We start from the raw sequence: 57,671 nt of genomic DNA, 5'->3' as shown, positions 1-57,671 counted from the left end.
AGTCTGGACTGAGTAGCCTTCCACGAATTTACGCAGGTTAGGCGGTGAGAATCTCCCCCGCTCCCAACGTATTAACGGACTGTCCGGATCACCTGCATAATCGCGTTTCGCTCTAACACTAACAAATTTCCCTTCAGGGTAACGGTACGCAGTTAAAGATCCGCCAAATACAGCACCCTGGTCGATGTTCACTGTATTTTTTACTACGGTTGGGAAAGGTCTAGGATCATGCCCCCAGACGATGATCTCCCCAGATTCGTGTTCGACATACCATTCTTTCCTTACAGGAGCACCCTTGCCATCCATTCCATCAGTGTCCCCATATCGGCAGAAGTCCTGAATCCGTTTGGACTGCTTGCCGATAAATTCATCGCGAATTCCGGCATGGGTAACTACGACCCGCCGCACGCCATTGCAGCCAAACAACAAGTGGCTAGGCGCGGACAACAGAAACTGTTTAAGTTCATCCCTAAGCCTTTTTGCTTCCTCATCGCCTGCTTCTAGCGCAAATGCCTCCAGCTCAGCGGCGATATTCTCGTCTCCGTGACTTAATGTAACTTTGCGACCATCCAGGTAGCGGGCGATTTTCCAGCCATGGTTGCTGTCGATCATGCGGGCGATTCCAGCATCTACATGCTTTTTCCAAAACCTCATCGTCTTCAGCGATTCCGGGCCCCGGCTCATCACATCCCCCACAGAAATTAACTGCCTACCCTCGGGGTGTTTGTACAACCCTTTCTCGTCTTCCTTATATTCCAATCTTTCGAGTAGCTCGATCATCTCTTCATAACAACCATGAATGTCGCCGATTATATCAAGTCCCTTATCGATTTCAACCCAAAGCGGGTTCTGCTTACGTTCAAAAAGTACTGACTCCGTATTTTTCAAAAAATAAGTCGAGGCAAAGCCCTCGTCCTTAACACTCCGTAGCGAACGTTTGAACTGTCCATATTGTTGCTTGACCCGCTGGCGTCCTCGTGGATGCTCACGCTGTACATCCCGCTCCAGCAGCGTTTCCTCTGGAACATCGAGCACCCAAGCCATACATGGAACATTATACTTATCTGCTAAATCTAAATATTGCTTACGGTATTCCTCTTGCAGATGTGTAGCATCCACCACCGTCAGTTTTCCAAGTCGGCAGCGCATGGCAATGACTGAATTCATTGCTTCAAAGGCTAGACTTGAGAGCAGCTGATAATCATTAAAAATAATATCTGCTTCTTCGCGGGGGCGATTTTTCCAATCCATAAAATCAGTGTCGCCAAGCATGCTACGGAAATCATCCGATGAGACGATTTCTGTCTGCAACAACGTGCCTTCATCTACTAATCTACGCAGTAAAGTGCTTTTGCCGCTATTGGAGGGACCCACCAATACAATAATTCCTGCATGCGGAAAAAGAATGTTTCGCTGCTTTTCTTTTTGCTCTTCTGTAGTCATTACAATGCTCCCTCCTTCCTAAATATCGCCATCTGCGTCGGGTATCCAAAAGCGTCAGAACCCTCGCCAATTCCTTTAAAATCAACCGAATAATCAAAGGAGCTCGTCCAGTGCATACACCACTCGGAGAACTCTGCTCGTCCCCATTCAAAACGGTGATCACTATGCCGCATTTCTTCCGATTCCATCTCATACACCTCGTTATAGTCCTTGTTCGGTGTAGTCAGGATCAATACCTTAGGACTATATTCCGCCAGAATAGTCTCCATCACTCGAGCCAGCCTATATTCGTCGATATGCTCAATAACCTCACATAGAATCATAATATCCTTGTTCCGCAGCGATTCATCGAAGTAGAACAAAGAACCTGTAACAGGCGTCGGCACGGTAACTCCTTCTCGGTCTTCAAGCTTAGAGAAGCGGTCTATTGCGCGTAGCTGTGCGTTTGCGGAAGGCTCAACCGCCCAGATCTGCTTAACGCCCGGCACACTTCCGAGCCTTGCCGAAAGTTTTCCTTCGCCGGAACCAAAGTCAACAATACTACTCTTGAAAGCCAACCCTTCTACTGTTTCTGCAATCGCCGCATAACGCAGATCATTTAATCTAATTTTAGGCTCAGCTGAAACCTCAGCAGGAGTAACAGCCACCTTTTCAGAAGAAGGGGTGGATTTCTCACCATCAAATTGCTTAATAAGATTAGCAAATCGTAGTGACCGCTTGAGAATTAACGCACGCAACGGATGACTATCCAACCAACCTTCGCCATAACGCCTGATTTTTTCAATCTCATCATCACTGATAAAATAATGCTTATCATCATCTAATGCCGGAATCAGAATGAACAGTTGACGAAGGGCCGTTTGCAGCGTCTGTTCTCCCCGCAGCCTAATGTATCGTGCAGAACTGCGGCTTTTTAAATCAAAAGAATACACTGCATCTCCTCTTTCAAGCTCAAGCTCGTAGCCAAGTGCATGAAACAGTTCCTCAATCGTGTGATCAGGCAGGTTCGATGCTACTGGGCCAAAGGACAGCTCCAATTGAAATTTGTGATCTACCCAAGGCAAAAATACTTCCTTAGGCTTTCCATTAAGAGCTGTACCTAGCGCTGGACGGATATAAGAGCAGAACCGGCTGCTCGTAACAAACTCCCGATCGTTAATATATTGTGTGATGTCATTATGAGCTGTATTTCCTTTAACTAGAGCTATTGGATCTGGTGTGACATAGATAACGGCCTCTGTCTCTTCGTCGGAAGCTGCAGTGAATACTATACGCACTCTAGCTTCTTTATCGCTCCTGTCATATAAATTATGCGGGTTTTTAGCCAGCAGATGGGACAACATCCCTGCTCCTGACCCCGTCGCCTTGATAATCAAATGCATAAGCTTCATCTCTCCTTAATTAACAATTATTGAATTGTGAACTTACCAGTTCCATTGCCCCGTTTCGCCCCAGACCTCTATCAGTGCTGATCGGAACAAGATATCTAACGCTTCATCCATAACACCAACACTCTGTTCAAAAGCAGAAGCAACCGCCTCGTAATGAGCAATTCTCTCCTCCAAATAAGTATTGATAACATCCAAGCGCGGCTCCAGATTTAGTTCATCACCGGACATTTTACGAGATAACAGGTTCTGCACGGCTTCCTGTAATTCTGAACCTTGTGGAATCAAATCCTGTACAAGCACATTAAAATCGAGCGGAGGCACTTCGTTGTATTTTTCAATCCAAGCGCATGCTAAGAGTGGTCTTAATACGTAAAAATATTTCTTGATTTTAACCTCACTGCCTTGCAGATAATCCCGGTAATTTCCTCGCGCCATGTTCAAATAGTGGTAAATGCATGATTTTGGTGAAAAGCTTTGTGGCGAGAGTTCACGGATACTTTCGGCTACAGCGTATTTTTCTTCATAGCGAATCGGTGATTCTAACCATTCCAGTAGAGGCGGATTAGATTTCCGAAATAGATTAAGCCCCTTCTTCAAGTCCCAACCGTTAATATCAAGCATGTCACTGATCGGCCGTTCTATTACATCCCTGTGCTCAAAAATAGATAAATATGCCTCAGGTCTTCGTATGTATAAGAATCTAACATCATAATCACTATCTTTGGATGGAAATCCCCAAGCCCGGCTCCCCGATTCACACGCATACAAAATGCGGACTTGTTCTTCAGATTCAATGGTCCGAAGCTGCTGAATGATCGATTGATGTATTTCCGACATATTAACCCCTCCCTTAAACCTTCTAAATATGCAAAAAAGACCATGGACTCCATCGTCCATGGCCGGGCTTCACCTAAATACAGAACTCCTTACCGGTTAATATAGCGTTGTTGATTCACCGGAAATGAATACACTGATTCTAAGGTTGACCTGTAAGCCAAGGTAACAGATGGACGCAAATATGGATAAGCATTATACGATGGCTGATTATTCATATTGTTATTCATCTGTCCTTACCCCCAAGTCAAATTATATTTTATTCAGTACCATTTCATCCTTAACCTATCTCCAAAAGCATAATCCAACTATCCAGTTTCTGTCAACCAGTAGTCTTTTTCTGTAATCTTTTACTTACCTTATTTGTAGCTTATTTCAGTAATACCTTCAGTTCAGGCGTCATATCCGATGCTTTTAACATTACGAAATCGCTATAACCTTCCTTATACAGCAGCTTCACAATGTAGTTGCCATTCTCAACTCCATAATTGAAACGATGATCTAAAATATCCGTTAATAGTGCCTTATCCTTCGTAACAACTGTAAGATTCTTTTCACGTGCAAGCACTAATCTTTGTTCAGGACTCGTAGGATTCTTAGGTGTTTGCTTATCCATAAAGTCATCTTTTACAATCTCTGCCGATTGTATATCTTCAGCGGTTGTTCGTATTTTTTCGGCATAGCCTTTTTCGTTCATCCACTTTTCAAGCTCATGGAAAGAAGACTTCCACGGATAATAATAACCATAACTTGAAGAAACTTGGTTGCTGTCCTCTTTTGCCTTTACCTCTGTTTGGATACCAGCCACATCAGGTTTCCCGTCCTTATCTATCTGTACTTCGTAGGACATATTCGAAATTTCGCGTTTGATAATCTCTTTTAGCTCTGAAATTTCCTGAGGATCAGAGATGGCTACTTTTTTATTCCTGTTAGTAACCCACATATAATCCAGGTCTTTGTCTAAGAGAGCTAAATTATACTTTTCATACTTGTAAGCTTCGGTATCCTTAACCGCCTTGAGCTCTGATTCAAACCCCTTATTAGGGATCCAGTATTCCCTCACTAGCTTGTGACCGTTCTCCAATTGATAGGCGATGGTAAAATATTCATAAGCGTATTGTTGTGAGGTATGTTCTGGACGTACCGCAATTACCGCTTGATGAAGTTTACGGACAGCTTCTATATAATCTTTATCATCGGAAAAAGGGTCCTGCCCCATATAGGGTGTAGTAGTGTACAAATCATCCGTGGGGGTATACCAACGGTAGTTAGACCCCATATACACACCACTAATCTTATCACCGGAAGGTACTCTAGCTTCATACCCGGTAACACTTGATATCGGGATATACAGAAGTAACCCCAGCATTACTGCATAAACCGCAAACTCTGCTAACACTTTACGCGTCATAATCTGCCATGTTTTCCGAATAATCATTTCCGCAGCAACATAGCCGATAATGGCTCCAATGGCATATCCACTAATTACCCAGCCCATTTGCTGTTGCTTCATTTGTGCAAAATAATTCCCGGAAATAAGCATAGTACATAACATAACCCCTGCTTTAAACAGCGGGTTGAAATATCCAAAAGCAATAGCCTGACCCGCTTTTTCCGTATTACGTTTACGGTATAACAGGTAGGATAATCCAATAAATAAAAGGGACAATACTCCATAAATCCACAATTCTGTATTAGTAAATGGTTTGCCGGTAAAATAATACACGATATGAACAAACGGAGACCACATCTGCAAACTAGAATCACGGAAGTTTACATTTGCATTTGCATAACCATAAAGATACATGACTAAATGGCTATTGATTAATGAGATCAGTACAACAGGAAGAATAAGCAAAATATAAATGATAATTCCCTGAAGAATAGATTGGCCCGTGCATATTCCCACAAAAACACTAAAGCAGAAGAGGAACAAAGTCAGAATACTAACTGTGATACACCATTGCCAAATATCTGCGCCCTGAAAAATATAAAAATTACCACTCCATCGCTTAACAACCGCAACCACCCCTGCAGTTAACCAAACCGGCACCAACAGTAAGGTAAGTCCACTTGTCAGATGAGCCGTAAATAAATGCTCTCTGCGTAAAGGCAGGCTATGCCATAGATCTGATGGAGATTTTGCCTGAAGGTATCGGAATAAAAAGAGTCCAGCAGCAACAGGGATCGTAATAATGAACAATGCTTGCACATTACCAGAGATGCGGAATAAATGATCGATTTCCTGCGGTTTTGCATTTGGATCGATACTCATAAACAGCTGCAATGGAAGTGCGAACATTAGGCCAAGTGCATATATAATCCCTATCCAGCCATGCTGGCGGAAATTCTGGCGAATAATACTGCTATTAAAGTAGTATCGGCTGCGCGTCATATCCGACATCCCCCATTTCATAAATAAAGATCTCTTCTAACGTTAATGGAAGCAAATCGAATACGTATGGCTCGTACACTTGAAAAGCCGCTTTAATTCGCTCACGATCCCCTTTTACTATGTACAGGTTCACGCTCCCCCGGCGTTCTTGATGTAATATTTGCAGCTTCGCTGCTAACGGAATTTCATGCCGTTCATCCCGGAAGGCCACTTGAATCTTATGTGTATCCGCCTTAAGATCATCCAGATCCTTCTCAATCAGCATCTTCCCACCATGCATAATCCCAACATGATCACACAGATCTTCGATCTCACGAAGATTATGTGAAGAAATGATTACCGTCAGCTCGCGTTCAGCAACCTCCTGAAATAGCAGGTTTTTGATCTGGCGCCGCATTACCGGATCTAACCCGTCAATCGGCTCATCCATAATAAGCACATCTGGCATACAGCTTAAACATAACCAGAATGACGCTTGACGCTGCATCCCTTTGGAGAAACGACTAAGCTTACGCTTCTTATCGAGCTGAAAGACGGTCCCCAAATCATCAAAACGCTTCTGATTCCAGCTCGGATAGATCGAGCGATAGAAGGCTGCCATTTGCAGCATGGTGGATTGCGGAAAAAAGTAAGGAGAATCCGGCATAAAAATAACCCGTTGCTTAGTCGTCGGGTGTTCGAATACCGCTTCACCATCCACCTTCACGGTTCCCTTATCTGGAGAGAAAATGCCTGCCAAGGTCTTCAGCAGCGTAGTTTTACCCGCGCCATTAGAGCCGAGCAGCCCATAAATCGTCCCTTTACGTACCGTTAAAGAGATATCGTCTACTGCCTTCTCCCCTTGAAATAACTTACTGACGCCTCGAATCTCAATCATCACTTTTCCCCCCTTCTCTCTGCTTCTCCACTTGCTCATACAATGAACTAATCTCAGCTGCGGTGAACCCAAGGTATACCGCTTCCGCCATCAGTCTAAGCAACTCAGCACGTACTTCGGCTTTTTTAATCTCATTCTGTTCTTTTTTCATTGGGGCTACAAAACTCCCTTTCCCCTGCAGTGAATAGATATACCCCTCACGTTCCAATTCACGGTAAGCCTTCTGAATCGTATTGGGATTCACGGTTAGCTGCTGGGATAATGTCCTTACCGAAGGCAGTTGTTCATCAGTCTGCAAAATACCATGTAAAATCATCTCCTTGACCTTATCGGTCAGCTGCTCATAAATCGGCTTGCGACTGCGAACGTCCAATTCGAACATAACCATCCTCCTTTCACTGTCTTCCCTTAGTTCATGATGATGTGTATTAACTGTACTACTATTATTAATACAGTTTAATCTTTATGTCAACGCAAAAACCCCCACAGTTATAAAAAAACTGTGGGGACTTTTTCTCATGAATAGACACTTTATTAGCCAGAGGTGGTATTCATACCCTCGTCTCTTGATTCAGAAAAATTCGAGTGCGCTCCTGCTGTGGATGATCAAAAATCTGCTCTGGTGTTCCAGACTCCGTGATCTCACCGTTGTCCATGAAAATCACACGATCGGCCACATCACGAGCAAAGTTCATCTCATGAGTGACAACAATCATCGTCATATTCTCCTCAGCAAGTAGACGGATGACGCGTAGTACCTCGCCCGTCAGTTCAGGATCAAGCGCGGAAGTGGGTTCATCGAACAATAGAATATCAGGATTGAGCATTAATGCTCTCGCAATAGCAACCCGTTGCTTTTGTCCACCCGACAGCTTTGCAGGATACACATCCGCTTTTTCAGCAAGTCCAACCTTAGAAAGTAAGTTCTCGCTTCTAGCCGTAATCTCCTTCACGCTCTCCCGTTTCAACATCCTTGGAGCTAGCTCTAGATTGCCCCGCACTGTTAAATGTGGAAATAGGTTAAAGTGTTGAAACACCATTCCCATGGATGCCGTAATCTCACGAATACTTGCTCCACTAGCATATTTTCCATTCTCCACAAGCGGCTTACCTTGGATGAAGATGCTTCCTCCCGTAATTTCCTCTAGATGTACTAGACTACGCAGCATCGTACTCTTACCTGAGCCTGAAGGTCCGATAACAGCGACGGCTTCTCCCGCCTGGATATTGAAACTAACCTTCTTCAACACATCCAATTTGCCGAAGGATTTCTGTAAATCACTTACTTCTATCATGTTACTCATATTCAGACAGTCCCTCTACTCGAATTTAAAACGTTTCTCCAGTGCTTTGAAGAATAAAGTGAGCACCAGCGTCATCAGTAAGTAAATCACTCCCGCCACTACAAAGGGGGTTACAGTAAAGTCTCGATTTACTGCTGTTTTGGCATAGTTCAGTAGCTCAGGTACAGCAACGGCATACAGCAGAGCCGTATCTTTGACCAAGGAAATCGATTCATTGGCCACGGCTGGCAAAGCTACCCTAAACATTTGAGCTAGAATTACCTTGCGCAGCGTTTGCCATTTACTCAGTCCGAGTACTTTGGCTGCTTCATGCTGCCCTTTATCAATGGAGAGCATACCCCCACGGAAGATCTCCGCGAAATAAGCCCCATAGTTAAGAATAAACCCAAGACTCGCCGCAACGAAGCGGTCCATGACCAGATATTCCCCGATCACCGGAATCTGTGGTAAACCAAAGCAAAAAAATAACAATTGCAGTAAAAGTGGTGTTCCCCGCATGACATAGATATAGGTATGTGCAATCCAAGCCACGGGCTTGATCACACTCTTCGCCATCAAAGTGACTAGGAACCCGAGCGGAATCGACACCAAAATAACAATAAGAAACAATAAAATAGTTGTACGCGCGCCTTCTAACATCGGCCCGGAAATTTGTATTATATAATCCATTTTCATTTCTCCAATAAACTCTGTATATTGACCTTCTATTTTAATACCTTATTCTCACCAAACCACTTCGTGGAGATCTTCTCAGCCGTTCCGTCGTTGTTCATTTCATCCAAAGCCTTTTGAAGTTCTTCCAGTAGTGCCTCATTGCCTTTCTTAATTCCAATACCGTACTGCTCAGGAGCAAGCGATTCATCTAGTAGCTTAAAGGTATTAGGCTCTTTTGACATATAATATCTGGCTACCACTTCATCAATGACTACACCGTCCAGGCGCTTAGTCTTCAAATCTGTGAGCGCTAGCACATTATCCGGAAATTCCGACAGATTAGCAATTTGGTCTTTAATCGGATTAGCATTTAATGCATCGGCAGCGGAAGACAGACTTTGAAGTCCTACCTCTTTACCAGCCAAATCCTCAAGCTTTGAAATAGAGGAATCCGCTAATACGACTACAACCTGACTATTCTCAAGATAGGGCTTAGTGAATAACACCTTTTCCTTACGTTCATCTGTGATGGTATAACCATTCCAAATCATATCAATGCGCCCGCTATTCAGTTCTGACTCCTTAGCTGACCAGTCAATAGGCTGAAAAGTGATTTCTTTGCCCATTTTCTCAGCTGCAGCTCCGGCATAGTCGATATCAAACCCAACAATTTCATTATTCTCATCTCTAAAGCCCATCGGAGCGAACTTATCATCAATCCCGATCACCAGCTTTCCATCCTTACTCCCAGAAGACGAACAGCCTGATAAAGCTGCAATAACCATGATCATAAATAAAACTAAAAGTGCATTTTTCTTCATCTCTTTTATCCCCCATCGTTGACACAGTGCTGTGTGCTTTAGTTCGCTAATACGTTATCAGAGTATCATGATAACATGACAAATTAACTACGTCGATAGATTAGAGAAGCCTACATGTGTCAAATCTACAAAGATTTCAGACAACAAAAAAAAGACGACAGATCAAATCTGCCGTCTCAACAATATGAATGATTTAATTTCACTATCAGATTTAGCGCTTATCGTTCCAAAAATTGTTAGGCTCCATATCTGAAGTAATAATATGAAACGCATAGCCTTCTTTCTTCAGCGCCGCTAGGATGCGTGGAAGAACTTTAAGTGTAGCCTTTTGATCATGCATTAGAATCACCGGGCTGCTCTTCTTCAGACTATGAACTTCTCTCATAACCGTATTATAGATGGAATTACTATCGTTCTTATATCTCCAATCCTCAGAGTCAACGTTCCAATCCCACAGATGGTACCCTTGAGTTAGTATCTTATCTCTATAAGCTTTTGTTAAATAAGGCTTACTACCATAAGGTGTACGAATCAGCGTTGTACTTTGACCTGTAATCTTCTTCAGAATTGCATTATCGTCATTCATCTCTTTCAACGCAGAAGCTGGAGAAGCATAAAATTTATCTTTCACATGTGTCATGCCGTGCAAAGCAGGTGCATGTCCATCTTTCACTAAGCGCTTCACTTGAGACGCGTGTGCGTTCATGTTATTTCCTAACATGAAGAAGGTTGCCTTCGCATCATACTTCGCCAAGATATCAAGTAGTTGAGAGGTTGTAGCGGATGGGCCATCATCAAAGCTAAGATATACAACTTTCCCCTTTGTGCCTGTCGTCCCTGTAGGTACATTTTGTTGCAAAGCCTTTTTATGTTGATTCACGAATGCAGCATCGTCTAATTTAGCCCCGGAATTATACACTCTTAATAAAGATTGAGCTGGCTTAAACGAAATTGAAAATCCAAGATGAGAGGTCATCTTCACAGGAACCATCGTTCTACCATTTTCCACAAATGTTTTCAGCGGAATAGTCTTTCCATTAGGGAGAAGAGCTGTTGCATGATCATTCAGCAGTTCGATGGAACCGTTGTTCCCTTGAACATGAATGCCAACACCCTGAAGGGTAAGATTCAGATTCAGTTCTAGGGACAAATCACGCAGTGAAACATAATATGTATCCTTTATCGACACTGCATCAATTTTAGTTAATTTATCGTTCACCCCTAATTTCAGGGATCCTGCTGCACCCGCTGCATTCACTGTATCTATCTCTCGTACCAAACCCGTACATACGAATAATACTACAAATAATAGCCACACTTTCTTTTTAAACATCTCAAAAAATCTCCCATCTCGTATATTTACCTATAACATTATCATAGATTAATAGATAGAAATTTGAGAGATTGTAACTTAATACAGAATAATTTGTTACCCTTTTTAAGGCTTGCAGATATTTCGACAAAATTCATCAAATACGGATTTCGGCCAAATCCTGTCACACCAACAATAAATGGTTAAATTCCAATCCTTTTGCACAAAATAGATGTGTCTAAATTAGCAACTTTAGTAAATTATTGAACAAAGTTTGAACAGAAATAAATAACCATTAAACAGCGTGGCTACAGTGATCTTTATCATATCATTAGGAACTTGTAACAAATTGATCACACATATTTAACTTGATCGCCATTATTAAGGTCTATTATGGATTATATGGAAAAATAAGTATTTTGCTTTCTTTCTCATTAGTTCTTACTATATATGAAGGTAATGATGAGGGTTAATTAATAGAAGTATTGAAGGAAGGAGCTTAAGCATGAACAAAAAGGGACCGTTATACGCTTTATTTCTCAGCCTAATTTTACTCTTGCCAGGATGCAGTTCAATCGCTGTTCTGAATCCGAAGGGGCCGGCTGCGAGAACTCTGTCTGACACGATCATCCTCTCCATTGTTATGATGCTCGGTGTTCTAGCAGTTGTCTACATCTTATATGTCTTTGTACTTTTGAAGTACCGCGCTAAGAAAAGTAATGAAGATTATATTCCTCCTCACGAGGAAGGAAACAAATGGTTGGAGGCCATCTGGATTACAATCCCGATTATTATCGTGGCATTCCTCTCCGTGGTCACTGTCAAAACGACAGTAGATGTAGAAAACGTTGCAGCGGATTATAAAGATCAGAAACCGCTTGTAATCTACGCTTCCTCCTCCAACTGGAAATGGCATTTCAGCTATCCTGAGGAAGGTATTGAAACCGTAAACTACGTGAACATTCCAGTTCACCGCGCTGTCGAGTTCAGATTGTACTCTTTCGGTACGATCTCAAGTCTCTGGATCCCTCAATTGGGAGGACAGAAATATGCGATGAGTGACATGCTTACCACTCTGCATCTTTCAGCGGATACTGTAGGTTCTTATACCGGAAGAAATGCGAACTTTAATGGTAAGGGTTTTGCCCACATGGAGTTCGAAGCCCTTGCGATGACTGATAAGGACTATCAAGAATGGGTAAAAGATGTTAAAGAAACAGCAGGTCCATTAACTGAAGACGAATTCAAAAATCTTTTGAAAATGGAATATGTCGGACGCAAAACATACACCAACACTCACTTATCCTTTAGCCCTCCTCCGGGAGAACATGGCGACCATATGAGTAATAATGGTAAAGAAATGGATATGGATAATGGAACTATGGAACATCAGGATAATAAAGAAATTCATCCGTCTCCTGCACCATCTAGCGAGACAGAATTTAACAGCGAACCTAATCCAGAACTGGATGAACAGAGCACTACACATGAAGGACATTAGTCCATGTTAATTGAGCAACTTGAAAGGAGCGTTTCCTAATGGATTGGGATAAATTTAAGGTCCATGGCGAACCCCTGATTTACGGGGCTATGGCAAGTATTGTTTTAGCTACAATCGGGATTATCGTCGGCCTAACCTATTTTAAAAAATGGGGATATTTATGGCGCGAATGGTTAACTACCGTTGACCACAAACGTATCGGGGTTATGTATATCCTTGCTGCGCTACTAATGCTTTTCCGCGGCGGCGTTGACGCTATTATGATGAAGCTGCAAACCGCAGCCCCAGACATGAAATTTCTTGACGCACAGCATTACAACGAGGTATTTACAACACACGGCTTGATCATGATCCTCTTTATGGCCATGCCGTTTATTATCGGTCTGATGAACGTTATCGTACCGCTACAAATCGGTGCCAGAGACGTTGCCTTCCCACGTCTTAACGCTGTCAGCTTCTGGCTCTTCTTCTTCGGAGCAATGCTGCTTAACATTTCGTTTGTTATCGGGGGATCACCAGATGCTGGTTGGTCTGCATACTTCCCACTAGCAAGTATAGAGTTCAGCCCAACGGTGGGTAACAACTACTACTCGCTCGCGCTACAAATATCGGGTATCGGTACACTCCTCACAGGCGTTAACTTTATTGTAACGATTCTGAAGATGCGTGCTCCTGGTATGAAGCTGATGAAAATGCCAATGTTTACATGGTCCGTTCTAATCACGAACGTAATTATCGTATTCGCTTTCCCAGTGCTTACGGTTGCGCTCGCTTTGATGATGTTCGACCGGTTATTCGGCTCTCAATTCTTCACGATGGCCAACGGCGGTATGGATATGTTATGGGCCAACCTTTTCTGGGTATGGGGACATCCAGAAGTATATATCGTTGTACTACCCGCCTTCGGTATTTATAGTGAAATTATCGCCACCTTCTCCAAAAAGAACCTGTATGGATATACATCCATGGTCTTTAGTATGTTGATCATCTCCCTCTTGTCCTTCTTAGTATGGGCTCACCATTTCTATACAATGGGTCAAGGCGCTATGGTTAACAGTTTCTTCTCGATTACTACCATGGCCATTGCCGTTCCAACAGGTGTGAAAATATTCAACTGGCTATTCACCTTACGAAAAGGGCGAATATCATTTACGACGCCGATGCTATATTCGCTCGCGTTTATCCCGATCTTTACGATTGGTGGGGTAACAGGTGTCATGCTGGCCATGGCCAGCGCCGATTATCAGTACCATAATACAATGTTCCTGGTAGCGCATTTCCACTACGTTCTCATTCCAGGTGCTGTATTCGCCGTTATCGCAGGTTTCCACTACTGGTTCCCTAAAGTATTCGGCTTCCGTTTGAACGAACGTCTTGGTAAACATGCCTTCTGGTGGATTATTATTTCCTTTAACGTATCGTTCTTCCCACTGTTCCTTCTCGGACTTAAGGGAATGACACGTCGACAATACACTTATTCTGCGGATACCGGATTTGGTCCGCTCAGTATGGTCTCGTTCATAGGGGCGATAGGTCTTACAGTCGGATTTGTAATTCTGGTGTATAACATCTACTGGAGTACACGTTATGAACCAAGAGATACAAATGGAGATCCATGGGATGCACGTACACTGGAGTGGGCAACGAAAAGTCCGATTCCAGCTTACAACTTCGCAGTGGTTCCAACCGTAAAAACACGCGATGCCTACTGGTTCTCTAAACAAGACAACGTACCTCTATACGAAGACAAGATTACTAAGATTCATATGCCTAGCAATTCAGGCAAACCATTTATTCTGGGTGTTATCTTCTTCATTGCAGGATTCTCTCTGGTATTCAGTCTCTGGATTCCAGCCATTCTCTCTGGAGTAGGTATCCTCATCGTTCTAGCTGCTATGTCCTTCGATCGGGATCATGGATTCTACATCCCTGCAGAAGAAGTTATTGCTACTGAAAAGAAATTGCGGGGTGAGACAATATGAAAATAGATGCGTCTAAGCCGCTTGAATACTCAACAGAAGAGAATAGTAATAAAATCTTTGGCTTCTGGGTCTTTCTAGGAGCAGAGATTGCACTGTTCGCTACGTTGTTCACTGTTTACTTTGTAATGGTTGACCGTTTTGCCAGCGGCCCTAGCGGGCCGGACCTTTTTGAAATTGGTCCCGTGATGATCGAAACATTACTGCTGTTGACAAGCTCATTTACGATCGGTCTTGCAGTTCATGCTATGCGGCATGGTTACCAGAAAGCTATGATGGTCTTTTTCGGACTAACCCTACTCATGGGTCTCGGCTTCCTTGGTATTGAAATCATGGAGTTTGTCACTTATGTTCACGAAGGGGCTACACTTCAAACCAGCGGATTCCTATCCAGTCTCTTTGTACTGCTGGGAACACACGGAGCTCACGTATCGTTCGGGTTCCTGTGGGGTGCGGCTATCTTAATCCAGTTGAAGCGTCAAGGTATTACTCCGGCTACGGCCAATAAATCCTTTATCTTCTCGCTGTACTGGCATTTCTTGGACGTTGTCTGGATCTTTATTTTCAGCTTCGTCTATCTGAAAGGACTGATGTAGCATGATGAAGCAACTGTTTCCAATTCGCCATGTGATGGGTTTCTTAGCCTCTCTTGTCCTTTCTGTGGCTGCACTTGCTGTAATCTACCTTGATCTATCTAATAGTGCGAACATGGCTATCCTGCTTATTACAGCGCTCATTCAGGCTTCCCTGCAGCTCTTCCTGTTCATGCATATTGGAGAATCAGCTGATACCAAGAAAGAACTCTACCTCAATATCGCCTATGCCTTATTCGTTGGCTTAGTTACGATCTTTGGTACGCTCTTCATCTTCGTATGGGGCTGGTATGCTTAACTCCATTCAATAACACACAAAAGGACGTCTCCAAAGCCTAAATGGCTCTGGGACGTCCTTTTTTTCATTTCGCGTTATAATTTAAATCGCGCTAAAGTCTTCTGCAGATCTTCCGCCAGCACCGCTAAATACTGAGCTGATGCGGACATTTCCTCCATAGCAGACAGTTGCTGCTGACTAGCTGCACTGGTGTCCTGAACACCCACTGCCCCTTTATTGGATATTGCATTGACCTGTTCCATTGCTGCCACTACACCTTGTGACTCTAAGGAGACATGTGCAACCGCCTCTCTAATCTCTTCCGTCTGCAGCGTAGCTTCTTTAATAGAACTTTGAATCTCATGAAACGCTTGAGATACGAGCTGACTTTGAGCTACGCCGTGAGAGACTAGCTCGGAGCCGAAAGCCATTGATTCTACTGCTCTTTCAGTTTGCTTTTGAATATGCGTAATAATATCCGTTACTTTCAGTGAACTGTTTCGTGTCGCTTCTGCAAGACCCCGAATTTCTCCGGCAACTACAGCAAAGCCGCGTCCATGTTCTCCAGCTCTCGCTGCTTCGATAGAAGCATTAAGCGCCAGCAGGTTCGTCTGTGTTGCAATTCCGTTAATCGTAGTAATAATTGTATTTATATCCTGAGACAGCTGCCCAAGGTTACTAATAATCTCTTGGCTCTGAGTTACGCCGGAGTCGATTTCCTTCATCTGTTCAATGATGTTATCTACAGCGATTACCCCTTGATCTGTTGAACCAGAAGCGACTCCCATAAGGTCGGACATTTCAAAACTGCTACTTTCTACGGCCGAAATATTATTGGTCATAGCTTGTATAGACTGAGAGGTACGATTAATACTTTCCGTCTGTTCATCAAACCCCGCTGCAATCTCTCCAGAAGCTTCGGCGATCATTTGCGAAGCCAGCGAGGTCTGCTCAGCACTAGCGCTCATCTCTTGCGATGAGGCTGATAACAATTCTGCACTCTCCGCAATGCCTTGCATCATCTTCCGTAAGCTCTCCAGCATATTGTTAAATGAGCTATTAATTTGGCCGATTTCATCCTTAGCGGTATATGTTGCTGTGACGGTTAAATCTCCATTTTCCGCCCGCTTCATTAAACCTTGCAGTTCCTTAAGAGGTTTCGTAATCAGTCGAATGATTGCAACACTAAGCACGATACAAATGATCCAAGAGAACGATATCAACACTATACTTTTAGTCTTCATGCTCTTAGCGGTAGCCGTAGACTCTGAATTATGATCTCCAGCTCCCTTTAGCAGCGAATCGCTTATTCCTTTTAGCATATTGATCATTTTCTCACGAGAATTACTAAACTCACCTGTGAATACTTGAAAGGCCTCTTGACTACCTTTGCTATCCGCAACCTGAATAATATTATCTCTTTGTACACGATAGTCTGTTAAGGAGGACTCATATTCCTTTATTTTATTCACTACCGCACTATCATTGTACTGGACGGTCTTCAACTTGTTCAAAAGATTATTATTTTCCTGAACTTTCTCCGTAATGCTCTCTTTCAGTTGTTTGTTCTTGTTTACATCAACGCTCATCAAGCGCTCCAAGAGAAAAGCTTCAATGGCCCGATTGTTTGTACGCATTTGTCCCACGTAAGAAACAGGCAACAAGTTTTCATTATACGTCTCTGTTGTTTTTTGGGCCATTTTGTCCATGGTGATAAAGCCAGTTACCCCCACAATGTTTAACATGACTACAGAAAATACCAATAGAATCCCAATTTTGAATTTCACTTTCATATTCTTCATCTGCACTCCGCCTTCACATGATCTTACTAACTATCTATTTTTATCGGTAAGAAAGGCGAATAGTGTGATGATTTTTAAATAAAATCATGAATAAAATGTCGAAAAAAAGTTTCTATTGTCAAATAATGCAACGAACGAAAACAAAAACGGACACTCGATCCGCTAATACTCCGAATCGTAGTGTCCGCCTAACGAATAATCAATCGTACTTATTCACCCGATGAATAGTACCAATATAATATATCACCGTTCTCTAAAATGTAGCTGTCCGCGCTGATACTTGGATCAGCATCTCTATTCGTCTTATACTTCCATCCACTGCTAGGTCCGCCATCAAATTCGGACAAACCATCTATAGATTTCACGTATTTACTTCCAGCGTTTCCGGATGATACTACCTTATCGCCCAATTGACTAATCAATAAGCTATAAGCCGTTTCACCTTCTTTTAGCGATACTGTTGTACTGTTCAGAATCGTACCCTTCTTGTTATCCCCAACGACTGAAAGGGTAGCCGTAGCTTTAACAGGAGCAATAACATCTGAAGCAATGTTTAGTGACTGAGTATAACGCGCCACACTAGGCACTCTATCTTTAGCATATCCGGTAACAATGATCGTATAGGTATTCGCTGGAAGACCTTGGTCAAATGCAGCTACCCCCTTAGCATTTGTGATCGCCTTCTGATCACCGATCAAGACCTGCACGCCAACGGCTGGAGAAGTCACTGGATCGGAAGTAAAGGTATCCTTATTCCACACCCATTTTTTCTGAGAAACTGTTACTGTGAAAGCTTCACCCGGCTTCGGCTGTGCAGAGGATACAACCGCAGTATCAACAACCTGTGTGGTTTCTCCGGCATAATATACAAGAACACGGTCGGATTCCTGTAATTCAAAAGCGTCCAAACCTACACTTGGATAGATCCATTCACCGCTACGCCATACTACGAAGCTCCACCAGCCATCATAAAGGCCTTGAGTAACTCCATGAATGCCCGATACAAAATTACCATACGACGATTTCGTGATATCTACTTTAAAATCATTGGATAACCCCAATTGCTGCAAAGCTTCAAGTGCATTGGAAGCCTTTAAAGTCCCCTCACCGATCAGTCCTTGCGGACCCTCAACGGTAAGTGAAGCCGTTACATTCTTAGGAATTACCTTTAGATCTTGAGTATATCTAGCTATCGATGGCGCTTTTCCTTCACGATAGCCTGTTACAGTCAGCTTGTAATCACCTGCTGGAACATTCCCTGAGAATAGCGCCTCGCCTTTAGCATTTGTTGTTACGATGCGATTTCCAATTTGGACCTGAACGCCAGATGCTTTGGCAGTTACCGGGGAGGATGTATTCGCTACAGCATCCCATTTCCATGTCTTACTAGTCACTACTACAGTAAAAGAATCGCCCTCTTTAAGGCTTGCTTTGGACACCGTTACCGAATCTACAAGTTTAGTATCATCTCCAGCATAATAAACCAAGACCTGATCTGAATCTTTAAGCGCAAAATCACTCATTCCAACATCAGGGTTGATCCATTGACCGTTACGGGATACGGCATACATCCATCCGTCATAGCCGCCGTAGCTTCCGGCGGGAATGTTTCCAATTCCTGTGACATATGCACCGGAAGGATTCGTGATCGGCAAGTTCGTCTGAAGAGCCAACTTCTCTAGTGCACCAAGTACGTTGCTAGCATATCCATATCCCTGTGCTAAAGTACTCTTAGGACCCTCTACAGTAACAGGTGCATAGATTAAGGCATTCTGAACGGATGACTTAGAAAAATCGTATAACTTACTGTTACTGCCTTTATAGAGTAGATTGTAGGCTACAAGCGCCTGAAGGCCTTGCTCAGTAGCTAGAATATTACTGCTTCCGCCACGGCTATGAGCGAAGCTTCCGTCAGCTAGACGGTAGGTCAGCAGGTTACCGATCAGATTCACTTTATTCTTGGTATATTCTAATCCACTTGGATCTACACCGAAGGATGTGAGACCTAGAATAGCTTGTGCAGCACTCTCAGCACTATCTCCGTAACCTCCATGACTATCCTGAGCATTAGAGAGCCAAGATACGGCTTGTAGCCCTGCTGTGTAAGCTTCTGGATTACGCTTATGTGCCGCTAGAGCGGTCAAAGCTATCGCTGTCATATCTGGCTCACTAGCGCCTGTCGTTAAGGCAAAGCCGCCATCTTGATTTTGCTTGGAGAGAATCTCAGCAATGAGCTTATCCGCTGTCCATTTCGCGTTATATGGAATGTTATATTTACCAGAGTCCAGTGCGAGCAAAGCATATACTGGATTATTAAGTGTCTGTCCACTGATTTTGTCATGATTATAGATCTTCTCTATTAAGTTATAGCCAGGTGTTGTTCCGCTTCCAGCAAAGTTGGTAGGATCAGCACCTACTGCTCTTACTGCGAGTACGATTCTCGCATAATCCGTTACGCTCGCGAAATTCCCCTCTGCATCCTTCACCTTTTTCTCAAGAGCTAGACGGTAACCTGCTGGCAGTTTGTATCCCGCTTGAGCCAGCCCAATCGCTTGCCAATCCGACTGCACGCCACCCTTTAGAATAAATTCTGCAGCTGTATAGGTCGCATCCGCAACATTAATTCGCTCTGCCTGAGCAGCTGCATCGCTAGATTCATCTAGTCCGGTGCTAACACCTGCCTCTGCGAAGATGGTTCCTGCCGGAGCAAGGGATGTTCCTAAAATTGAAATGACCATGAATATGGCCAGTCCAAGCACAAAAAACTTGGAGGAGACTATTTTCTTCATTGTTCAACCTCTTTCTATAAAGGAATGGATACTACATAAAATAAGAGCGCACAACATAAAGACCGCCCCTATAAAGGGCGGTATAACCTTATTTTCATAATCATATCTATTAATACATAGCATGTCTATAGAAAAGCTTTGTATGAGTAACAAAAAAAGAACAGCAGAACCAAACCTTTCGGCATCGTCCTGCTGATCAGAAATTCCTTTATTCAGCTGTTCCTTCCGGACTTGCAGTTGGAGAAGGTTCAGCACTTGCGTTAACACCCAGTGTATCCTTTGGAGCGGGATCTACAATCAATGTAAATCTTCCCGCCTTGATCATACTTTTCTCTACAATGGTCGCTCCCGGTTCTAAGGTAACCTCCACCTGATAGGATGGCTGTACCCCTTCTGTGACAGCTGTCGCGGATGGATCAACTGTGTTATTCTCCGCATCAGATGAAGGCGTTGGAGACGGTGTGGCATCGGCTCCTGCGTTAGCAGCGTCCTCACCTTCAGCCGTTTCAGAAGTAGTGCCTGTGGCATCCGCTGACGGAACTGGACAAGTTCCATGGCTAGCAGCGACTTTAAAGCTCTTATCCACCACATTGGATGAAGTCATCAGACTAATCTCCGTCGGATTAAATTGCACACAATCATCAGCTTTGGCAAACGTGAACACCAATATGCTGCTCCCCTTATCTCCTTCGACGCTCTGATCCTTCAAGTATACTGAAGCCGGAGGCAGCTCATTGCCTGCACTCTGAACGGGTGTCGGCTCAGGGCTTGTCCCCGGCAGAGCCGTCTTTGGATCATCCGGACGCAGCATACTGAATACGATAATTGCGATAATCACCAGAATGCCCGTGATGGAACCGGAGATCAGGAGTCGAAATCGACTGCGGCTGATCCAGCGCGCCAGCGGGGAAGCGAGCTGGGAGCGAGCTTCATTGTACACATTTTGAAGAGCAGGCCGTGCTGTAGCAACATAGCTTTTACGGAACTCACGATTCTTGAAGGCTTCGCGGTCACTGCTCTGGAAATACTTCAGAATCGCCCGGCGGTAGCCCGGATAAAGCTTTTTATTCGATATCGTAAATAAAGAATTTCCTTGAGACCATGCAAAAAATCGATAGATAACATCCTTATCGGTACCGGCTTTATGCTTTACTAATTCCAAGAGTGCGTCATAATCCAGTGGACCACCCTCGCGCTGACTGGTGTAGTAGAAAGCTAGAGGCAGACGTTCAAAAGGCTCTAGCACTCGGGCTTCCTTCAGTAAACGGCGACCGAGCAGCTGTACATCGTCCAGCTCCTTTGGAGATAAGCCTGCAAAAATCTCTTCATTCGGCTTCTCTTCACCAAACCAGCGATAAGCAGCACGGAGTGCATTTTCTTTCTGCTTGCTAATTCTATCTAGTGGCGGCTGCCAATCCACGACATTGCCATAACGTAAGAAAACAACCTCCAGTAAGTCCTCCTGCGTCATTTCAGTGAGGGATAGCCGGTTCAGCAAGAATCTGTCTGCAGATGCTGCCAGATCCTGCATGAGCGAGAGTACTTTAGGAGATACGCCTGTCCCTCTACGTCGATCTTTCTCCGCTTTATCTACAGTGCCATGAATTTCCGCCACCGCAGCAACCGGATCAGTTTCCAGTTGTAGCTTTTCTAGCAAGTAATCCCTTACTGCATCCTGAGCAAAAGGTTGCTCTAACGCAGCCGGCAGAAAACGGCCCCAATGGAGTACAAAATTCAGAATGTCCACAGATTTAGATGCAGCAACTAGTCTTGATTCCATATAAGGCTCTAATAACTGCTTGCGGAAATACGCTTCAGACATTACCCGTTGAAAAAAAGCAGCGCTTAGCTCATCATTACTCTCAATGATACCGTAAGCTGCATTGAGAACATCTTTGCGTCCCGCTTCCACGCTATGAAGCATACCATTAATGAAATAATCAACAATTCTGACTTTGTAATTATGATCCCTCAGCACAAAATAATCCTTAAAGCACTCCATAATTGCAGGATCCGGGACATTCCTTTGCCGGACTAAATCAAATTCTCGGTCGAACCGCTCCAAGAAAATATCATTCAGTCGGATTCTGGAATGAATCGCCCCATCCGCTTTAAGATAAGAGAGCAAACCACTCAGCACCGCGCTCTTGTTCTCTGTATATAAGTGCTCATTCCCCTGCTCAATCTCATAAAATACGGCTAACTCATTATAGAGAGCGAGCGATAGCTTATGCTCAGAACTTTCTCCACGCAGGATCTGATCGGCAAAACTTACGAAATCGTCGAGATCGCCTGGATTCAGAAGTAAAAGCTTCCAAACCAGATCAGCATACGGCTGACGGGACTCGCCAAAATCTACATTCCCCATCCGACCTGAAACCAAATCGAATGTGAAGTCCTTCTCGATGCTGCGATCACCGGGACGGAGCGAGCCTTTTTCCACAAAGCTAAGATGAATATATTTACGGCTTTGCGGTTCATTCGCATACGTAATCACGCCTAATCTACGGCGGAATTCATACGGCAGCACGCTATATAAAATCTCTGTAAGCTCCACCGCACGTGCGGACAGCTCCGTGATAGGTACATTTAGAGCGATATAGATTTTTTTCTTACCTGCCACAGAGAGCATCACCGCTTGCAGCAATGCCTTAAATATCCCTTCATCAATCCCTAGCAAGCGTAATCCCGCTATAGGATCAGGTCGGCGATCCGTACGTATAACTGGAATAGCAGACAGCTCCGGCAAGGTTCCGCCCAGCTCTCCTTCATAACTTTTTGCGAAATCAGCATGCAGAAAGTCCCCGTAGCTCTGAATAATCTCCTCTGAACGTGAGGCCGGAACTACAAAGTTATGTGCAAAAAAGGCGCTCCGCTGGCCCGTAAAATCCGTCGCTTGATAACGACTCGTCCCAAGAACCGTGTCGCCATTCTCTGCATGGAACAGGTGCAGCGCACTAGGATATAGAGTCTCATCCTTCTCCCCACGCGCGGCCAGCTCTGCTGGAGCATCGTAAAGACAGAAGGGATGCAGTGTTTTTTTGATAAAATTATTGTCCAGACTGTCCGATTTCGCTACTGTATCAAAACCTTCAGTGGAACGAAATAATCCGCGGCGTTCGCGGGTATACATTTGTTGGGCGATCTTAGACCCTGAGAAAACATTCACGGGCCGTCGCTCCCCTCAATATACTTCAGCTTATGCAGCAGCCAAATAAACGGCTCGTCTACACGAATCGGGCTTACGACACCCTCAATCTTTTGATTCACAGGATTACTGCCCAACGCAGATACCGCAAAATAGCCCGTATTCGAGAAGTACACATCCATCGTATCTTTAAAAGGTCTGTCCACCTTACCAATAAATCTGCGGATTTCTCCGTCGATGTTATGGAATTCATCCATATTCAATGTTTTGCGATGGACATAGTTATTGAACACATTACTGTTGGACTTAATGTAATCGCCATCCTCATCCTTCAGTGAATGCAGCATATCACTTTTCGCAAGAACGACTGCTGTTGGAATGTCAGTTTTGCTCTTTTCCTGATAGGCAATAAAATCACCGAACATCGTCAGCACAACATCACGCGGCTCGTCATATTGCGAGACCCATTCGCCCGGGCGATCACCGATGTTAATATGAATCTTCTCACGGATCGAACGGATTTGCAGCGGATCGACCATAAACAGAATACCGGCAGAGTTCTTAATATGTTGACCGTGTAGTCCGAGATAATCCTGATCCACCATGCCCTCACCTGCTACATCAAAGAACACAAGTGTCAGCGGCGGCTTTTCTTCATCCTTAAAAACAAATTGAAAGATAAACGGCTCCTGCATTTTCTCCTTCTGTGTGGAAGCTAGCAGATCCCCGCGTTCAAACAGCGGTTCTTCATAGAGCGTACGGAACTTACGGCTAATCTCCGCGTTGAGCGGCATACAAGCGGCATCGAAATGACCTGCTGTCGTATGCTGTAAGGTATGAATCAGCGCGGTCATATATACCGACTTCCCGACTTGGGAAGCTCCGATAATCGAGATAATGTTACTTGGAACCTTACCTGCAGTCACAGGCAGCTCGTTATGGCAGGATGGACATAGCCGTCTGCGTGTAAGCACTCCATAACGATCCGTAAGCCCTGTTAACACATGATCGGTATAATGATGGTATTCTTCCGGAATATCCGCCGGATTAATGATTGCTTCTATGTCATCCACCGTATCGAGCCCAAAGCGCTCACGGTATTTATTCAAGGCATCATCCTCGCCCAGCGCGTAATTCTCATCGTCCTCTCGGCTATGCATAGCCCGAAAGACTACATCCTCCGGAGAGAACTTAGTGAAGCAATACGGACACACAATATCATAAAAAAGCGGCCTTGGCTCCGGCTGATTCTTTTTCATAAAACGGCTAAAAAAAGACATCTACTCATCCTCCCAAAAGTTGTATCTGCGTATCTTGCTATGGACAGGCATTGTCCAACACTCGTTTGTACGCATAGACTGATCTTACTCCGGCACCAGCTCGTAATAAAGCCCATACTTAGGACCGTCGGTGAAAAAGATGCGTACAAAATCATCCTTACCGATCTCAATCGGCGGGAGTACATTGCGTCCAGGGGCGAAATCCTGTACAAAGGGAAAGAGAATACCATCCTCTTTCCCTGCCGGATGTCCTCCCCGTTTCTTAACATAACAGAGGACATCTCGAGCCACTGGAACTTCTGCCGTAATCGCCATATGTACGGTCTTTTGTTTTCCGAATAATCCTCTTTTTTGTTGAACGGAATAATAGATTCTGGCTTTGCCTGCACTGACCACCACACGGTTCGCACCGTCACTTTGCCTCACCAGCAGTGTCTCTCCGTTCTCAGCAAGGCGAGCGTATATGGTATAGGAGACTAGGCCGATCTCATCCAAACGATCACGGTATCCATTGTTAGATTTGTATTCCTCACGAGTGTAGAGCTTCATTCCGACCGGAGGAATATCCCCGGTGCCAATAGAAGCCTCTTCTGCGGAGGTCTTATGGATGTACACCGCCTGCACGCCGTCCGGCCAGCGCCATCTCAGCGTACAGAACCGTTCATCCACTTGAGATGTCACATCCGTTATTACCAGAGCGGAAGCATTATCCTCGGCGTACCTCATTACTGTAAACCCCTTTCAACTACTAGAATCCTTTGCTATTCCGATTTCTCCGTCGATCAGGAAAGCTTTCTGACGGTGGATTAGGAGCTGCATTATTTCTTCTATTACGGTAAATACGTCCTTCACCTACTGGAATGACGCCTGTAAATAATGAGATGATTGCAGCCAATATAAGAACAGCAAGGAGGCGAATTAGGCCGTCAGTGAAATTGTGCCCGCTAAGTCCAAATTCCAGAATAAGCCCTGCGAACAACCCTGAGATAACGCCGCCAATTCCGAAGCTTTTTGCTAAATGACGGTTATCAAACATAATACCAAGACCGAGTCCAAGTGCAGCACCGATTAGCATCAGCGACAAAATACGAACTGCAGCATAGTATGGACTATCTGCCGTAGCATCACTACGCACCGTAAGCAATGTCCGATCTCCCAAACGATCATAGATTTGCTGGAATACATCACCCAAAAGAGCCGTATCTGTCACATCATAATAGTGACCGCCTGTTATTTTCGCAATATCCTGCAGCAACTGGGTACCGGCAGGATCCTGCATCCCCAGACCAATGGTATTTACGGCAATGCCACGATCTATATAGGTCTGTAATTCTCGTGAGGTGTCGAAATTACTCACTCCGTCCGACAGCAAGATGACCATAGCGCCTTGATTTTTTCTGCCGTCACTGTCTATCTCCTTAAGTGCTTCCGAGATCGCACCACTTATGTTCGTGCCACCCTCAGTTGGTTTCAAGTTATCAATGGCAGTCAACACCTTCTCACGATTCTGCGAATCCGAGAGTGGTGTTAACGACTGGACGACTACAGCTTCGTGGTTAAATGTCACCACCGCTACCTGATTGTCTTTGTCCATTCTCGCGATTAACGCCTTAGCGGCTGAATAACGGCTGTTATCAGGATCACTCTGCGCCATACTGCCAGAGTCATCGATAGCCATTACAACATTTTTAACCGGTTTAGCACCGCCAAAATTCAGCTCATAAACGAATTCTGTTAATGCTCCAACTCCAAGTGCAAGGACAATCATCAGAGGCAGGAGCTTCCAGGATAAACCTAGGTAGCGCTGCTTCCACGAGGCTCCGTTCAGCCGTGGCGAGATCATTTCTGCAAGCAGACAACCGATGCCGATACCGAGTGCTACTATGGCAAAATAAATGCCAACGAGCAAGATGGAAGGCAGATCGTTGTACCAGCTTAGCAGCCACTCGCCAAAAAGAAAGGCGACCCCGCCGCCGATCAGACTGAAGAAGAGCAGGAGCAGATTGATTTTTCTCTGCATCGTTATACTTCCTTTCCGGGAGAAACCTGAATTGTACTCTTATGGCCTTAACATTGTTCGGGGGTTATGTAGCCCGATTAACGGGCTGCCCGGATGTGTAATCATCCCCCAGATTGCACTTTGTGCAATAGAATGGAATAAAAGAAACATCTATTTCTATTCTATTGCATAATGTGCATTGGAAATAAGGAGAAATGTCCCTATTCCAGAAATCTACTTAAATCTATTGTATCAAATACAACAGAACTCTAATTAAAGGTTATCTCCGATGAATCTATTGCACAAAATGCAATAAAGAGACTCAAAGTGAGGGTACCCATCTATTACGCCATCAGCGCATCTCGGGAAGCTGCTCTTCACTCACCCCATGAAGCTGATAGCCATTCTGAGCATAGGTTTCATAATAAACCTTACCATTACGGTAATAGAGCAGGTCTTCTAAATGGAAACCACCCATCAGATTTAGCTTCTCCACTCCGCTCCTGCGCTGTTCATGCACAAAGCCTAAGCGATAAATGCGGGTCGTCTCATCCAAACCAAATGCATAGCGCAGGAATTCAGATGCGCTGTCTCCGAAGAAATATTTTTCCTCATGACGATGCTCTTGCGTGTATTCGAACAGACGAACATTGATCGTCGCGCTATCCTCCAGATTATGGTACAGACGCTTGAACAACTCTTCCTTGGATAGAACCTGACGGTTCTCATAAGCAGCCGCAACATTTGCACGCCGCAGCAATTCTTCTTCGAAAGATAGAGCAAACGGATCAGCCGTTAATATTTCCCGCTGACAAATGCCAATCAAACGCTCCGCTACTGCTTCTTTGCCTTGCTCTAAAAGCTTAGAAATGCTACCCATGTACTTGTCACTAAAGAATATTCCTGGCCCACGCCGGGTCTCGATCTCTTTCATTACTTCTTCTGTGACAACTCGATAGTATTCCATCACGTTCTGGCCAGTGGTTTCGTTCGTTCGCCCAATGCTGTCCATCACAGTAATACGTAACTCTTCTTCGAGCGTCTCCATAGCTTTCACACGGGCCACACATTCCACGTGAAGCTGCTCAAGCGCAGATTCCAAACGACTGCACAGCGCAAGCTCACTTTCCATACATAATAGCTCATATTTTTTGCCATATACCGCAGAGAATAAGTAATGAATGAAGTTGCGTACCGTTCGTTTGTCAAAAAGCGGCACACGCTGGAACGGTTGGCGCTCCACACTTTCCGCATAAAGATCCTCAAGCTCATCCTGCGCGGAGACAAGTGCTGAACGCAATCCTGTCATATGCTGACGCAAAGCATGCAGCACACTGCCACCCTCATCACGATCAGCTGTCCAGTCCGCAAGCTGATAGAATGTTACTGCTGGCGTAGCTGTTTCCTGTGCCGTCAATAGGGTGCGCCATCCACGAAGAGGATGAATACCTTCTACTCTCCGGTTAGACTCTGCGACAAAATTATTACGGAAATAAGCTTCGCCCCCATCACCGAACAGCTGCTGTTCAGCTTCACGAAGTGACAACTGCTTCAGCTCATTGTAGGACGGACGTCCATGGCTCATTAGCCCCGTCATTTCACTGAGGCCGTCTTTCTCCGGGACTAGCTGCGCCCTATGCTCCCGCAAACTATCAGGATCCAGCCCTAATAGAGATTGACGCTCGCGCATAGTCCATGGACTACCCTCACGCATATCCGCTGCAAGACGCCGGAAGGCGTGATACAGCACGGCCAAGGCAATTTGGACATTAGGTCTTCTCACGCCAGAAAAGCCTGCGGAGGCGTAGCCTTGTCTTCCTGTGCTACCTCTAATACCGCTTTTGAAGGTCATATTGTTATAACCACCTTGTCCTGTAGCTTGATCAGAAGTCGGGCGGACACGGTTCTTAAGTAGGCTAATATGGGAGATGATCTCATAGTTATCATCCATGCCGTGAGCCGACATCATGCCGCGCTCATTCTTATCGGAGAGCAGATACACAAGGTCAAATAAAGCGGAAGGACCATGACTCACTGGAATCGACAGACCATCCTCGGTTACAAGCAGCGGTGCATTAAACGTATAGTCCGCAGCTTGCATTCTGTCCAATTCACGCAGAAAAGCCAGCCCTACTGAGCTGGAATATCCAAAATTATCCCCTTGCTCCCGCTCATTGATTAAAGCGTAGAGATCCGTCTGTACCGACTTGAAAGACTGGCTGAGTATTGCTCGAGCCAGCAGTGTAATTTCTGGCAACAATACATTAAGCGGGTCATCGACCCGCGTAATGATAGAGAGATGGATCACGTCAAAAGATGAATATAGGCGTCCATAATCCGCTATACTGTTGCTCAGCCGCCGAATAACTTTATTCATTTCAGCAAGATAAAGTGTATCCTCATGAAACTTGCGGTAAAGTTCATGACGCACAGTGCGTGGATCTGACCCTGCCATATCCGGCAAGGCCATGGCCAGCACCCGGTCTTTTCCTCCTGCATCAGAGCCCTTCTTACTTCTGTCTGTGTCCTCACTCTTCGTGCCTGACACAGCATGTAATGCCATAACACCGCCGGCGTTATCCCATTTTCGTTCGCAGCTATCCAGCACCGGACCGATGGCCGGAGCAACCTTGTCGCCTACGAACAGAAACAGGGCAGGGTAATGGATGCTACTGCGTCCATCCCCTTTACTGCGCTGTGCCTCTTCCTGTACCGCATATTGTTCACCATAAGATAATGCCAGTGTTTTGATCATAGGCCTATTTCAACTTTCTGCGGATGCTGCCGAGTTTGCTAGTCATACTCTTGTAGAAACTATACATCTCATCGCCGCTCTCATACTCTACCCGTTCATACTCCAAGCTGTCACGTGCTTCAAGGAAGGATACATACAGCCCTTCCAGCTTGTAGAGCAATGGGATTACGTCTTCAGCGGCAGTCATTTCACTCGCACGACGAGCTGCCTTACGCAGCAGAACGCTGCGGCTCTTCTCATCCAGCTCCCGGAAATGACGGTACACGGCATATTCCACGTAGCTACGTTCTTTCATCAAGTTGGCAAACGGCTCCCAAGCGTCCTCTTCTTCATCACGATCATAAACGTAGAGTGCGCCTTTCTTGATAATGCTGTCCGTATACAACGCCTCGATGAATTGGTCCATCCACTTGTCTTCGTCCAGATATTGATGGAGCAGCCCTTCAAGCTCCGTTGCTTTTGCAGTCAGTTCAGCATATTTGGCTAGCTCAACACGAACACGAGAAATCAGCTGCGGTGAACGAATTAGATTCTCCTGTGCCATATCTTTGTTAATGCTGCCAAAAATATCTTTAATGCCTTCGCGTTCCAAGCCCTTCTCGCGCAGATTCTTAAGTTCATCAGCCGCCTTCTTCACTTCTCCGAGATTCGGACGTGAAGAATTTAACTGCATATCAAATCCACTCAATAGAGCATCCATATCAAATGGTTTCGTGAACACAACAGAGTATCTGTTGCTTGTGTTCTCGTCTACACCTTTTTCGATGATCACTCCGCTTGCCAACGCCTTTGCAAAGTCTGCACGTACACGTGCGTTATAATCACGTACACGAGAATTGACGTAGGTGTCACCCCATGATTTTTCCGGAATCGGAGAAGGCAGATACGTCCAGTTGTTCTTATCCGTCATCACCAGATGGCGGCCGATCCCTTCCTTATCTAGAATGGTCCGCTCATAGTTCTCTTCAAACACCCGCAGCGGCGTGTATACGAAGAGTGGCACACCGTTGCGGGTGTTAAGCCAGAAAATACGGTTTTTCACTTGGCTTTCTTTGATTGTAAATTGTGATTTGCCAAGCGCATTATTCTGATAATTACGAATCCCTTTCAGGATGCCAGGTGCTTTAACAGGTACGGAAACGAAGCCCCATGATGGGAAATGCAAGCTGCCCGAGCTGTTGCTAAGGTGGAAGGTAGGCACAGCCTCTTCGTCCAATTTACCGGCAATAATCCGCTCTACGAACTTATCCAACGGCTCTTCATGGCCGAATTTCATCACAAGGAAATCTTCCATCGAACGGGTGATCAGATCCCCGAACTTATCACTAAGGAACTCTGAAATCGAGCGAACGATATCAATCTCCTGTTCCTTAACCCAACGTCCGGAATGCTTCAGCATTTCACGGGTGAAGTCGCGAATCAAGTCGTCGCCGTCCTTCTGATCCATGATTTTGGAGATCGTCGCCGAAATATCCGGCACGTTAACAATGTTCCAATAATAAGTTTTGTTTCCTTTATAATCCGCTTGCTCCTCGCCATTGATAAGGATGTCCCCATTCTTGGCAAAAATCGAGCTAAGCGCACTAAGAATCTCCGTAAACACACCATAAATCCGGCTGTTTTCATCGTTTAAGAGCTCGTATAAGTCCTCATAAAATTGAATCATTTGCTCAGTACGTTCTACATCGGCATGCAACCAATACTCATTGATTTTAGCGTCAATATAGGCATTTTTCTTCTTCTCTTTGGATACAAAAGCACTGCGTGCATCGCTCAGCTTCTCATCCGCACTGTCCTGTGCCGTCTCAATATCGCGTGGCAGACGCAGCAAGCTTTCACGTAAAGCCTCAATATAAGACTGAATCAGCTTCAAAATACAGAAGCCCTTCTCGGTGTACAGCAGGCGGGAAACGTAGAATGGCCCTTGCTCTGGGTGCAGGAAGATGCGCTCCAGCTCTTCACTGAAACGTCCAACAATTTCGCCAGGCAGCTGCTTTTTCGATTTAATATATTCCTCACGGGCACGAGCCAGGAAGTTCTGCTCCAGCTCTGTATCCATACTTACCACTTGATTCTTGACTACATTGGCATGACTCAGGCGTTCGCTGTTCTCGTAACCTGGCAATGGCTCAGGCACACGGGATTCAAAGGTTTTAATCATACTGTCGAGATCAATCCCAAGCTTACGTGCGAATTTCTCTACATCCTCTTGACCAGGCGCCTGCTGGAACATTTTTTCCATTTTATCAAACAAGCGGAAAGCCAGATAAGTCGTCATTTCCTCAATCGGAAGCACGGCAGACGAGGCACCGATAATGTTGTACTCATAGTTAGCTGGATAAGTCTTATTCATCTGCGCAATATTGGTGCGGATATTACTGATATAGTCATGGATGGCGAATTCTTCACCAGACTGTTTCTCTTCACTTGCCATAAAGTTCGTGATGTTCTCAGCCGTTACGTTCATACAATAATCATACGCATTCTCTAACAGCTTACCTTCGGTATTCGTTGCAGAGATCAAATGGCATAAATTAAACGGAGGCAGTGGAGAGTTTACCGTCAAAATATTCCCGTATTGCTGCTGGAATCGCTCCCCACGACTATCTACATTCATCCAGTAATCCAGCTCTTTTAGCGCCGCATAACCGTTCTTGCGAATATATTCACGCGTATGCTCACTTAGACTTTTATTAGACAGGTTCACGTCCGGTGTAAAGAGATAACCCAGTGTGTTCACACGGTCAATACCGGCTGATCCATAATCACGTTCAATAATACCGCGTACGATATAGGCAATATCAAGGAACGCTCCACTACCTGTACCCCCTGACAGACCTGTCAAAAGGAAGACCATCAGCTTTTTGTTCGTGCCTACAGATAAGGTCTTGATCTTCTTATCAATCGCTCCTACAACCTGATTAATCTTGGTGAACAAGAGCAGACGTCCAGCCTGCCGCACACCAGCGGCACCGTTCATACCATCTGTGATACTCAGCTCGGGTGACAGCCAATCCGTGATGTACGAATCAAGGATACTGCGGTTCTGCAGCAATCCGCCGATTTCAGCGTTCGCCAGCAATACAAATTCATTCTGTGGATCGAGTCCGATCCCTTTGTATTTCTTTCCGCGATCCTGTTCATTCGTTTCAAAAGCTAGAAACTCTACATTATCCGGCTTGTCCCGCTTCTTCTTGGATATCGGATCTTCCGGCAGCTTAAAGCGGCGGTTAATCTGATATTTAAGACGCAGCAGGGCATCAATGCCCGTGCCGCCTAGTCCAATGATCAGGATCGGATTATCAATCGTATCCACCCTGATCTTATCGCTGACAATCCCGCCGCCTAGTGATACATCCAATTGCTGTATATGCTCTCTTACTACTGGTTTCATATGCTTTATCCTCCTAAAAGTTTTGCGGAAGCTGTACTTCAGATTTCTTGCAAAACCACTTCTATACTAAATATTCGAGATAAATCGTCTTATCTACCGTGTGCAGGGACACTGAAACGCGGTCACCACTCTTCAGCTCAAGACCACGCGAGGCATCCGCAGCACGTCCGGATCTCTCTACAGTAATACCTTCTCCACTGCGTAACAGCAATCGGTCATTCTTAGCTGGTGTGAAAATAATACTCTCGCTTTCCTTCAGCTCAGGCGCTAATTGCAGCAGCTGATGAAGGGTGAACTTGCCTCTGAATCCAGCAAGTTTCTTATATTGTGGGTAGGTCTTCTCACCCGTATTGCCGTCTTTAACCTCAATTACCAGCTGTCCAACAAAACCACGTGCCGATTTCTTATTCAGCACATACCATGCCGCAGCGGCTGCCAACACCAGAAGAATACCACCAATAATGTAATACAAGGTATTGGACGATGCTTCTTTCAGAGGTTCTTCTTTGCCCGTTCCTGTCGAAGGACTGGTAGTTGCAGCGCCACCTGCCTTCGCGCTGATTTTTACAGGAGCACTTTCACGATAGAAACTGCTTTCCTCTGCACGAACCTTCAGCTCATAGTCATGGCTTTCTTTTACCTCGAAGGTGCCCTTAAAAACATCCCCGGAGTTATCCAGTTCGATTTCCTGTACATCACCTGTATCGATATCTGTAGCAAGCAGTACCGCCTTCATATCTTGATACAAATTACTGAGCGTTACCTGAGTACCATTGCTGAACAGGTGAGAGGTAATATCAATTTTATCACCTTTTTTATAGGTTGCTGATGGCAACGCATCGATCTTAAGCTCCAAATCGTAGTTAAAAACTAGATTAATATCAATTTTATCCTTTGGCACACCTTTGACCTGAAGCTTCCAATCTCCTTCTTGCGGTGACAACAGCTTGATCAAGCTATACGTAGAAGACTTCGACAGCACAACATCCTTGGACGGGATGGCGACAGCATTTCCTGAAGGATCAGTTAGCTTCGCGGTCACAGGCTGTGACGACATAATTGAGATATTGGCTTCCAAAACACTGCCGTTAGGCACGTTGACAGTCACATCCTGATAATCCCCATTTGCAGTGATCGACTGCACAGGTACTACCTTTAGCTTCAGATGACTAGCAAAAATTTCACTAAGTATTTGCGGAAGATCATCAGCGGAGTCCGTCGAAAATGCTTTACCACCTGTCTCAGTGGACAGATCAGCGAGTTTCTGTTTATTCAGCTTGCCGTCTGCGTTAAGACCAATCGTATAAATGGGATAGCCATTCTTCTTGGCAACCTCCACAGCGGCGTTCAGTTCTTTATCCGATTCGCTTTGCGTCCGGCCTGTTGTTTTGTTGAAATCGTTATTGCCGTCAGCTAGCATTACGATGATTGGCTCATGTTTCGGATCGCTACCATTCTGGAGCACCTTCACAGCTTCTTCCACACCGACAGCAATGTCGGTATAAGCTCCACGGTCCAGTCCATCAATAAAATCCTTCAAATCCTGTTTATCTGTCTCTGAGTTAATTTCCAGCAGGGCCTTCTCCCGCTGCACTTTGTCGGTATAGGCAACAATACCTACTTTATCACCTTGAGTGGATAGCATATCTATGAACATTTTCATCGCTTCGTTCGCGACCTTGTTCTTGTCACTAGTCTTCATGGAGTTACTGACATCGATAAGAAGCACCGCATCAATGTGAGATTGCGCCGACGTAGCCGCATAGGCCTTAACAGCTGCAAAAGGCGAGGCAGCTAGACAAAGAGCCAGGAGCAATGCCGGAAAGATACGTAGAAAGAGAGTCTTGGTTGTTCTAATACTTTGATATTTACGAAGCATAAATAGGGCTCCTCTTGTGTTATATTAGGCACATATGACAGCTTCAGCACTGTCGCTAAAATCTGTAAATAGTATGCCATTATGATATAATTAAACCTTGTAAACTTCAACTTTAGGACCGCCGGACCAAAGTAGCAATGATGCATAGAGTGATCATTCTATGAGACATCCGATCTGCAAGGCGTCCATGAGAAAGGACTGTTCCATGATTTCATACGTCATTCTTGGGATTACGTTCCTAATTGCCGTAATTCAGATTTCCATTTATGCCGCACATCAGCGCAAACCACTGACACGTGATGATATTAACGATCGACTGCTAGCCGCTTTGAACGGAGGCGATAAAGGCCGTGAATAAGAAAAGACCCGTTACCTTCCGGCCTTTCAAGGCCCCGCGTTATGCTTATGACAAGCTTCGTATTTGTCGCCACTGCGGACAATACACCGCTCTCGGTGAAGATCGATGCACCAAATGCGGTAAAGACTCACTAATTACGGTAGAAAAGCAAGCTGCATCTATTGCAGGAAGAAAAATGCATACGCGCCTCCTATTCATCTTACTGCTTACACTAGCCTCCGTCTATTTTGGGAATAGCATAGAGCAGATGATGTTATGTGGTGCCGGAGGGATTCTCCTCGCTGGACTATTGTACTATACGCAGCGAAAAGCACGGCAGAACGAGAATCTTCGTTCTCTTAACGAGCTGCTTGGACGAGGGATTGGCATCATCAAAGAGGGACTGGAGATCAACCGTCAGGAGGCTGTCTCCGTACTCCGTGAGGATGATGTGCTTGCCTACGAGAAGCTGCGCGAACTCTCCATCCTGCTTCGTGGTGACCGGATCGCACGGCAGCGTATCGCCTTGCTGCATGGATTTTTGCTTCGCAAGGATATGGATTTAGAACTGGAGCAGCTTCTTCTTAAGGATTTCGAGCCGCTGCTAGCCGAATATATCGGCGAGATCGCTAAGGTCCGTCCTGATCTGATCAAAGATCGTACACTACGATACGTAAAGAACTATGAAGTAGAAATTCGTCATATGAATAATGGTATGACCATCCTTACGGGAGTTGCCGGAGCTGCAGTAAGAATGAAGCGTTATGCCCTGCTCTACTCCAGTATGATCGGCCGATACGTGCAAGATCTGCCTAAAGACCGCTTTATGCGGTTATCCAAACTCATTGCTGCGAATCCCCATGAACCGTGGAATGGCTTGGACCAAAGAGTAGCGGATATTCGTGAAGCCAAATACCGCTGGGACCCCGAAGTTCAATAGACATTCTTATATTTCAAGAAGAAACGGCATAATTGTTTCTCGGTGAAATATAAGAATAAAGAATGATATGAAACTATGCTTTCTTATATTTTGAAAAAGAGGCTACTCTATATGACGTTCAAACAATTAATAACCCTGCGAAACTTTATGATCATTTTGTGTATAAGCATGTTTGTGATGCTTGGACAGAAGGTTTTTCTCATCGCCGACAAAATACAAATAACCAAGGAAGCCGAGCGTCTCTATGCTGCTGGCGATCTGATAAGTGCAGAGAATCAGTATCGCCTAGCGGCGGCAAACCATTCCATTCTTTATATGGAAGAAAAGGTTACGAAGCGACTTGATGAGCTGTCACCAATCACGGCCATCCGCCAAGGTTTGAATGCCTTGGTATCTTCCACTAAAGCACAAGCTGCGACTAAAGATTTCACCGGATTTATGAAAAGTTATGATACTCTCCTCAGCTTAAAAGCTACATATATGAAGCCCGGTGGTCCTTATGAATCCTATTATCGCCAGTTATCGACCGATTCAGGCATTTCTGACCAGTTCACAACCTACTTCCGAGAATTTAAGGAGCAGTTTCTTACCGAACTTGCTCAGAGCCAAGATGGAAACAAGAGTGAAGAAGACACTTTTAAATGGAATCTGTTGCAGATTCCCGATGCCTATTACGGAAGCGCTGCATCCAAGGAGGAGTTGCTAGCCTCCAAGTTCAAAAGTCATGATACAGCTAAACTAAAAGCCTTAGCAGGCACAGGAAACTTTACAGGCATGCTGGAGAGCACCCTCTCCATGATGAATGCTTACAGCCAGCATAGTTACGAAGCGCCATGGGTACTTGGGCAGGCAGAAAGTAGCGGAAAGATCATCCTGAACAAAGATCTAGAGAGCGATAACATCACCGCCTTTGCTGGGCATGCTGTTGCTTATCGTAATTTTGCAGGATCGGCAGGAATTACTTCATCCAAAGTACTAACCTTAGTAGATACTAGTAAAGCTAAACTACTTAAAAATGCCAAGCGCATGACCAGTAAAGGTCAATATGCTGAAGCTATTCAACTATACAGTGATCTTGCTCCGTTAGAGGATACTTCTTCAATCATTGCCGCTACAAGATTGGCTTGGAATATTGCCGAGCCTGTGCGCCTTCTCCCGGGCGGTGAAGAGCAAGGCAGATATGGGAACGTCATCTCCAGCAAGGAACTACACGATAAGAAGGTCATTGTGGCTGGAACGGATAGCAATGGTGTCCTCTATTATGCAGCAATGAATAGCGACGAAAGTGTCATAACTTTAACTGGAAATATTTTACCAAAATTCGAGAGTCTGCGCAGTCTAACTTTTAATGACCAGCTTGCTGCCTCTTCAGGTTCTGGTGCCCCCGTGGTTCTGGCTGAATCTGAGGTCGAAGGTGGACGTACCCTTTTTACAGCATATGAAATGAAATCGGATGGTATTTCGCAGTTGTTTTCAGTGTCTGGAGATAGCTATGAACTGCAGTCCGATGATTCCTTACTCGTATCTAACGCGGATCTCGGAGACGGTGTCGTTGGACAGACGGCACGTTATCGTAAAGTAGATGGCAGCTATCAATTTGCTGAGATTGTTCAGGAGTATGCGGTAATTTCAGCTTCCGATGTAGCGCTTCATCCTTTTGAAAAGGTATCTTTTCACTGTGAAATCGTCGCAGATAACTTCGGTAATATGCTGGCTTATTCGAATGGGGTTTATATTTTGCTTCAAGGAGACTTGGGTTCCGTTACAGGTAACGCGTTAGTTAGTGGTCAATATCAGAACGGTTATCAGCTTGTTGGAACGGACATGGGAGAGCAATATGTGCCTGTGTTTGTGGTGGAATCCGTGGGTAGTATGAGTTTTGGACAGTAGAATATATGAGATAACTGCTTAGTCGAATTGAGAGATCGCTCATCGTGACGAATGAGAAACTTTATATATACATGAACCTAGAATCACCATGTCCGCTTAGTTTTTTTATCCAAGGGGTGTCGGTAGCCCGTCTATACTTGTGGTGTTCTTCTCTTGTCTATATTCTTTCAGACCTACTTCGCCCTTTTGGATAGACCAACGTTGTAACGTATCTCGCTCACCATCATAACTCATGAATGGGACCGAAAATCCGCAGGAAGTCTGTACCTTATGAACATCAATTAAAATGATCTGTCTAGCTCCAGGCAGAGGTGTAAAAATAGGGTACAGTGCTTCCCATTCAAATGAACCAGGCAGGATTACTGTCCCTGTTCCATACAGTCTCAGAATATTCGGCGGTCCTTCAAACGCACAAAACATAACCGTCACTCTTCCATTTTCCAGCAGATGTGCGCTCGTCTCATTACCACTACCGGTCATATCGAGATAAGCCACTTGATTAGGAGACAAAATCCGCAAGCAATCATGACCCTTAGGTGAAAGATTAACATGCCCCTCTTCAGATAGCGGCGCTGACCCTACGAAAAAAAGATGCTGCCGAAGAATAAACTCCTGATGTGCAGGTAATATAGCCGTGAATTGTTTTCCCATTTGGTGTTCTCCGTTTCGTTTTGGTTTGTGTGTGATTTGTTTGTTGGGTCTGTCACGCTCCATCGAACATATTAACTAAACCAGCTACTTCGTCTACACTTCCTTAGTTCAACTCCATCAAAATTCATCCATTTCACTCACTCAACAAGTTTTTCATTACACTCCACTTGCTCCATCTCCTCCCAAACGGTTTGGAGCATCTTTAGGGTAAATGTAGGGTATTTTTACTCCTCTTTCTTGCTTTTTGGGCTCTTTGAGGCAAATGTAGGGTATTTTTACCCCTCTTTCTTGCTTTTTGGGCTCTTTAGGGTAAATGTAGGGCATTTCTGCCCTTGAAGATTGCAACTTCGGCTAGACGCAGCTAATGTGGGAGATTTTTACCGTTCTGTTGCACCACTTCAGCCTAACACAGCGAATGGTACGAAATTTTTACCGTTTACTGGTTAACGACACATCCGCATTTAAATATGAAGCGTATTTACTCATTCCTTCTATTGATATATATTCGTTTTAATCGTTGAGTAACCCTTCACCCTCACCCGAGGGATTCAGCTCATCCGCGAAAAAAGGAACTGCCTCTCGGCAGCCCCCAAATCCCCACGAAACATTTCTTTTAGCTAAAATATCTTTCACCCGATCTACTCAATCGCAATATAAATCTCAACCTGCGTGTTAGCAGGATCAAAATTCCGTGAATCGTAAATTTCAAAATCGCCCGTATAAGTTCTTATCTCTGTAGAGCCCTTAAAATACGTCCAAATCTCCCCCCATGCTTGCGAGACTACTTCAAATACCGGACCTTTTTTCGTCGTAAAAACCATATACTTGCTCTCCGGAACAGCCGCACTAACGATGCCACTATCCGCTAAATATCTCTCCCCAGCCACTTCATGCCCAATCACAACGGTATAAGCTCCTGACGAATCACTCTCATAATCTGTATACAAGGCATAGATATACTCAGGCTTAACCGTATCCATCTGCCCCGCAATTTTACTCTGAAAATATGTTTCCCACAGCCGTGACAAGCCCCCATCAGGCCCCATTTCCACTTCATTTGTCGTACGTATGCTAACCCCAGCCAAGGTCATTTTCGGTTTTTGTGCAAAATAAGTATTCATTATTCTCCCTCATTTCCTGTAATTGAGTTCAGTATACACAAGGGAAGTGGACATCTGTCTGTCCAGTTAGAGCAGAATTATCGATTTGGGTTATAAAAGCATCAATGGGGTAATTAATAGTATGGAACTACACTCGAAGGGAATGACTCCAGCATGTCAAAAATTAAATTAGCCGTCATCTACTACAGTGCCACAGGAACTAACTACCAGCTAGCACAATGGGCCGCGGAAAGCGCCGAGAAAGCGGGAGCTGAGGTAAAACTGCTGAAGGTGCAGGAGCTGGTTCCCGAGGATAAAATCGCGGCCAATCCGGCCATGAAGGCCCTGGCGGAGAAGACAAAAGATATCCCAGTCGCAACACCTGAAGATATTGTGGAGGCCGATGCGATTATTTTCAGTTCTCCAACCCGTTACGGTAACATAGCTTCTCAAATGAAGCAGTTCATTGATACAACCGGAGGGATTTGGGGCAAAGGACTCACCGTAAACAAAGTCGTCAGCGCCATGAGCTCAGCACAGAATCCACATGGCGGACAGGAAGCAACGATCTTGGCACTCTACACATCGATGTATCACTGGGGAGCGATTGTCGCAGCACCAGGTTACACAGATCCCGTCACATTTGGAGCGGGAGGCAACCCGTACGGAACCAGCGTCAGTGTAGATGGAGACGGTAAAATGATCGAAGAGCAGGATCGGATCCGTGATGCTGTTTTTCATCAAGCGAAGCGTACTGTTGAAGTGGCTGGATGGGTCCAAGCAGGCAAAAGTAAAAACGCCAATAGTCAGAACTAGACGCCCACCTTCGATCGATATAGCAAACACCCCTCGGAGCTACCTTAGTAGCACATAAACCGAGGGGTATTACTATTTTTAAAATTTATTCTCCAGGATACTTAAGACCCCACTGCGCACGTATTTGATCCAGCAGTTTCAGAATCGCTAACGATTCATCCAGTGACATGACTGGGCTTTCTGTTAGCCCTGCTTGTAGACAACGTCCTACTTCCTCTGCTTCAAAACAATATCCAATAGAAGCTCGATCATCCACAAAGCTCTCTACCTTCTCATCCCCTATATAAAGCGAAGCTGATTTCGGGTTCACTAACGTCCCTTCAACAATTATACGGCCCTCTGTTCCAAACACATGCGCTTCCTCCAGCGTATTAAGACGAATACCACCGTTCAACGAAGCGGTTTTTCCATTGCCATAATTCAGCAGCATGGAGAAATGCTCATCCACTCCAGTCTCACCAATATGCACCGTACTGGAGATAGATTCAGGATGAGGTCCGAACACCATCGAGGCAAAAGAAACCGGATAAATCCCAACATCCAGCAGCGCGCCTCCGCCCAGCTTCGGATTCAGCAATCTGCTTTCCGGATTCCAGTCGGTGCGAAATCCTAAGTCTGCCTTCACCAAGCGAACTTCACCGATTCTACCCTCGGCGATCCATTCTCTAACCTTCACAATCGCCGGGATGTAACGACTCCACATGGCCTCCATCAGGAACAACTTATGATCTCTAGCGTAGGCCACCACTTCTTCCAATTCTCCGCTATTCACGGTAAAAGGCTTCTCACATAGGACAGCTTTGCCTGCACGTAGCGCCAATAATGCATTTTCTTTGTGAAAAGGATGTGGCGTTCCAATATATACCGCGTCTACATTCGGGTCATTTACCAATTCCTCATAAGTAGCATAAGCATGTGGTACTTCATGATCCCTCGCGAATTTATCTGCACTTTCCTGTGAACGCGAACCCACGGCATATGCCACGCCATTGCTGGCGTGAGCTAAATCAGTAACAAACTGATGGGCAATCCAGCCTGTACTGAGAATTCCCCATCTTACCTTGTAAGCGTTATCCATTTTCATATGCATGTTCCTCCTAATCCTTCTGCTAAGTCTCTTTTAATTCTATCAGACCATTCTAATAAATGTATAGGAACTGATGCCAGCAAACACCACCGTCACCACCAAAATAGCAATATTCCAGATCCTGCTCAAAGCCGCTGAATGCTCGTTCGAGCTCTGAATAAACGCTTTTTGCAAAAGGAACTGCAGGAGTTTCATGATTATAAATCCCAAACATCCAAGCCCGCTTTGCAAAATAACCTCCAGACTAGACTTACTTACAAATCTATCAGCCATGTTCCCATCGTAATGGATCGGGACCCTATCAGGCATTTTGGAATATAGGAATAAATAAATAGCTACAGGAATTAAGGCTACCACACCGCTTAAGATCATCATCAGTTTGGTTTTGGACAACATTAATAACCTCCTTATACGGAACAATAATCTCTAGTTATTCTCCTTCCACTTCAATTAAAAATATCCGTTCCTTAAATCCACCACGACGTTCAGCTTTCTCCGCACGAAGCTCCTCCAGCTCTGCGCTATTACTTCCATGGGTCTCCGCCAGCGCTTGAATTACTTCCAGCATGTCGGCAAGCTCCTCTAGAGCTTCTTCATTACTCACTGCCCGAGAATACTCCTCCGACTCTTCTTTCAATTTTTTACGTAGTTCAGTTATGTATTCTTTGGACTCTAATATTCTTGTTTTAAAGTCTTTACCTTGAGAAGCTATCAGGTTAGGGATTCCATCACGCACTAGCTTTTCATATACGGTCACTTAAGTTCTTCCTTTCTACTTGATGTTCAGACTGCCCTCACACTTGATCTGACCCCACCATTAGCCGTACTACAAAAGGAATATCTGCAGGGGCAAAAGTGAACTGACCGAGTGCAGTTGGAAACACCCACCTATATTCATCGTGATCGACAAGTTCAATTACACCTCCCAGATATCGGGCTTTCCAAGCAAACAGTCTGATCTCGACACTTCCATAGTTGTGCTCGTTCACGCCAAAGCTTTCATAGGGAAGGATTGTTATCCCCATCTCCTCCTGAAGCTCTCTTTGCAGACAATCTGCGATGCTTTCATCCTGCTCTATTTTGCCGCCAGGAAATTCCCACAGACCTGCCTGAGATTTACCTTGCCTGCGCCGAGCAATAAGAATCTGTCCTTCTTCATTATGTATAATCGCTGCCGCCACCTGGATCACAAGGAACACCTCCTTTATTGCTTTTTATTAGACAGATACTTCTATTAAAACATACATTTCATTCCAAACCAAAGAGACTCTCCCAAAAGCTATTAGGCCCGGGAAAGTCTCTTCCGTACAGTTTCTCTATAAATTGACAGCAACATCTTCCTTAAGGAAAGACTGCTGCTATTTCTTCAGCACAAGCTCTAATCGAACCTCAAGATTGTTCTCCGTATCCAGCACAACGGTGTGTGGATTGCTTAAGCCAAAATCAGAAAAAGCCACTGTTGTTGTACCCGACAGCATCAGCTGTCCACCACTGTACGCTGCTTGAGACTGGAAGGTAACATCCTTTTCTACACCCTTCACTGTAAGCGTTCCTTGCATTTCAACCGGCACAGTGGCTCCTTCGGTCCATTCCGTTGGCAGCTCCGAGAATGATTTAACGACAAACGTAGATTGTGGAAATTCCGTAACGGCTAGAAAGTCTTCCCCTTTTACATGCTCATCTCTTTGACCATTACCAGAGTCCAGAGCGCTCATATCTACTGACCCTTCTCCAACCATCGAAGTAGAATCTTCTATATTAATTTTCCAGGTACCTTGAACTTTGTTATCCACGAAGTTTACTGTTTCTTTAGAGGTGGTTACTGACCAATATACTTTAGAAGCATCCGTAACCGTCCAATCACCGTTTAATTGGTCGGCTGTGACCGCCATACCTACTGGTGCTCCAGTGTTAGTCGTGCTTTCTCCATTACCGGCTGTTGTGGCTTGCCCTGGAATCACGGACTCGATCTGTACATTATTGCCCAGCGATTTATCCAGCAATGTATAACCTGTGACTACTCCTACGATAATGACTCCGGCAGCGATCAAGGCTATTCTTTTTCTCTTCATCCTGTTCCCTCCAATATTCAAAATATTCTGTATATTTTCAAGCTCGTCCCTCATTCTAACAAAGCAATAAGTCGGGAAGAAGTCAGAGCAGAGCGAGCTATGATGTGTTAAACTTGTCGTAATTTTATAGATTGGAGGACCACCACATGATGAGATCCATTCTAATTGTTGAAGATGAGGAAGCTATCTCCAGGGTCCTCAGTGCCTATCTGAAAAAAGCAGGCTTCCATGTCACCCGTGTAGCCGACGGACGTGCTGCGCTGGAGTCTTTTGCTATAACACCTCCCTCATTAGTATTACTCGACATCATGCTGCCAAACATGGACGGCTTTGAACTGCTAAAGCTGATCCGTGAAAAAAGCAGCTGTCCCGTGATCATGCTCACCGCAAGGGACGGGATCAATGACCGACTAGCCGGTCTCGACGGTGGTGCGGATGATTATATGTCTAAGCCCTTTATTCCTGAGGAAGTGGTGGCACGCGTGAATGCAGTGTTACGCCGTCCTTCGCAGTGGTCCGATGGTAGCCGCAAACGGCATTATGGCAGTTTGTTTATCGACTTTACTGCACGAGCTGTCTTTTTAAACGGGGTTGAGATGAGTCTTAGTCCACGCGATATGTCGGTCATGTTATTTCTGGCTGAAAGACCTAATCAAATATGTACTCGCGAGCAATTAATAGAACATGTCTGGGAGATGGATTACGAAGGAAGTGACCGAGCCGTGGACTTGTCTATCAAAAGACTTCGCCAAGCGCTGTCGCATTGGCCAGTAGATGAGGGGGAAATCCGTACCCTGAGAGGGACAGGATATCAATTATGGACAACCTAAAGAAAAGCAGCCCCAAACGCACTTCGATTCTCTCCTATTGGACGATTCGTTACCTGCTCATCATTAGTGTTGGCCTCCTGCTAACTGCACTAACGACGTTCTGGTGGATCCAACAAGAAGCTATGAGTAACCGGATGCAGACTACTGGATTATTAGCACAGGAGATTGCCGACCGGAGCGTAAATCGTGAGGGTTCAATAGAGATCAGCCAAAATCTTGGAATGCTCATTGAAGACCGAAAACGATTCTTCAAGTTAACCGTAGAAATGTGTGTAATCATTACGGATCAGCAAAATCAGATGCTGTTCTCTATGCCACCACTAACTGAAGATGAGATGAGGCATAAACTTAATGATAGTCTTAACGACTCTCGCAGCCCGGAGTTCAAAGCTGCAGTAGCGTCCATACAATCGGATGACAAAACGCTTGGACAGGTGATTGTCCTTCAATCCAAGAAATCACTGAGGCATATCCCTCAGGAGGAGATCATTTTTTTCTCCACCCTGTTGCTATTTCTAATCATATTAAGTTGGCTAACCATTTACCTCTTGTCTCGTAAACTGGCAAAACCGATCCAGAAAGTAGCCAAAGCAGCCGCTCAAATCAGTCATGGCCGTTATGATATCGTTCTGGATAAGGACGCCAAAGAACGAGAAATCCATGAACTGATGTTGTCTTTTGAAGAGATGGCAGGCAAGTTACAACAATTTGAGCAGTCCCGTGCGGTTATGTTAGCCGGTGTATCCCACGAACTAAAGACACCAGTGACCTCTATTAAAGGCCTAATCCATGCCGTTCGTGAAGGGGTTGTCGAAGACGATGAAGCTGTGGAATTTCTAGATATTGCTTTGCAGGAAGCTGGACGATTGCAACGGATGGTTGCCGATCTTCTGGATTACAACGCACTGACTGCAGGAATCGTCTCTGTCCGCCACGATCGACTGGATGCCGTGCCACTGTTATCTGAAATCGTGTATCAATGGAAGCTGACACAAGCGGATGAAGTTGCAGAGCCTATGCTCCATATGCCAAGAACTCCCTTATTTTTGTGTGGGGACCCGCTACGTATCCAACAAATCATCGTCAATTTACTTAATAACAGTGTACAAGCCAAAGCCCCAGACCGAATGGTGCAGCTTACAGTAGAGTTGCTTGAACAGCAAGGTCATGGCATGGCGGAGATTCGTGTTCAGGATAATGGGCTGGGCATCTCATCGAATCATAGTGAACACGTCTTCGAGGCTTTTTTCCGAGGTAGCGACAAACAGAGCACACTACGTGGTCTGGGACTCGGTCTCACCTTCAGCCGTCTTTTAGCCGAATCTATGAACGGAAGCCTTGTGCTTGAGAAGCACTCCCAGGAAGGCTGTACCTTCGTGCTGTCTCTGCCGCTTGATCACTAAAAAATAGTCTGCGGGCCATCGTCATGGTATAATCATGTGCACAATCACACCGAAAACCGGAGGCTGTATATGCTTACTTTTGAACAAAAATTAGCGATTCTCGACTCTTACCCCCAACTGGAACGTAAAAACGTATCCCTTGGGCGCGTGAACTATCACTACGAGGAAAGCCAGCATGATAAGAAAACCGTTGCTTACCATCTGCATCCTAATGGGAATGGTTATGTGTTCGCAGGCTTATTGCGGGGCTATGAGGCAGATGATAAGGGCTTTGTGAACATTCGCGACTACTCGGAATCCGAGCTGCGGAGTCTGTTGGATGCCTCCATCACCTCACTTTCTATTTACATTCCAGACGCCCCTGTAGCCAGCAAAAGAAAGAAAAAGGCTGCGGCAGCCGCCGACTCACTCTGGACTAATGATGAGGGCCATACACTGACTCTAAAGCTTGAGGATGATTTATGGTATGTCTATGCCGACCTTAATCTAGAAATGGCCTTTGAGACCCTTGAGGAAGCTAAAGAATATTTAGCAGAAGAGGGATTTACAGCACAGGAGTAAGCAGGGGTAATAATAACTCCTATCAGAAAAAAATAAAAAGAGGTGTCCTAACAGCCATTTATTTTGGCCATTTGGACACCTTTTTTCAGTTGCGCGCTTGCAAGCTCTACCCAAAACTTCGCTAATAAAAAACATTAATATCCCCTCTAACTACCGAGACCATCATTCAATAATTTGTAGTATAAAAAGAATACTACCACTAAAACCCAAATTATGGTTAGATGAAGGGGAAGCTATATCCTAAGGGAAAGAAGCGTGAACGCACATGAGTTTTGAAATCGTAGAAGCCACTATACCGGAGATCCAAGCTGCATTAGAAGCCGGAGAACTTACGTCAAAACAACTAGTTCTCATGTATTATGAACGCATAGCTGATCATGACAAAAATGGCCTGACGATTAACTCTGTGCTGGAGATCAATCCTGATGCATTATTTATCGCAGAATCTCTAGATGTTGAACGTACGATCAAAGGCTCCCGGGGACCCCTGCACGGCATACCTGTGTTATTGAAGGATAACATCAATACCGGGGATAAAATGCATACTAGCGCGGGCTCGCTGGCTTTGGCGAATTCTTTTGCCGGGGAAGATGCGTTTATAGTTACCAAACTGCGTGAAGCCGGAGCAATCATTATGGGTAAAGCCAATATGACCGAATTCGCCAATTTTATGACAACCGGCATGCCCTCCGGATACAGCTCCCGCGGCGGGCAAGTCCTTAACCCCTACAATATATCTACACCAACAGGTGGCTCCAGTGCTGGTTCCGCGGTAGCTGTCGCTTGTAACTTTTGTACAGTTTCTGTTGGCACAGAGACCTCGGGATCGATCCTTAACCCTGGTAACTTGGGCTCCATTATTGGCATTAAGCCAACTGTTGGACTGCTCAGCCGTTCGGGAATCCTTCCGCTATCCAATACACAAGATACTGCTGGCCCTATGGCCAGAACCGTTCGTGATGCCGTTCTGCTGCTAAACGCAATGCTCGGCAATGATACTCAAGATGCAGCAATGGGAACGAATATAGGTAGAATCCACAAGGATTACACTGTATTCCTAGACCAGAATGGCTTGCAAGGCGCCCGAATAGGTATCCCGCGTGATTATTATTTCGAGGAGCTGACAGAAGAACAACTTGCACTGTTCAATGCTTCTGTAGATAGAATGAAAGAGCTTGGAGCTACTATTATTGATCCTGCGGATATTAAGACCGCCCGGGAAATTAGTTATTCTTCTGTGGTATTGAATGAATTCAAAACAGCTTTGAACGCTTATTTATCTCGTTTGGGCCCTGGGGCACCGATGCGAACGTTGAAGGATATTATTGATTTTAATCATGCACATCCTGTGGAGACTTTGAGATATGGTCAAGCTACGTTAATAGATGCGGAATATACCTCTTCCGGCACACAAACCGAACCAAAGTATTTGCTGCACCGTGCGACTGACCTAAAACTATGTAAGGAAGAAGGCATCGACGCCACCATGAAGGAGCACAATCTGGATGCCCTGCTGTTCCCCGCCGATTTCGGCGCCAGAATTACCTCCAGAGCAGGATATCCGTCCATCGTTGTGCCTTCCGGTTATACATCAGCCGGCGCCCCCTTCGGTGTAACTTTCTCAGCGAAAGCTTATCAGGAGCCTACACTCATCAAGCTCGCCTATGCATATGAACAAAACTACAAGGTGCGAAAAGCACCATCACTAAAGAGTTTTATCTGATCACTTCTTATATCAAAAAGCCCGTAAACGGTGATGGTCTCATTCACTGTTTACGGGCTTTTACTTTTCCGAAATTTACATATATTTACTCATAGTCACGTTGATTCTCTTCATCGGCAATATTCTGAATTTCATCAGAGTGAATTAGAAACAACTCATACTCTCCTTCAGCATGCAGCTTCAGCGCCCGCTCTTTAAAAAACTTCGGACTCCCCTCCGCCGCATCCTCATCATAAAAGAGCAATATTCCGTCACTTTTGCGGAACAACAAATCGTCTCTAGCCCGAAACTGCCAGCTACCGTCATAAGGAGCATTACTGACCGCCCCGAAGAAATCCGCACCCGCAATAATACGCCGATACTCGTTCTGCTTTTCTTCTTTCCATTTCTCTTCCTGACCAGTATGCGCTGTAATGATCCCAAGCTTCAAGTCCGGATATTGCAGCTTAAGTTCGCTCACCACTTCGCATGCCCACAGATCCACACCATACTGGCCGGGCGTAATCACCCATTCCACGCCTTCTTCAATCAAAGGTTTTAATCGGTTAGCTAGTGCCTTTTTGATATAAGGAATCCCTAGATGCTTATTGTCAAAAATACCGAGCTCGTGCGCACGATACCCTGTTACTAGTAAAGTCTTCATGTGCTGCCTCTTTCCTGGTCGTTGGCTTATCCTTTAAGTCTACATATTTGTTCATTATATAACATTTGCATATTTCATTTCTTTAGGCAAACTCTCAGCGGAAATTAAGCAAACTTTCAGAACTGTTTGTTATATTTCTCCTAATCTATCTTTAACCTACTAAGGAGGAATAAAAAATGAGAAAGTTCGTCCCTATTCTAATATCTGGAGGCCTACTCGCTTCTCTATTATTGGCTGGCTGCAGCGCGAATTCGGAGGCCGAAGGAACAACTGCTGCAAATAACCAAGCAGACAGGGGTTCAGCAGCCAAACAACCACAAGCAAACGGCGATCAACAGAATGGCGGACCTAATATGTCCATGAATTTCGGTAAGATTAAGAGTGTAAGCGATACTACCCTTACCATCTATAAATCAGACATGTCTATGCCCCGACAAGGTGCTGGAGAAGGTGACGGGCAGAACAGTCAAGGCGGTACCCCGCCGGAAAGACCTGATGGCGATCAAAGTACAGGAAATGGCGCTGCGCCCGAGAGTGGCATGCCACAAGGGGAAATGCCGGAAGGTGGCGGACAAGGCGGTGGGCCACAGGGAGGTAGAATGCAGCAAAGCTTCTCCGATGAAACCACAGACATTACGATTGATGCAGATACTAAAATCGTAGCGGTTACCTTCGACAATGGCACGCGTCAAGAAAATGTGATCACCTTAGCAGAACTGAAGGCTGATGATATTATCCAATACACACTTAAATCAGATTCCACCGTGGCGGAGAGCATTACATTAAGTAATGGCAATCCGGGTGGAGCTACTCCAGATGACAGCGCGAGCAGCAGCAGCTAATGAAATGCTGCACCACAAAAAAAGATCTCCGGGGACAAGCTGGTTCCCCGGAGATCTTTTTATATATACTACGAATTAGTTCTTATCCGACAAAATCAATACTCCACGGGCTGGCACAACAGCAGAACCGCTAACTTTATTGCCAGTCAGAAGATCCGTACGCTCAGTAGCACCAATATCCGCACTCAAATCACCAGTGGTGTGGTTCAGCAAGAATAGGTAGGATACGCCTTCCTTCACACGTTGCACAGATTCGATACCTTCCGGTGCAGTTACTAGCGGCTGAATGTTCTTGTCGGCACACAGATTGGCTAAGAATCCTTTCAAGAATCCCGCTTCTGGGCTGGTAGCCACGTAATACGCTTTACCTTCACCAAAGTTATTCACAGTCAAGGCTGGCATTCCTTTATAGAAATCAGATCCGTACTCTGCCAAAACCTCAGCACCTTCGGCATGAATCAGATCGCAGAGCAGATCACATTTGTAAGAACCACTCAAATTGCCCCACGCTTTGTCCATCACAATCTCATTGCTCATCCCTGGCAGCAGTGCATCAATTTCCTCAGCCCAGATCCCGAGTACGTTGCGCAGTTCCCCAGGGTAGCCACCTACGGTTACGAGGTCGTTCTCATTAACAATTCCGCTGAAATAAGTCGTAATGAATGTACCGCCTGCTTTTACAAAAGCTTCAACCTTCTCAGCAAAACCCGGCTTAACCATATACATCACAGGTGCGATTACAATCTCATATTTGAACAGATTCTCTTCGACACCGATCATATCGGCTTCGATATTTTGTTGGTAGAGTGCATCATAATATTTATGAATCTCATTCACATAATCCAAAGCTACGGATGGTCCGCTTGAAAGGTTGATCGCCCAGCGGTTTTCCCAGTCATAAATAATCCCCACTTTAGCTGCACTACGCGCATCCAATAGCTGATCTCCAAGCTGTCCCAGCTCTTTCCCTAGCTCAGCGCATTCACGGAATACACGCGTATGCTCATGTCCGACATGCTCAATAACAGCTCCATGATACTTCTCACATGCACCAATTGAACGACGCAGCTGGAAGAAAAGAACAGTGTCTGCACCACGCGCAACAGCCTGATAACTCCACAAGCGCATAACCCCTGGACGTTTCAAAGAGTTATAGGGTTGCCAGTTCTGCTGGCTAGGTGTTTGCTCCATCAGCATGAACGGTTGTCCATTCTTCAATCCACGCATGAGATCATGCGTCATGGCTGTAAAGCTGACCGGTGTATCCAGTGAAGGATAGTTATCCCAAGAAATGACGTCCATATGTTTTGCCCACTCAAAATAGTCCAATTCATCATAAAAGCCCATCAAGTTAGTGGTAACAGGTACATTAGGACTGTGCTCCTTAATCGCATCGCTCTCAATTTTGTAGCATTCCAGCAAGCTATGCGACATAAATCTGCGGAAGTCTAATGAAATGCCTTGGAAGTTGGTACGGTTGCCGTCCCATTCTTCACTCAGCTCACTAGGCAGTACAATTTCTTCCCAATCATAAAACGTATGTCCCCAAAAACGTGTATTCCACGCTTTGTTTAATGCATCCAGAGAACCATAACGATCCTTCAACCAGACACGGAACGCCGCTTCAGATAAATCAGAATAATCATAGTTACTGAACTCATTCGAAACGTGCCAAGCTACAAGCGCCGGATGATCCTTATAACGTTCAGCCAGCTTTCCTGCCAGCTTCGCTGCAAACTTGCGGTAAACCGGACTGTTTGGATTCGAGTTATGACGTCCACCGAACTTGCGTTTTCTGCCCTTCACATCAACACGAGTAACTTCAGGATAACGATGAGCCATCCAAGCTGGGTGCGCTCCTGTACCTGTTGCCAGACATACGTAAGTACCATTTTTATATAGTCTATCCATTAATTCATCTAGTGATGAGAAATCATAAGTGTCTTCGGAAGGTTGGATCAGCGCCCAGGAAAACACATTAATTGTGGCAACATCAATTCCTGCCAGCTTAAACATACGCTCATCCTCTGCCCATACAGGCGCATCCCATTGCTCTGGATTGTAATCTCCACCGTACCAAATCTTAGGTAATTTATCGTTAATCACACTTCGCACATCCTTTATAGTATAATTATATATATATTGTAATCGGTTAACCTGACGCTATAAATATAAAATAATCTTCCCAGCATATAAGAATATGGAACTAAGAGGAGATGGAGTCATTGAAGGGAATCGTGCATCGTAGAATTGTGTTCCCCCATGAGGGTGGACAGGATCTACCTATCACATTAGACAGTATCGGTCACAATCATCAACAGGAAAAAGTATCCCGCTTAGATGGCTACGAAACCTATCATTGGCTCCAAACGGCGTCTGGTGAAGGGGTGATTCATTTTGAGAATAAAAGCTTCTCCCTTCCCGCAGGCAGTGGTGTATTACTTCTCCCCTATACTCCACATCGCTATGAAGCTTCGGCTGCTAACTGGAGCACCTCTTATTTAACGTTCGGAGGCAGCTCTGCAGGGTCTATTTTGGAGACGCTGGGGATGAATATGAATTCTTTTTACCGCTGGGAAAAAGAGGCGCCTCTCTCCAAGCTGCTAAGAGAAATACTTGATCAGTATGATGCCTCACAGGACATGTTTGGTCTGACTGCCTCCACTGATGCTTATCGCTTTCTGCTTACTTTAAGCAAATATGGGCAACTGCATAACAACACAACGATATCCCGCAATGTGGATAAGCTGCAGCCGCTTCTAAAATGGATGGACAGCCATTATGGTGATCCTGATCTCGGACTTAACGATCTAGCCGATCAGCTCGGCGTCTCAGGGCGATATCTCAACAATCTATTCATACAAACCTTTGGGCTATCTCCTTATGCCTATTTCGTACGGCTACGTATCCGTAAAAGCAAAGAAATGCTTGTAAGCCAGCCGGATCTTACCGTAAAAATCATCTCGCAGAGAGTAGGCTTCCGTGATGTTAGCCATTATGTTGCCACCTTTCGCAAGCAGTCAGGGACTACACCGGAGCAGTTTAGACGACTTCACTAATACTCTAAGGTGTAAAGCTTAATCGCCTCCTGCGTGGTGAAATGCTACATAAGGTTGCGTATGACAGAGCTTATCGCTGTGTGGATCTCATTAGTATGGCATGTGTGTCAGAGTAACTGCATTTTGTACACTTAAATCAGCCTGTTCAGCAAAAAATATCCATATAAGTGTATTCTGTGCAGTTATATTCTCAGCATTTGGCTGTGAACCGCGATATTTCGCATTATAGCTGCACTAAATACAACTAAATCCATTTCATAGCCCGAGAGCATAAAATAAGTGTAGAAAGTGCAGCTATTCCGCACCGTACAAACTCGCCCTCTGCTCCTGCGTAGCATTCCACGCCACACCAACTCGCCTTCCACTCCAGTGCAGCATTCCGCACCATACCAACTGGCTTGCCTCGACAGCTCTCCCGACCCAAGGAGTACATTTAATTGCACTTCATGCAATAGAATGTGCCTTTTCATCTCATTTCGAGCATTCTATTGCACTTCGTGCATTAGAATCTGGTGAAACCCATCAAAATCGACGTTTACCATTAATCTGATTGCACAAAGTGCAACAGATTCAAATTCCTCCCACCCAAAAAGGAATTCTATTGCACAGAGTGCAATCACATATCACAAATCTCAATCTCAATCACAATCACAAGGGTTAACCCTCAAGGAGATAAAGCCCTCTCCCCATCAGCAATTACTCAGAATCTTTTACATCTCCAGAATATCCACACCATACGGCTCAAGCTGCAGCTCTCCTGAACAAATCGAGTGGTTCAGCAGACTGTTATACTCCTGCGGCAACGGGATCGTCACAGACTCCCGGCTCAAATTAAGCAAGAATAAGAAGCTTCCTTGATCTCCCGAGCGCACAGAGGCCTGTACTCCATCCGGCAAACCCTCAAATCTAAACAGCCCCTGCTGTTTGGAAAGGCGCTCCAATAAAACTGACCAGAATCTCTCTTCCATATGAGTCCCAAAGTAATAAACCTGACCTTTTCCAAAAGCATTGACGGTTACAGCCGGAGTTCCACTATAGAAATCATCGCCATACCATGCAATCGGCCATGCCACAACAGGTCTCAGGATGTCGCACCACTGCGTGCATTCATATTGGTTCCCCTCAGCATCAACGACCTTATGGGTTTCAGCACCTATTGGATCATACTCCAGCACTTCAACCCCTGTGCAATAGCTCAGTAGCCCCGGTAGTGGCTGCATGACTGCGATGTTATTTGTAGTTTTCACGCCACTTCGATTGGTAATAAGCAAAGTTCCGCCAGCTAGTGCAAAATCCTCCAAACTACGTACAATCTCCTCATCCAGCAAATATAAATTCGGAGCAATCACTACTTTATAACCATCCAGCGATTGTCTAAAATCGATAACATCGCAACCCATACCGAGCTTCGTCACTGCACGGTGTATCTGTTTAATATTCTCATAATAATCGAATCCTTCAGCCTGAGGCTGAATATCCAGCGCTGCTTTTTCTTCATGAGAATGGAGTATAGCTACTTCATTCTTTAGCGTCGTTCCAGTCAGCTTCTCCCCGAGTGTATTAACCTCATGGCATAGCTGAGTGAACTCCGCAAACCTGCGTCCTGGGACATTGCTGTGATCAATCAGTCCGTGCCAGAATTGCTCTGCTCCCGCGACTGCACTACGCCAGCGGAAATGAACGACGGTATCCGCACCTCTGGCTATCGTCTGCCACGCATAAGCACGAATCATCCCAGGATACGGCGTTCTCCACATCGGCATCCAACAACCTGGTGAACCACTTAGCTGCTCCATGATCCAGAAGTTTTGACGTTTAATACCACGGGTTACATCTAGTGAAAGTGCTCCGCTATATGGTGTTGTCGCTTGCTTGGTTGGCGAAGTATTCGGATAATAGTCAAATGCAGCGACATCCAGATCAGCACCGACTGCGTACATATCCAGACGCTGCGGATAGCTATGAAAGTTATGAGTGATAAAATGCTGCGGACAAACAGACCGCAAAATATCAATCTGGGTCTTCTGGAATGCTACCACCGAATCCCACTGAAACCGCTGATAATCTAGCAGGAATGATGGATTCTGATGTGGTGATCCGCCCAGTGGAACAGTAAGCTCATTCCAATCGCTATATTCTCCACTCCACACAACCGTTCCCCACTCTGCATTCATTCGATCAAGGCTGCCATACTTGGCTTTCACCCAAGTGCGAAAAGCTATATTACAAGCATCACAATGACAATCTAACATCCCGAATTCATTATCAGTCTGCCAACCAATAACGGCAGGGTGTTCACTATAGTGCTCCGCAAGTCGCTGCGTGATACGACTTCCGTATTCGCGCAAAGATGTACTATTATAGCAGCGGTGTCCGCGTACCCCCGGATGAAAGGTCTCTCCCTTCGCAAATAGCGGCAAAACGTCCTGAAATTTCGTAGTTAACCATCTAGGAGGTGTAGCTGTGGGCGTACCAATCACAACCTGTAATCCATACTTATGAAAAAGATCCAGCGCGCGGTCCAGCCAACCGAACTGGTAATTGCCCTCCGCTATCTCTAACCGGCTCCATGCAAACTCGGCGACTCGAACTACCTTGACACCTGTTTCCTTCATTAATTTGATATCTGGTTCCCACATGGATTCTTCCCAATGCTCCGGGTAATAGTCCACACCTATCTGAATAAGATCATATCGCTTCACCGGCGTCCTCTCCCCCTATCTTGTTATCACCAAAATAAAAGGCGCTCCCCGTCTCATAATGATGAGGTATACGGAGAACGCCTTTGTTAACCACTAGTCCATTTTAAACTTCTTTATGAACGAGCTTCACTTATTTCTTAAGCTTGTCCCAAGCTGCTTGCATGCCTGTCATCCAGCCATTCACATCAACCTTGCCAGCGATCATCTGTTGAATCACACTAGCAAATTCTTGAGTTACACCGTCAGGGAATTTAGAGGATTGCAAACCATACACTTTGTCTTCTTTTACATAGTTCCATACGTCAGATCCAAGCTTACCGATATCTTCAGGAGTTGCTTCGATGGTGGACAACGCAGGGATGAATTTCCATTTTTTAACGATGTACTCTTTACCCATATCTGAAGTTACCAACCAGTTCAAGAATGTTTTAGCTTCTTCTTTAGATCCGGAATCTTTGTTGATAACAAGGTTTGCAGGAATACCTACAGTCATTTTGTCATTCTTTGCAGCATCTTCATTGATTGGCATAGGGAACATACCGATGTTCATGTCAGGTGTAATGTTATCAACAAGGGTTTGTGCCCAGTTACCTTCTTGCATCATTGCAGTTTCACCTTTAGCAAACATAGCCAAGTGAGTGTTAGCATCTGTAGTCAACGGATTTTTTTGTCCGTATTTCAAAGTCAAGTTGAGCAAGTTGCTCCAATCTTCAAACACTTTGTTACCTACGATTGTACCCGTACCGTCATTCAAGCTCTTAATGAAGCCATTTACATCATCTTGTTGAGCGAATGCTACGCTGATCCCTTGGTTACCAAGGAGCCACCATTCTTGATACGCATTACCAAATGGAGTTACGCCAATCGCTTGCAATTTCTTAGCTGCATCTTCTAGTTGTGACAATGTTTTAGGAGTTTCAGTGATTCCTGCTTTTTCGAACAGGTCTTTGTTATATACAAAACCAATTCCTTCAAGGTTCATTGGCATACCGTACACTTTACCGTCTTTAGTCATTGGCTCTGCTGCCATAGGAATCAGATCTTTCACCCAAGGTTGATCGGACAGATCTTCCATCTTATCTCCCCAAAGCTCCATTTCAGCATATCCGCCATTTGAGAAAATGTCAGGCGCGTCGCCGGAAGCAAACTTAGTCTTCAGTGCTGCAGCGTAATCGGCACCACCACCAACGGTTTGAATATCCAGCTTGATGTTAGGGTGTTCTTTTTCAAATTCAACCTTAAGCTCATTAAGACCTTCAACGATTTCAGTTTTGAATTGAAAGATCTTAACCGTCTTTACTTCACCTTTATCTGTGCCAGCGCTTCCATTTTGTGAGTTACTAGAAGCGTTATTGCCTCCACCGCATGCTGTTAATGCTAAACTCATCGCCATTACTGCCGAAAGTGCAACTGCCGAGCGTTTCTTATTCATTATATTTTCCCCCTTAAGATAGTGGACTACTTATGAAATATTTGGAACGGAGGGCTCGGTGTTAACCTTTCACCGAGCCAGCCGCTATTCCCTCAACAATGTAACGCTGCATGAACAGATAGAAAATGATAATTGGAGCAATCCCGATTACGAGAGCCGGAAGCGCCATATCCCATTGTTTGGTGTATTGACCAAAGAAGGAGAAGGTCGCCAGCGGAATGGTCCGAAGTTCTGGTGCCTGAAGAATCAAGGAAGGCAGCAGATAGTCATTCCATATCCCAAGTGCATTAAGCACGATCGTTGTCATTACCATTGGCTTCAGCAAAGGAAGTACTATGCGGAAGAATACGGTAATTGGATTACATCCATCAACTGTAGCCGCCTCTTCAATTTCAAGCGGAACGGACTTGATAAAGCCGTGGAATAGAAAGATTGCCATTGGAACACTGATCCCTAGATTCGTGATAATCAAACCCAGGAAGGAGTTGTTTACTCCCATTACATTTACAACTTTCAAGATTGGAATCATGATCGTTTGAAACGGAACAACCATTGCGGCTACGAACAACAGTAACAAAAACTGATTAAATTTCGTATTCGCCCGAACCATACGATAGGAAGCCATCGCACTAAACAGAGAAATTAGAATAACACTGATAACCGTTATGATGACCGAATTTCGGAAAGCTTCACCGAAACGTGCCAATTTCCAAGCACTTGTATAGTTCGACCACATAAATGTCTGTGGCCAGCTTGCAGCATCACTCAGAATTTCACCGAACGATTTCACTGAGTTTGCTAGCAAGAAATAAAATGGAGACAGGAAGAGCAGGGCCAGAAGAATCATCAACACTTCCACGCCGATATTCCATCTGCTTTTTGTCTTGGCGTTCATTAAGCTTCTACCTCCTTGCTCTTCGTAATACGGACTTGAATCAGAGTGATAATCGCCACGATAACGAAGAACAGCAGCGCTTTAGCAGTACCCAGACCGTAACGATTGTTCAGGAAGGCTTCATTGTAAATATTCATAGCAACTGATTCTGTAGATTTGAACGGTCCGCCTTTCGTCAAGGAAAGGTTAAGGTCAAACATTTTGAAGGACCAAGAAATGGCCAAGAACAAACCAATGGTTACAGCCGGCATAATCAACGGA

General features: G+C 45.0%; 47 protein-coding genes (2 of these 47 running past the window's edge). 14 read left to right on the top strand and 33 right to left on the bottom strand.

Annotation, left to right across the window (positions count from 1 at the left end; translation table 11 throughout):
• The 10 genes from MKY19_RS04565 to MKY19_RS04520 form a co-directional block, all read right to left on the bottom strand.
• On the bottom strand, positions 1 to 1,443 hold the 5' portion of the coding sequence (locus tag MKY19_RS04565; protein ID WP_339800728.1) for a polynucleotide kinase-phosphatase. The gene continues 1,179 nt to the left of window position 1, outside the view; only the first 1,443 of its 2,622 coding nucleotides appear in the window; the start codon lies at positions 1,441 to 1,443; its stop codon lies off the left edge, out of view.
• The gene (locus tag MKY19_RS04560) at positions 1,443 to 2,825 is read right to left on the bottom strand and encodes a 3' terminal RNA ribose 2'-O-methyltransferase Hen1 (protein ID WP_339800724.1); all 1,383 of its coding nucleotides are present in this window, start codon (positions 2,823 to 2,825) and stop codon (positions 1,443 to 1,445) included. The genes MKY19_RS04565 and MKY19_RS04560 overlap by 1 nt, the downstream gene beginning before the upstream one ends.
• 42 nt (positions 2,826 to 2,867) lie before the next feature.
• Positions 2,868 to 3,671: a nucleotidyltransferase domain-containing protein gene (locus tag MKY19_RS04555; RefSeq protein WP_339800721.1), complete on the bottom strand. Its 804-nt coding sequence runs from the start codon at positions 3,669 to 3,671 to the stop codon at positions 2,868 to 2,870.
• A gap of 367 nt (positions 3,672 to 4,038) precedes the next feature.
• Positions 4,039 to 6,072, bottom strand: coding sequence for a hypothetical protein (locus MKY19_RS04550; protein WP_339800717.1), 2,034 nt, complete (start codon positions 6,070 to 6,072; stop codon positions 4,039 to 4,041).
• Positions 6,038 to 6,940, bottom strand: a complete 903-nt coding sequence (locus MKY19_RS04545; RefSeq protein WP_339800714.1) for an ABC transporter ATP-binding protein — start codon at positions 6,938 to 6,940, stop codon at positions 6,038 to 6,040. The genes MKY19_RS04550 and MKY19_RS04545 overlap by 35 nt, the downstream gene beginning before the upstream one ends.
• Complete coding sequence (locus tag MKY19_RS04540; protein ID WP_076283874.1) at positions 6,933 to 7,322, bottom strand: GntR family transcriptional regulator; 390 nt, start codon at positions 7,320 to 7,322, stop codon at positions 6,933 to 6,935. The genes MKY19_RS04545 and MKY19_RS04540 overlap by 8 nt, the downstream gene beginning before the upstream one ends.
• Positions 7,323 to 7,491: 169 nt before the next feature.
• Entirely contained in the window at positions 7,492 to 8,250 is a 759-nt protein-coding gene (locus MKY19_RS04535; RefSeq protein WP_339804163.1) for an amino acid ABC transporter ATP-binding protein, read from the bottom strand.
• 9 nt (positions 8,251 to 8,259) lie between these two features.
• On the bottom strand, positions 8,260 to 8,919 hold the full coding sequence (locus tag MKY19_RS04530) for an amino acid ABC transporter permease (protein ID WP_042185116.1): 660 nt from the start codon (positions 8,917 to 8,919) through the stop codon (positions 8,260 to 8,262).
• 29 nt (positions 8,920 to 8,948) lie between these two features.
• Positions 8,949 to 9,719 (bottom strand): amino acid ABC transporter substrate-binding protein, encoded by a 771-nt coding sequence (locus MKY19_RS04525; protein ID WP_076283872.1) that lies wholly within the window; start codon positions 9,717 to 9,719, stop codon positions 8,949 to 8,951.
• A gap of 211 nt (positions 9,720 to 9,930) precedes the next feature.
• On the bottom strand, positions 9,931 to 11,052 hold the full coding sequence (locus MKY19_RS04520) for a polysaccharide deacetylase (RefSeq protein WP_076283871.1): 1,122 nt from the start codon (positions 11,050 to 11,052) through the stop codon (positions 9,931 to 9,933).
• A gap of 484 nt (positions 11,053 to 11,536) precedes the next feature.
• On the opposite strand from MKY19_RS04520, the gene qoxA reads away from it, so the two are divergent.
• The 4 genes from qoxA to qoxD are packed head-to-tail and all read left to right on the top strand — an operon-like array spanning position 11,537 to position 15,402.
• On the top strand, positions 11,537 to 12,532 hold the full coding sequence (qoxA, locus tag MKY19_RS04515; protein WP_076283870.1) for a cytochrome aa3 quinol oxidase subunit II: 996 nt from the start codon (positions 11,537 to 11,539) through the stop codon (positions 12,530 to 12,532).
• Positions 12,533 to 12,570: 38 nt separating this feature from the next.
• Entirely contained in the window at positions 12,571 to 14,514 is a 1,944-nt protein-coding gene (gene qoxB, locus MKY19_RS04510) for a cytochrome aa3 quinol oxidase subunit I (protein WP_042185110.1), read from the top strand.
• On the top strand, positions 14,511 to 15,107 hold the full coding sequence (qoxC, locus tag MKY19_RS04505; RefSeq protein WP_076283869.1) for a cytochrome aa3 quinol oxidase subunit III: 597 nt from the start codon (positions 14,511 to 14,513) through the stop codon (positions 15,105 to 15,107). Before qoxB ends, qoxC begins: the two co-directional genes overlap by 4 nt.
• A gap of 1 nt (position 15,108) precedes the next feature.
• Entirely contained in the window at positions 15,109 to 15,402 is a 294-nt protein-coding gene (gene qoxD / locus MKY19_RS04500) for a cytochrome aa3 quinol oxidase subunit IV (protein ID WP_179085737.1), read from the top strand.
• 74 nt (positions 15,403 to 15,476) lie between these two features.
• On the opposite strand, the gene MKY19_RS04495 is transcribed toward qoxD, so the two are convergent.
• The 9 genes from MKY19_RS04495 to MKY19_RS04455 form a co-directional block, all read right to left on the bottom strand.
• Positions 15,477 to 17,183: a methyl-accepting chemotaxis protein gene (locus tag MKY19_RS04495; protein ID WP_339800708.1), complete on the bottom strand. Its 1,707-nt coding sequence runs from the start codon at positions 17,181 to 17,183 to the stop codon at positions 15,477 to 15,479.
• A gap of 209 nt (positions 17,184 to 17,392) precedes the next feature.
• Positions 17,393 to 19,972 carry a DUF4430 domain-containing protein gene (locus MKY19_RS04490; protein ID WP_339800705.1) on the bottom strand — a complete coding sequence of 860 codons (2,580 nt, stop codon included), beginning with the start codon at positions 19,970 to 19,972 and terminating at the stop codon, positions 17,393 to 17,395.
• 208 nt (positions 19,973 to 20,180) lie between these two features.
• Positions 20,181 to 23,141, bottom strand: a complete 2,961-nt coding sequence (locus MKY19_RS04485) for a glycosyltransferase (protein WP_339800702.1) — start codon at positions 23,139 to 23,141, stop codon at positions 20,181 to 20,183.
• Positions 23,138 to 24,400: a hypothetical protein gene (locus MKY19_RS04480; RefSeq protein ID WP_042124368.1), complete on the bottom strand. Its 1,263-nt coding sequence runs from the start codon at positions 24,398 to 24,400 to the stop codon at positions 23,138 to 23,140. The genes MKY19_RS04485 and MKY19_RS04480 overlap by 4 nt, the downstream gene beginning before the upstream one ends.
• Positions 24,401 to 24,484: 84 nt before the next feature.
• On the bottom strand, positions 24,485 to 25,126 hold the full coding sequence (locus MKY19_RS04475) for a hypothetical protein (RefSeq protein WP_042185104.1): 642 nt from the start codon (positions 25,124 to 25,126) through the stop codon (positions 24,485 to 24,487).
• A gap of 22 nt (positions 25,127 to 25,148) precedes the next feature.
• On the bottom strand, positions 25,149 to 26,420 hold the full coding sequence (locus MKY19_RS04470) for a vWA domain-containing protein (protein ID WP_339800697.1): 1,272 nt from the start codon (positions 26,418 to 26,420) through the stop codon (positions 25,149 to 25,151).
• Positions 26,421 to 26,751: 331 nt separating this feature from the next.
• Positions 26,752 to 29,154, bottom strand: coding sequence for a transcription initiation factor TFIID (locus tag MKY19_RS04465; RefSeq protein WP_339800694.1), 2,403 nt, complete (start codon positions 29,152 to 29,154; stop codon positions 26,752 to 26,754).
• 4 nt (positions 29,155 to 29,158) lie between these two features.
• A complete protein-coding gene (locus MKY19_RS04460; RefSeq protein WP_339800691.1) occupies positions 29,159 to 32,548 on the bottom strand; it encodes a tubulin-like doman-containing protein in 3,390 nt (1,129 codons plus the stop codon).
• 61 nt (positions 32,549 to 32,609) lie between these two features.
• Positions 32,610 to 34,427, bottom strand: coding sequence for a vWA domain-containing protein (locus MKY19_RS04455; protein WP_339245085.1), 1,818 nt, complete (start codon positions 34,425 to 34,427; stop codon positions 32,610 to 32,612).
• Positions 34,428 to 34,614: 187 nt separating this feature from the next.
• On the opposite strand from MKY19_RS04455, the gene MKY19_RS04450 reads away from it, so the two are divergent.
• The 3 genes from MKY19_RS04450 (at position 34,615) to MKY19_RS04440 (ending at position 37,594) form a co-directional block, all read left to right on the top strand.
• Positions 34,615 to 34,785, top strand: coding sequence for a hypothetical protein (locus tag MKY19_RS04450; RefSeq protein ID WP_155288085.1), 171 nt, complete (start codon positions 34,615 to 34,617; stop codon positions 34,783 to 34,785).
• Positions 34,778 to 35,704: a hypothetical protein gene (locus tag MKY19_RS04445; RefSeq protein ID WP_149646435.1), complete on the top strand. Its 927-nt coding sequence runs from the start codon at positions 34,778 to 34,780 to the stop codon at positions 35,702 to 35,704. The genes MKY19_RS04450 and MKY19_RS04445 overlap by 8 nt, the downstream gene beginning before the upstream one ends.
• Before the next feature lie 111 nt (positions 35,705 to 35,815).
• Positions 35,816 to 37,594, top strand: coding sequence for a hypothetical protein (locus MKY19_RS04440; protein WP_339800687.1), 1,779 nt, complete (start codon positions 35,816 to 35,818; stop codon positions 37,592 to 37,594).
• Between the two features lie 105 nt (positions 37,595 to 37,699).
• On the opposite strand, the gene MKY19_RS04435 is transcribed toward MKY19_RS04440, so the two are convergent.
• On the bottom strand, positions 37,700 to 38,245 hold the full coding sequence (locus MKY19_RS04435) for a pyridoxamine 5'-phosphate oxidase family protein (protein WP_339800685.1): 546 nt from the start codon (positions 38,243 to 38,245) through the stop codon (positions 37,700 to 37,702).
• A gap of 638 nt (positions 38,246 to 38,883) precedes the next feature.
• Positions 38,884 to 39,366: a GyrI-like domain-containing protein gene (locus tag MKY19_RS04430; RefSeq protein WP_339800682.1), complete on the bottom strand. Its 483-nt coding sequence runs from the start codon at positions 39,364 to 39,366 to the stop codon at positions 38,884 to 38,886.
• Positions 39,367 to 39,519: 153 nt separating this feature from the next.
• Between MKY19_RS04430 and wrbA the strand changes: the two genes are divergently transcribed.
• Complete coding sequence (wrbA, locus tag MKY19_RS04425) at positions 39,520 to 40,161, top strand: NAD(P)H:quinone oxidoreductase type IV (RefSeq protein ID WP_042185089.1); 642 nt, start codon at positions 39,520 to 39,522, stop codon at positions 40,159 to 40,161.
• An 85-nt stretch (positions 40,162 to 40,246) separates the two neighbouring features.
• On the opposite strand, the gene MKY19_RS04420 is transcribed toward wrbA, so the two are convergent.
• From MKY19_RS04420 to MKY19_RS04400, 5 genes are all read right to left on the bottom strand, one after another.
• Positions 40,247 to 41,239: a Gfo/Idh/MocA family oxidoreductase gene (locus MKY19_RS04420; protein ID WP_339804160.1), complete on the bottom strand. Its 993-nt coding sequence runs from the start codon at positions 41,237 to 41,239 to the stop codon at positions 40,247 to 40,249.
• A gap of 51 nt (positions 41,240 to 41,290) precedes the next feature.
• Positions 41,291 to 41,644 carry a DUF1648 domain-containing protein gene (locus MKY19_RS04415; protein ID WP_339800679.1) on the bottom strand — a complete coding sequence of 118 codons (354 nt, stop codon included), beginning with the start codon at positions 41,642 to 41,644 and terminating at the stop codon, positions 41,291 to 41,293.
• A gap of 34 nt (positions 41,645 to 41,678) precedes the next feature.
• Positions 41,679 to 42,005, bottom strand: a complete 327-nt coding sequence (locus tag MKY19_RS04410) for a nucleoside triphosphate pyrophosphohydrolase (protein WP_339800676.1) — start codon at positions 42,003 to 42,005, stop codon at positions 41,679 to 41,681.
• Between the two features lie 37 nt (positions 42,006 to 42,042).
• The gene (gene mutT, locus MKY19_RS04405; RefSeq protein WP_149646429.1) at positions 42,043 to 42,438 is read right to left on the bottom strand and encodes an 8-oxo-dGTP diphosphatase MutT; all 396 of its coding nucleotides are present in this window, start codon (positions 42,436 to 42,438) and stop codon (positions 42,043 to 42,045) included.
• A 168-nt stretch (positions 42,439 to 42,606) separates the two neighbouring features.
• Positions 42,607 to 43,320, bottom strand: a complete 714-nt coding sequence (locus MKY19_RS04400) for a YceI family protein (RefSeq protein ID WP_339800673.1) — start codon at positions 43,318 to 43,320, stop codon at positions 42,607 to 42,609.
• 149 nt (positions 43,321 to 43,469) lie between these two features.
• Between MKY19_RS04400 and MKY19_RS04395 the strand changes: the two genes are divergently transcribed.
• The 4 genes from MKY19_RS04395 to MKY19_RS04380 all read left to right on the top strand — a co-directional run bounded on the left by MKY19_RS04395 (position 43,470) and on the right by MKY19_RS04380 (position 47,837).
• Complete coding sequence (locus tag MKY19_RS04395) at positions 43,470 to 44,150, top strand: response regulator transcription factor (protein ID WP_339271498.1); 681 nt, start codon at positions 43,470 to 43,472, stop codon at positions 44,148 to 44,150.
• Positions 44,138 to 45,553, top strand: coding sequence for an ATP-binding protein (locus MKY19_RS04390; protein ID WP_339268919.1), 1,416 nt, complete (start codon positions 44,138 to 44,140; stop codon positions 45,551 to 45,553). The genes MKY19_RS04395 and MKY19_RS04390 overlap by 13 nt, the downstream gene beginning before the upstream one ends.
• 69 nt (positions 45,554 to 45,622) lie before the next feature.
• Positions 45,623 to 46,114 carry a hypothetical protein gene (locus MKY19_RS04385; protein ID WP_149646426.1) on the top strand — a complete coding sequence of 164 codons (492 nt, stop codon included), beginning with the start codon at positions 45,623 to 45,625 and terminating at the stop codon, positions 46,112 to 46,114.
• Positions 46,115 to 46,379: 265 nt separating this feature from the next.
• Complete coding sequence (locus MKY19_RS04380) at positions 46,380 to 47,837, top strand: amidase family protein (RefSeq protein WP_076299108.1); 1,458 nt, start codon at positions 46,380 to 46,382, stop codon at positions 47,835 to 47,837.
• An 85-nt stretch (positions 47,838 to 47,922) separates the two neighbouring features.
• Here MKY19_RS04380 and MKY19_RS04375 read toward each other — a convergent pair whose 3' ends face one another.
• Positions 47,923 to 48,480, bottom strand: a complete 558-nt coding sequence (locus MKY19_RS04375; protein ID WP_042185074.1) for a DUF1273 domain-containing protein — start codon at positions 48,478 to 48,480, stop codon at positions 47,923 to 47,925.
• A 176-nt stretch (positions 48,481 to 48,656) separates the two neighbouring features.
• On the opposite strand from MKY19_RS04375, the gene MKY19_RS04370 reads away from it, so the two are divergent.
• On the top strand, positions 48,657 to 49,322 hold the full coding sequence (locus tag MKY19_RS04370) for a hypothetical protein (RefSeq protein WP_339800669.1): 666 nt from the start codon (positions 48,657 to 48,659) through the stop codon (positions 49,320 to 49,322).
• 75 nt (positions 49,323 to 49,397) lie between these two features.
• Here the strand turns inward: MKY19_RS04370 and MKY19_RS04365 are convergent, their stop codons facing one another.
• Positions 49,398 to 51,428, bottom strand: coding sequence for a beta-galactosidase (locus MKY19_RS04365; RefSeq protein ID WP_339800666.1), 2,031 nt, complete (start codon positions 51,426 to 51,428; stop codon positions 49,398 to 49,400).
• 119 nt (positions 51,429 to 51,547) lie between these two features.
• On the opposite strand from MKY19_RS04365, the gene MKY19_RS04360 reads away from it, so the two are divergent.
• Positions 51,548 to 52,381: a helix-turn-helix domain-containing protein gene (locus MKY19_RS04360; protein WP_076283846.1), complete on the top strand. Its 834-nt coding sequence runs from the start codon at positions 51,548 to 51,550 to the stop codon at positions 52,379 to 52,381.
• 244 nt (positions 52,382 to 52,625) lie between these two features.
• Here MKY19_RS04360 and MKY19_RS04355 read toward each other — a convergent pair whose 3' ends face one another.
• The 5 genes from MKY19_RS04355 to MKY19_RS04335 all read right to left on the bottom strand — a co-directional run.
• Entirely contained in the window at positions 52,626 to 52,814 is a 189-nt protein-coding gene (locus tag MKY19_RS04355; protein ID WP_339800663.1) for a hypothetical protein, read from the bottom strand.
• Between the two features lie 277 nt (positions 52,815 to 53,091).
• Complete coding sequence (locus MKY19_RS04350) at positions 53,092 to 55,083, bottom strand: beta-galactosidase (RefSeq protein ID WP_339800660.1); 1,992 nt, start codon at positions 55,081 to 55,083, stop codon at positions 53,092 to 53,094.
• 130 nt (positions 55,084 to 55,213) lie between these two features.
• Positions 55,214 to 56,515 (bottom strand): ABC transporter substrate-binding protein, encoded by a 1,302-nt coding sequence (locus MKY19_RS04345; protein ID WP_042185065.1) that lies wholly within the window; start codon positions 56,513 to 56,515, stop codon positions 55,214 to 55,216.
• A gap of 61 nt (positions 56,516 to 56,576) precedes the next feature.
• A complete protein-coding gene (locus tag MKY19_RS04340) occupies positions 56,577 to 57,410 on the bottom strand; it encodes a carbohydrate ABC transporter permease (protein WP_042185063.1) in 834 nt (277 codons plus the stop codon).
• Positions 57,410 to 57,671, bottom strand: the 3' end of a protein-coding gene (locus MKY19_RS04335) for a sugar ABC transporter permease (protein WP_042185061.1). Its footprint extends 620 nt past the window's final position; only the last 262 of its 882 coding nucleotides appear in the window; its start codon lies off the right edge, out of view; the stop codon is at positions 57,410 to 57,412. Before MKY19_RS04335 ends, MKY19_RS04340 begins: the two co-directional genes overlap by 1 nt.

The sequence above is a fragment of the Paenibacillus sp. FSL R5-0744 genome, from assembly GCF_037972555.1.
In the GTDB taxonomy this organism is placed as follows: Bacteria; Bacillota; Bacilli; order Paenibacillales; family Paenibacillaceae; genus Paenibacillus_AQ.
This window is presented reverse-complemented; position numbering and strand designations above follow the sequence as displayed.

Coding starts and splice junctions, on each gene's coding strand:
- MKY19_RS04560 (WP_339800724.1), bottom strand. CDS start 2,825: ATGCATTTGATTATCAAGGCGACGGGGTCAGGAGCAGGGATGTTGTCC.
- MKY19_RS04555 (WP_339800721.1), bottom strand. CDS start 3,671: ATGTCGGAAATACATCAATCGATCATTCAGCAGCTTCGGACCATTGAA.
- MKY19_RS04550 (WP_339800717.1), bottom strand. CDS start 6,072: ATGTCGGATATGACGCGCAGCCGATACTACTTTAATAGCAGTATTATT.
- MKY19_RS04545 (WP_339800714.1), bottom strand. CDS start 6,940: ATGATTGAGATTCGAGGCGTCAGTAAGTTATTTCAAGGGGAGAAGGCA.
- MKY19_RS04540 (WP_076283874.1), bottom strand. CDS start 7,322: ATGTTCGAATTGGACGTTCGCAGTCGCAAGCCGATTTATGAGCAGCTG.
- MKY19_RS04530 (WP_042185116.1), bottom strand. CDS start 8,919: ATGAAAATGGATTATATAATACAAATTTCCGGGCCGATGTTAGAAGGC.
- MKY19_RS04525 (WP_076283872.1), bottom strand. CDS start 9,719: ATGAAGAAAAATGCACTTTTAGTTTTATTTATGATCATGGTTATTGCA.
- MKY19_RS04520 (WP_076283871.1), bottom strand. CDS start 11,052: ATGTTTAAAAAGAAAGTGTGGCTATTATTTGTAGTATTATTCGTATGT.
- qoxA (WP_076283870.1), top strand. CDS start 11,537: ATGAACAAAAAGGGACCGTTATACGCTTTATTTCTCAGCCTAATTTTA.
- qoxB (WP_042185110.1), top strand. CDS start 12,571: ATGGATTGGGATAAATTTAAGGTCCATGGCGAACCCCTGATTTACGGG.
- qoxC (WP_076283869.1), top strand. CDS start 14,511: ATGAAAATAGATGCGTCTAAGCCGCTTGAATACTCAACAGAAGAGAAT.
- qoxD (WP_179085737.1), top strand. CDS start 15,109: ATGATGAAGCAACTGTTTCCAATTCGCCATGTGATGGGTTTCTTAGCC.
- MKY19_RS04495 (WP_339800708.1), bottom strand. CDS start 17,183: ATGAAGAATATGAAAGTGAAATTCAAAATTGGGATTCTATTGGTATTT.
- MKY19_RS04490 (WP_339800705.1), bottom strand. CDS start 19,972: ATGAAGAAAATAGTCTCCTCCAAGTTTTTTGTGCTTGGACTGGCCATA.
- MKY19_RS04480 (WP_042124368.1), bottom strand. CDS start 24,400: ATGTCTTTTTTTAGCCGTTTTATGAAAAAGAATCAGCCGGAGCCAAGG.
- MKY19_RS04475 (WP_042185104.1), bottom strand. CDS start 25,126: ATGAGGTACGCCGAGGATAATGCTTCCGCTCTGGTAATAACGGATGTG.
- MKY19_RS04470 (WP_339800697.1), bottom strand. CDS start 26,420: ATGCAGAGAAAAATCAATCTGCTCCTGCTCTTCTTCAGTCTGATCGGC.
- MKY19_RS04465 (WP_339800694.1), bottom strand. CDS start 29,154: ATGATCAAAACACTGGCATTATCTTATGGTGAACAATATGCGGTACAG.
- MKY19_RS04460 (WP_339800691.1), bottom strand. CDS start 32,548: ATGAAACCAGTAGTAAGAGAGCATATACAGCAATTGGATGTATCACTA.
- MKY19_RS04455 (WP_339245085.1), bottom strand. CDS start 34,427: ATGCTTCGTAAATATCAAAGTATTAGAACAACCAAGACTCTCTTTCTA.
- MKY19_RS04450 (WP_155288085.1), top strand. CDS start 34,615: ATGAGAAAGGACTGTTCCATGATTTCATACGTCATTCTTGGGATTACG.
- MKY19_RS04440 (WP_339800687.1), top strand. CDS start 35,816: ATGACGTTCAAACAATTAATAACCCTGCGAAACTTTATGATCATTTTG.
- MKY19_RS04435 (WP_339800685.1), bottom strand. CDS start 38,245: ATGGGAAAACAATTCACGGCTATATTACCTGCACATCAGGAGTTTATT.
- MKY19_RS04430 (WP_339800682.1), bottom strand. CDS start 39,366: ATGAATACTTATTTTGCACAAAAACCGAAAATGACCTTGGCTGGGGTT.
- wrbA (WP_042185089.1), top strand. CDS start 39,520: ATGTCAAAAATTAAATTAGCCGTCATCTACTACAGTGCCACAGGAACT.
- MKY19_RS04420 (WP_339804160.1), bottom strand. CDS start 41,239: ATGGATAACGCTTACAAGGTAAGATGGGGAATTCTCAGTACAGGCTGG.
- MKY19_RS04415 (WP_339800679.1), bottom strand. CDS start 41,644: ATGTTGTCCAAAACCAAACTGATGATGATCTTAAGCGGTGTGGTAGCC.
- MKY19_RS04400 (WP_339800673.1), bottom strand. CDS start 43,320: ATGAAGAGAAAAAGAATAGCCTTGATCGCTGCCGGAGTCATTATCGTA.
- MKY19_RS04395 (WP_339271498.1), top strand. CDS start 43,470: ATGAGATCCATTCTAATTGTTGAAGATGAGGAAGCTATCTCCAGGGTC.
- MKY19_RS04390 (WP_339268919.1), top strand. CDS start 44,138: ATGGACAACCTAAAGAAAAGCAGCCCCAAACGCACTTCGATTCTCTCC.
- MKY19_RS04385 (WP_149646426.1), top strand. CDS start 45,623: ATGCTTACTTTTGAACAAAAATTAGCGATTCTCGACTCTTACCCCCAA.
- MKY19_RS04380 (WP_076299108.1), top strand. CDS start 46,380: ATGAGTTTTGAAATCGTAGAAGCCACTATACCGGAGATCCAAGCTGCA.
- MKY19_RS04375 (WP_042185074.1), bottom strand. CDS start 48,480: ATGAAGACTTTACTAGTAACAGGGTATCGTGCGCACGAGCTCGGTATT.
- MKY19_RS04370 (WP_339800669.1), top strand. CDS start 48,657: ATGAGAAAGTTCGTCCCTATTCTAATATCTGGAGGCCTACTCGCTTCT.
- MKY19_RS04355 (WP_339800663.1), bottom strand. CDS start 52,814: ATGTACTCCTTGGGTCGGGAGAGCTGTCGAGGCAAGCCAGTTGGTATG.
- MKY19_RS04345 (WP_042185065.1), bottom strand. CDS start 56,515: ATGAATAAGAAACGCTCGGCAGTTGCACTTTCGGCAGTAATGGCGATG.
- MKY19_RS04340 (WP_042185063.1), bottom strand. CDS start 57,410: ATGAACGCCAAGACAAAAAGCAGATGGAATATCGGCGTGGAAGTGTTG.